This is a genomic window from Campylobacter sp. JMF_14 EL1 (assembly GCF_027737585.1).
Taxonomy (GTDB): domain Bacteria; phylum Campylobacterota; class Campylobacteria; order Campylobacterales; family Campylobacteraceae; genus Campylobacter_B.
In genome coordinates this window covers 1-42152 of the sequence record NZ_JAOVTW010000008.1, presented here as the reverse complement: position 1 = coordinate 42152, position 42152 = coordinate 1, and the positions used below count along the sequence as shown (strand labels likewise).

43 protein-coding genes are annotated in these 42152 nt (G+C 40.4%); 19 read left to right on the top strand and 24 right to left on the bottom strand.

Annotated features, from left to right (window positions below):
• From OFN73_RS07985 to folE, 4 genes are all read right to left on the bottom strand, one after another.
• Window positions 1-631, bottom strand: a 631-nt coding sequence (locus tag OFN73_RS07985; protein WP_270862981.1) for a SapC family protein, incomplete at its 3' end; no start/stop codon positions are given.
• Between the two features lie 259 nt (window positions 632-890).
• Window positions 891-1892, bottom strand: a complete 1002-nt coding sequence (locus OFN73_RS07980) for an iron-sulfur cluster assembly scaffold protein (RefSeq protein WP_270862980.1) — start codon at window positions 1890-1892, stop codon at window positions 891-893.
• A 10-nt stretch (window positions 1893-1902) separates the two neighbouring features.
• Window positions 1903-3093, bottom strand: coding sequence for a NifS family cysteine desulfurase (locus OFN73_RS07975; RefSeq protein ID WP_270862979.1), 1191 nt, complete (start codon window positions 3091-3093; stop codon window positions 1903-1905).
• Between the two features lie 103 nt (window positions 3094-3196).
• Window positions 3197-3781, bottom strand: a complete 585-nt coding sequence (gene folE, locus OFN73_RS07970; RefSeq protein ID WP_270862978.1) for a GTP cyclohydrolase I FolE — start codon at window positions 3779-3781, stop codon at window positions 3197-3199.
• A gap of 171 nt (window positions 3782-3952) precedes the next feature.
• Here folE and tig point away from each other — a divergent pair, with 171 nt between their 5' ends.
• Genes tig through purN form a run of 6 tightly spaced genes read left to right on the top strand, consistent with a single transcriptional unit; the run spans window position 3953 to window position 9827 of the window.
• Window positions 3953-5263 (top strand): trigger factor, encoded by a 1311-nt coding sequence (gene tig, locus OFN73_RS07965; RefSeq protein ID WP_270862977.1) that lies wholly within the window; start codon window positions 3953-3955, stop codon window positions 5261-5263.
• Window positions 5263-5847, top strand: coding sequence for an ATP-dependent Clp endopeptidase proteolytic subunit ClpP (gene clpP, locus OFN73_RS07960; protein WP_270858485.1), 585 nt, complete (start codon window positions 5263-5265; stop codon window positions 5845-5847). Before tig ends, clpP begins: the two co-directional genes overlap by 1 nt.
• Complete coding sequence (gene def, locus OFN73_RS07955; RefSeq protein WP_270862976.1) at window positions 5847-6365, top strand: peptide deformylase; 519 nt, start codon at window positions 5847-5849, stop codon at window positions 6363-6365. The genes clpP and def overlap by 1 nt, the downstream gene beginning before the upstream one ends.
• Window positions 6362-7879, top strand: a complete 1518-nt coding sequence (locus OFN73_RS07950; protein ID WP_270862975.1) for a YifB family Mg chelatase-like AAA ATPase — start codon at window positions 6362-6364, stop codon at window positions 7877-7879. Before def ends, OFN73_RS07950 begins: the two co-directional genes overlap by 4 nt.
• Complete coding sequence (locus OFN73_RS07945; RefSeq protein ID WP_270862974.1) at window positions 7876-9267, top strand: NAD(P)H-hydrate dehydratase; 1392 nt, start codon at window positions 7876-7878, stop codon at window positions 9265-9267. The genes OFN73_RS07950 and OFN73_RS07945 overlap by 4 nt, the downstream gene beginning before the upstream one ends.
• On the top strand, window positions 9249-9827 hold the full coding sequence (purN, locus tag OFN73_RS07940) for a phosphoribosylglycinamide formyltransferase (protein WP_270862973.1): 579 nt from the start codon (window positions 9249-9251) through the stop codon (window positions 9825-9827). Before OFN73_RS07945 ends, purN begins: the two co-directional genes overlap by 19 nt.
• A gap of 55 nt (window positions 9828-9882) precedes the next feature.
• Here purN and OFN73_RS07935 read toward each other — a convergent pair whose 3' ends face one another.
• Genes OFN73_RS07935 through OFN73_RS07910 form a run of 6 tightly spaced genes read right to left on the bottom strand, consistent with a single transcriptional unit; the run spans window position 9883 to window position 15702 of the window.
• Complete coding sequence (locus OFN73_RS07935; RefSeq protein ID WP_270862972.1) at window positions 9883-10530, bottom strand: CatB-related O-acetyltransferase; 648 nt, start codon at window positions 10528-10530, stop codon at window positions 9883-9885.
• Window positions 10530-12455 (bottom strand): DUF262 domain-containing protein, encoded by a 1926-nt coding sequence (locus OFN73_RS07930; RefSeq protein WP_270862971.1) that lies wholly within the window; start codon window positions 12453-12455, stop codon window positions 10530-10532. Before OFN73_RS07930 ends, OFN73_RS07935 begins: the two co-directional genes overlap by 1 nt.
• 9 nt (window positions 12456-12464) lie before the next feature.
• Window positions 12465-13535, bottom strand: coding sequence for a chorismate synthase (gene aroC / locus OFN73_RS07925; protein WP_270862970.1), 1071 nt, complete (start codon window positions 13533-13535; stop codon window positions 12465-12467).
• A gap of 8 nt (window positions 13536-13543) precedes the next feature.
• Window positions 13544-14215 (bottom strand): ribonuclease III, encoded by a 672-nt coding sequence (gene rnc, locus OFN73_RS07920; protein ID WP_270862969.1) that lies wholly within the window; start codon window positions 14213-14215, stop codon window positions 13544-13546.
• Between the two features lie 58 nt (window positions 14216-14273).
• Window positions 14274-14699 (bottom strand): ribonuclease HI, encoded by a 426-nt coding sequence (gene rnhA / locus OFN73_RS07915; protein ID WP_270862968.1) that lies wholly within the window; start codon window positions 14697-14699, stop codon window positions 14274-14276.
• Window positions 14677-15702, bottom strand: a complete 1026-nt coding sequence (locus OFN73_RS07910) for a tetratricopeptide repeat protein (RefSeq protein WP_270862967.1) — start codon at window positions 15700-15702, stop codon at window positions 14677-14679. The genes rnhA and OFN73_RS07910 overlap by 23 nt, the downstream gene beginning before the upstream one ends.
• A 60-nt stretch (window positions 15703-15762) precedes the next feature.
• On the opposite strand from OFN73_RS07910, the gene dnaG reads away from it, so the two are divergent.
• The 3 genes from dnaG to OFN73_RS07895 are packed head-to-tail and all read left to right on the top strand — an operon-like array spanning window position 15763 to window position 19589.
• Window positions 15763-17436, top strand: coding sequence for a DNA primase (gene dnaG, locus OFN73_RS07905; RefSeq protein ID WP_270862966.1), 1674 nt, complete (start codon window positions 15763-15765; stop codon window positions 17434-17436).
• Window positions 17433-18419: an argininosuccinate synthase domain-containing protein gene (locus OFN73_RS07900; protein ID WP_270862965.1), complete on the top strand. Its 987-nt coding sequence runs from the start codon at window positions 17433-17435 to the stop codon at window positions 18417-18419. The genes dnaG and OFN73_RS07900 overlap by 4 nt, the downstream gene beginning before the upstream one ends.
• 54 nt (window positions 18420-18473) lie before the next feature.
• Window positions 18474-19589: a DUF362 domain-containing protein gene (locus OFN73_RS07895; RefSeq protein ID WP_270862964.1), complete on the top strand. Its 1116-nt coding sequence runs from the start codon at window positions 18474-18476 to the stop codon at window positions 19587-19589.
• A gap of 141 nt (window positions 19590-19730) precedes the next feature.
• Here OFN73_RS07895 and OFN73_RS07890 read toward each other — a convergent pair whose 3' ends face one another.
• From OFN73_RS07890 to OFN73_RS07880, 3 genes are all read right to left on the bottom strand, one after another.
• Window positions 19731-20507 (bottom strand): UDP-N-acetylmuramate dehydrogenase, encoded by a 777-nt coding sequence (locus OFN73_RS07890; RefSeq protein WP_270862963.1) that lies wholly within the window; start codon window positions 20505-20507, stop codon window positions 19731-19733.
• Window positions 20508-21581: a hypothetical protein gene (locus OFN73_RS07885; RefSeq protein WP_270862962.1), complete on the bottom strand. Its 1074-nt coding sequence runs from the start codon at window positions 21579-21581 to the stop codon at window positions 20508-20510.
• Window positions 21582-21834: 253 nt separating this feature from the next.
• The gene (locus OFN73_RS07880) at window positions 21835-22698 is read right to left on the bottom strand and encodes a menaquinone biosynthesis family protein (RefSeq protein WP_270862961.1); all 864 of its coding nucleotides are present in this window, start codon (window positions 22696-22698) and stop codon (window positions 21835-21837) included.
• A 124-nt stretch (window positions 22699-22822) separates the two neighbouring features.
• Here OFN73_RS07880 and recA point away from each other — a divergent pair, with 124 nt between their 5' ends.
• Genes recA through OFN73_RS07850 form a run of 6 tightly spaced genes read left to right on the top strand, consistent with a single transcriptional unit; the run spans window position 22823 to window position 27659 of the window.
• Complete coding sequence (gene recA, locus OFN73_RS07875) at window positions 22823-23860, top strand: recombinase RecA (RefSeq protein WP_270862960.1); 1038 nt, start codon at window positions 22823-22825, stop codon at window positions 23858-23860.
• On the top strand, window positions 23860-25110 hold the full coding sequence (eno, locus tag OFN73_RS07870) for a phosphopyruvate hydratase (RefSeq protein ID WP_270862959.1): 1251 nt from the start codon (window positions 23860-23862) through the stop codon (window positions 25108-25110). Before recA ends, eno begins: the two co-directional genes overlap by 1 nt.
• Window positions 25110-25658 (top strand): FtsB family cell division protein, encoded by a 549-nt coding sequence (locus OFN73_RS07865; protein WP_270862958.1) that lies wholly within the window; start codon window positions 25110-25112, stop codon window positions 25656-25658. The genes eno and OFN73_RS07865 overlap by 1 nt, the downstream gene beginning before the upstream one ends.
• A complete protein-coding gene (locus tag OFN73_RS07860; protein ID WP_270862957.1) occupies window positions 25655-26389 on the top strand; it encodes a hypothetical protein in 735 nt (244 codons plus the stop codon). Before OFN73_RS07865 ends, OFN73_RS07860 begins: the two co-directional genes overlap by 4 nt.
• 9 nt (window positions 26390-26398) lie before the next feature.
• Complete coding sequence (locus OFN73_RS07855) at window positions 26399-27031, top strand: nitroreductase family protein (RefSeq protein ID WP_270862956.1); 633 nt, start codon at window positions 26399-26401, stop codon at window positions 27029-27031.
• A 10-nt stretch (window positions 27032-27041) separates the two neighbouring features.
• Window positions 27042-27659 (top strand): hypothetical protein, encoded by a 618-nt coding sequence (locus tag OFN73_RS07850; protein WP_270862955.1) that lies wholly within the window; start codon window positions 27042-27044, stop codon window positions 27657-27659.
• Window positions 27660-27734: 75 nt separating this feature from the next.
• On the opposite strand, the gene OFN73_RS07845 is transcribed toward OFN73_RS07850, so the two are convergent.
• From OFN73_RS07845 to rpmJ, 7 genes are all read right to left on the bottom strand, one after another.
• Complete coding sequence (locus OFN73_RS07845; RefSeq protein WP_270862954.1) at window positions 27735-29540, bottom strand: Na/Pi cotransporter family protein; 1806 nt, start codon at window positions 29538-29540, stop codon at window positions 27735-27737.
• A 155-nt stretch (window positions 29541-29695) separates the two neighbouring features.
• Window positions 29696-30052 carry a 50S ribosomal protein L17 gene (gene rplQ / locus OFN73_RS07840; protein ID WP_270858509.1) on the bottom strand — a complete coding sequence of 119 codons (357 nt, stop codon included), beginning with the start codon at window positions 30050-30052 and terminating at the stop codon, window positions 29696-29698.
• Between the two features lie 9 nt (window positions 30053-30061).
• Window positions 30062-31081, bottom strand: a complete 1020-nt coding sequence (locus OFN73_RS07835) for a DNA-directed RNA polymerase subunit alpha (protein ID WP_270862953.1) — start codon at window positions 31079-31081, stop codon at window positions 30062-30064.
• A gap of 10 nt (window positions 31082-31091) precedes the next feature.
• Window positions 31092-31718: a 30S ribosomal protein S4 gene (gene rpsD, locus OFN73_RS07830; protein WP_270858511.1), complete on the bottom strand. Its 627-nt coding sequence runs from the start codon at window positions 31716-31718 to the stop codon at window positions 31092-31094.
• An 18-nt stretch (window positions 31719-31736) separates the two neighbouring features.
• Window positions 31737-32129: a 30S ribosomal protein S11 gene (rpsK, locus tag OFN73_RS07825; protein ID WP_270858512.1), complete on the bottom strand. Its 393-nt coding sequence runs from the start codon at window positions 32127-32129 to the stop codon at window positions 31737-31739.
• Between the two features lie 10 nt (window positions 32130-32139).
• On the bottom strand, window positions 32140-32508 hold the full coding sequence (gene rpsM / locus OFN73_RS07820) for a 30S ribosomal protein S13 (protein WP_270858513.1): 369 nt from the start codon (window positions 32506-32508) through the stop codon (window positions 32140-32142).
• Between the two features lie 3 nt (window positions 32509-32511).
• Window positions 32512-32625, bottom strand: coding sequence for a 50S ribosomal protein L36 (gene rpmJ / locus OFN73_RS07815; protein ID WP_270858514.1), 114 nt, complete (start codon window positions 32623-32625; stop codon window positions 32512-32514).
• A gap of 240 nt (window positions 32626-32865) precedes the next feature.
• On the opposite strand from rpmJ, the gene OFN73_RS07810 reads away from it, so the two are divergent.
• The 4 genes from OFN73_RS07810 to OFN73_RS07795 all read left to right on the top strand — a co-directional run bounded on the left by OFN73_RS07810 (window position 32866) and on the right by OFN73_RS07795 (window position 38011).
• Complete coding sequence (locus tag OFN73_RS07810; protein ID WP_270862952.1) at window positions 32866-34038, top strand: 1-acyl-sn-glycerol-3-phosphate acyltransferase; 1173 nt, start codon at window positions 32866-32868, stop codon at window positions 34036-34038.
• Window positions 34016-34846 carry a phosphatase PAP2 family protein gene (locus OFN73_RS07805; protein ID WP_270862951.1) on the top strand — a complete coding sequence of 277 codons (831 nt, stop codon included), beginning with the start codon at window positions 34016-34018 and terminating at the stop codon, window positions 34844-34846. The genes OFN73_RS07810 and OFN73_RS07805 overlap by 23 nt, the downstream gene beginning before the upstream one ends.
• A complete protein-coding gene (locus tag OFN73_RS07800) occupies window positions 34827-37307 on the top strand; it encodes a PEP/pyruvate-binding domain-containing protein (protein WP_270862950.1) in 2481 nt (826 codons plus the stop codon). The genes OFN73_RS07805 and OFN73_RS07800 overlap by 20 nt, the downstream gene beginning before the upstream one ends.
• Window positions 37308-37405: 98 nt before the next feature.
• The gene (locus tag OFN73_RS07795) at window positions 37406-38011 is read left to right on the top strand and encodes a lactate utilization protein (protein ID WP_270862949.1); all 606 of its coding nucleotides are present in this window, start codon (window positions 37406-37408) and stop codon (window positions 38009-38011) included.
• Window positions 38012-38274: 263 nt separating this feature from the next.
• Here the strand turns inward: OFN73_RS07795 and OFN73_RS07790 are convergent, their stop codons facing one another.
• The 4 genes from OFN73_RS07790 to OFN73_RS07775 form a co-directional block, all read right to left on the bottom strand.
• Window positions 38275-38859 (bottom strand): hypothetical protein, encoded by a 585-nt coding sequence (locus tag OFN73_RS07790; protein WP_270862948.1) that lies wholly within the window; start codon window positions 38857-38859, stop codon window positions 38275-38277.
• Between the two features lie 149 nt (window positions 38860-39008).
• Window positions 39009-39788 (bottom strand): bifunctional phosphoribosyl-AMP cyclohydrolase/phosphoribosyl-ATP diphosphatase HisIE, encoded by a 780-nt coding sequence (gene hisIE, locus OFN73_RS07785; protein WP_270862947.1) that lies wholly within the window; start codon window positions 39786-39788, stop codon window positions 39009-39011.
• Window positions 39789-39851: 63 nt separating this feature from the next.
• On the bottom strand, window positions 39852-40934 hold the full coding sequence (locus tag OFN73_RS07780; RefSeq protein WP_270862946.1) for an SPFH domain-containing protein: 1083 nt from the start codon (window positions 40932-40934) through the stop codon (window positions 39852-39854).
• 8 nt (window positions 40935-40942) lie between these two features.
• Window positions 40943-41869, bottom strand: coding sequence for a branched-chain amino acid transaminase (locus OFN73_RS07775; RefSeq protein WP_270858518.1), 927 nt, complete (start codon window positions 41867-41869; stop codon window positions 40943-40945).
• Between the last annotated feature and the right edge of the window lie 283 nt (window positions 41870-42152).

The window sequence follows — 42152 nt, the reverse complement described above, 5'->3', positions numbered from 1 at the left end:
CTAGGGTTTGTAGATTGCTTAGGCTTTTTAGGTGGAAAAACGCTAGCTCCAAATAGCCTTTGCGTGCAAATTCAGCTAGTTTTTTATCATCTAGGCCCAAAAGTTTCTCGCGGTTTAGTATCAAAAAGCCATTTAATAGCGTAATCGTCTCGCCGTCTTTTTGGATATTTAGCTCTTTTGCCTCCAAAACGCCAGCCTCTTTTAGCTCTTTTGCAGCCTCGCTAGTAATGGCGTTTAGCTCCCAGTAGTTTTTCATCACGCTTTTCAAATTTTCCAAAAACTGCGTTGGTTTGCCGTCTTCAAACAGCGCCTCGCCCTCGCCTTTGATTTGTTTGGCGTCCTCGTCGAAGCAAATCACCATGCGATCTTCGATTTTGGCTAGAAAAAATGGGTAGTTTTGGATAGCTGATGGCACCATGCCTTTGTAGCTTTTGTCGATTAAAAGGTTTTTTGAACGACCTAGAAGTGCTACCATTTTTGGCTCAGGTTCGTTTGTAAAAACGATGACTAATTTATCAGAACACGCTGGAACCTCAGGCGCGATTACAGGCACAAACGGCTCGTTTGGAATCGCGTCTGCGTGATATTTTAGGTCTGCGTGTTTTACGCTATCGAGTATAACTGGTCTCATGATTTGTCCTTAAATAAAAAATATCCCGCGATTATACTAAATTTAGGATTAGAATAAAATTTATTATGGCGCGAAATTTGCGAATTTAGCGTTTAAATTTTAAATTCATTAGCAGGCAAAATTTAAAAGCATTGATTTGTCATTGCAAGGCGATTTATCGCCAAAGCAATCTGCGAGTTTAAAATTTAAAAGCAAGTGTTTTTAGGGTATTAAATTCGGCTAAATTTGAAGCAAAAGTCCAAATTTAGCCTGTATATCATCAAATCGGCATTACGCGGATATTTTCGCTTAGATTATCCTTCAAAACCGCTTCGATCGCATATAGCGTCGCGCCTGCACCACTAGCGCACCCTGAGCACGCGCCCAAATAGCGAATATAAATGTCAGTTTTGCCGTCATCGCTTGGTTTGATGTCGATGACATCGAGATTTCCGCCGTCCATTTGAAGCATTGGGCGAATATCGCTATCAAGTATCGCCTCGACCGCTTTGAATTTACCGATTAAATTTAGCTCTTCAAAGCTTAGTTTCGTCTCTGTCGCCGTGCCAGAACTAGCACACGCACCGGCTTGGGCTTGGAGTTTTTCTAGCTCCATTTCCTCTCTTGTTTGCTTTAAAATATCCTCTAAATAATACTCCCTAGCCTCGTGTCCGCCGGGCCTAATGCAAGATTTGCAAAACGCGCCAGCCTTTGTGTATTGTGTGATTTGCTCGACGGTTTTTAAATCATTTAGCTTAATCACCTCTTTTATCGTGCCAAGGCTCACCCTAGCGCACTCGCACACGATAATCTCATCTTCGAAATGCTCAGGATCTATGCCTTTGTATTTTGCCGCAGCTGCTTTGATGACATCATACGCCATTACCGAGCAGTGCATTTTTTGTGGTGGGACAGCCGGCTCGTCAGGGGTGTCGCGCATATCGCGCTCGACATCTAAATTTGTAATCTTTACGGCTTGATCGACGGTTTTGCCGATACAAAGCGCCGCCATAGTGTCGCTACTAGCAATCGCCGTACCACAGCCAAAGCTTTTAAATTTAGCGTCGATGATAATGTCAGTAGCAGGGTCGATGAGCCAGTATAATCTCACAGCGTCCCCACAGCTCTCTGCGCCAAAATCAGCCACGATTAGCTTCGCGCCGCGCGCAGCAGCTTCTTCCTCTGTGATTTCGCCCATAAATTTAGGGTTGTTCATGCGATCTTGAACCTTGTTTGAGTATTGCTCCCAAATCGAACCATTTATTAAATCGTTTTTTGCCATTTTTAAATCCTTATTTTTGATAACCTTGTGGGGCGTAAGCAAATGTGCTAGAAATACCGCGAAGTCTGGTGATTGCCTTGCTGATATGCTCTATGGCATAATCAATCTCGGCCTCTGTATTAAAGCGAGAAAGAGATAAGCGAAGCGCTGTGTGAGCTAGCTCTTTATCTGCGCCGATTGCTTCCATGATTGGGTTATTTTCTAGTGCTTCGCTAGCGCATGCTGAGCCCGTGCTAGCGGCGATTCCAGCTTTGTTTAAATCCCAAAGCATAGCCTCGCCCTCTACGCCTTGAATCGAGGCTAAAATCGTATTTGGCACGCGAATTTCGCGCTCTCCCACGACATAGACATGTGGAATTTCAAGCAAAGCGTCCTCTAATTTATCGCGTAGCCTTTTGACATGCGAATTTTCAAAAGCCATAAATTTATTCGCTAACTCCATTGCCTTGCCAAGGCCCACTATGCTAGCGACATTTAGCGTGCCAGATCTGCGACCGCCCATGTGTTCGCCACCATGAAGCAGGCTAGTAAGTGGTTTGCTATCTTTGATATATAGCGCGCCAACGCCCTTTGGAGCGTGAAATTTATGCCCAGAAAGGCTTAAAAAATCCACGCCTGCTGCGCGCACATTTACAGGGATTTTTCCCATTGCTTGCACAGCGTCTGTGTGATAAAGTGCGCCAAATTCGTGCGCGATATCTGCGATTTGCTTTACAGGGAAAATCGTGCCTGTTTCGTTGTTTGCCCACATTACGCTAACAAGGGCTGTTTTGTCGTTGATTTTCTCTCTTAGTTCATCTAGGCTGATTAAGCCGTTGCTATCCACGCCTAGCCTAATGATTTTCACCCCGCACACTCGCTCTAAAAACTCACAGGTCGCGCTGATAGCTGGGTGCTCGACAGAGCTGATTATGATGTTGTCCTTTTCGCCTGATAAAATTTTGTCGTAATAAACCCCTTTTAAAACCCAGTTGTTGCTCTCTGTCGCACAGCTTGTGATGACGATATCGTCCGCATCTGCTGCGCCGATGCCCTCGTATAGCTCGTCCATAGCCCGTCTTAGAGCTGGGTGGGTTTCGCTACCGAAGCTATGTAGTGAATTTGGGTTTCCAAATTTTTCACAAAAATATGGCTTCATTGCCTCGAAAACTTCGGGATCGACCATAGTTGTAGCGTTATTGTCTAAATAAACACGCTCCATAAATTTCCTTTCTTAAATTTTTATTAATGAGATATATTTAATCTTTTGAAAGCTAGTTTGATAATATAATCATTAGACTAAATTTCACCTTAACTTACCGACGCTAAAATCCAAATGTTTTTGGCGAATTTATCAAATCAAAAAACTCTTTTCTGGTGTCGTTTCGGCTGATAAATAGCCCGCGCAAAGCCGAAGTTGTCGTGGTGGAGTTGATTTTTTGCACGCCACGCATTTCCATACACATGTGGCGGGCTTGGATTACGACGCCCACGCCAAGGGGTTTTATGACCTCTTGGAGCGCATTTGCGATTTGTTCGGTGAGTTGTTCTTGGATTTGTAATCTTCGTGCGAAAATATTTACCATACGCGGAATTTTGGATAATCCAACGACCTTTTTATTAGGTATATACGCCACATGCGCCCGCCCGATAATAGGCAAAAGGTGGTGTTCGCAAAGACTGTAAAATTCAATATCCTTAATAAGCACCATTTCATTATTTGAGCTCTCAAAAAGCGCGTCATTTAGCACATCTTTGGGGTCTTGCTCGTATCCGCTAGTAAGAAATTCATACGCTTTTGCCACACGCATTGGCGTTTTTATTAACCCTTCGCGCTTAGGGTCTTCGCCGAGCAAAGTTAGCATTTTAGCGACACAAGAAGCAAATTCTTCTCTGCTTTTTTCGTCCATATTTTTCCTTTAAAATTTTTCGCGCATATTACTTAAACTCCCCTTTTATAACGCTAAAATTTAAAAGCAAAATTTAGCCCCAAACAATAAAATTTGCCAAATTTTAAAATTATTAAGCAAAATTTTGGTATATTCTGCGCTTTAATTTTAAAATTTTTTAAAAGGAAATTTATGGAAATCAATGCAAAGCTAACAAACTCTGCTAACGCAGTAGCAAGCACAAAAATCGATGCAGACACTATCGCTAAAAAAGTAGATGATCTTGCTAAAAAAGCCGCCAAAAACCTTAAAATCGACGGTTTCAGAAAGGGCAAAGTCCCAGTAGCAGTCGTGATGAAACGATACGGCGCGCAGTTAGAACAAGACGCAAAACAAGAGATTTTTAAAAATATCATCGACGAATCAATCAAAAGCGTAAATAAAAAAGCCGATGAAGTAATCGGCGAGCCAATTTTTTCTAAATACGATGAAAAAGACGGAAATATCGATGTAGAGATGGAAATTTCTTTCCGCCCAGAAGTCAATATCGACGGATACGAGGAGCTAATCCCTGAGTTTTCGACACCTCGCGTAACCAAAAAAGAGATTGAGGACGAGATAAATAAAATTTTACTAATGGTCGCTCCACTAGAAAAATCAGATAAAACAGAGCTTGAAAAGGGCGATTTTGCCAAATTTGACTTCAAAGGTTTCGTTGATAATGAGGCTTTCGAGGGTGGCGAGGCAAAAGATTATGTGCTTGAAATCGGCTCAAATCAATTTATCCCGGGTTTCGAGGATGGTATGATTGGTTTAAAAGTCGGCGAGGAGCGCGATGTAAGCGTGAAATTCCCGGCTGAATACGGCGCGAAACACCTTGCGGGAAAAGACGCGATTTTTAAAGTAAAACTACATGAAATTCAGTGCAAAAAACCAGCTGCTGAGCTTGATGAGGATATGCTAAAACGCATACTTCCAGGCGAGGAAAAACCTACAAAAGAAAAGGTTGAAAGCACGATTAAAGAACAACTCAAAAACGACAAACTTCGCAAAAAAATCGAAGAAGAGTTAAAACCAAAAATGGCTGATGCTTTGGCTGAGAAATTTAACTTTGATTTGCCAAAATCAATCGTCGAGCAAGAGATAAATTTACAATTCAACAACGCTTGGCGCTCATTTGACGAGGCTACAATCGAGGAATTTAAAAAAGATCAAAAAGCAATCGAGAAAAAACGCGATGAATTTAGAGCTGGTGCAGAAAAAAGCGTAAAAATCACATTTTTGATCGACGCTTTGGCTAAAAAACGCGGTATTGATGTAAGCGATCAAGAGCTAATCCAAGCTATTTACTTCGAAGCCTACTCAAACGGCATAGATCCGAAAGCTCACCTTGAAGAATATCGCAAAAGAGGCGTTTTGCCAGCTGTTAAAATGGCGCTAATCGAGGAAAAACTTTTCAACAATATTTTTAGCAAAAACAAAGACGACAAAGAAGGCGAATAATGTTTTTACCTTATGTAATCGAGCAAACAAGCAGAGGCGAGAGGAGTTATGATATCTACTCTCGCTTGCTTAAAGATCGCATTGTAATGCTAAGTGGCGAAATCAACGACGATGTAGCCAGCGCAATCGTAGCCCAACTGCTATTTTTAGAGGCAGAAGATCCAGACAAAGATATCTATATGTATATCAACAGCCCTGGTGGCGTGGTTACGAGCGGATTTAGCATTTATGATACTATGAATTACATCAAACCAGATGTCAGCACGATCTGCATAGGTCAGGCTGCTTCAATGGGCGCATTTTTGCTTAGTTGTGGCACCAAGGGCAAACGATATGCCCTGCCAAATGCGCGCATTATGATTCACCAACCTCTCGGCGGAGCACAAGGCCAAGCCACCGATATCGAAATCCAAGCAAAAGAAATTTTGCGTATGAAATCGCAACTAAATCAAATTTTAGCCCAAAACACAGGCAAAAATTTAAGCGATATCGAAAAAGACTGCGAGAGAGATTTTTTCATGAGCGCGAAAGAGGCCAGTGAGTATGGACTAATCGACAAGGTATTGGAAAAGAGCTTTAAATAATGGTTTTAGAAATTCTTACATATCCGAACAAAAAACTCCATGTTCGCTCCAAAGAGGTCGTCAAATTTGACGATGAACTGGCGCAATTTTTAGACGATATGTATGAAACCATGATAAGCAAAAACGGCATTGGACTAGCTGCTATCCAAGTGGCTAATCCAATCAGAGCCGTTGTGATAAATTTAGCCAACGAAGAGGGCGTGCAAGACAAAGCCGATTTGCTCGAACTCATAAATCCCGTAATCACACAAAAAGAAGATGAAATCATCTACCAAGAAGGTTGCCTTAGCGTGCCAGGATACTACGAAGAGGTCAAAAGAGCGCGCAAAATCATGCTAAATTATCAAGATAGAAATGGCGAAAAACACGAGCTAAGCGCCGATGAGCTTTTGGCTGTGTGTATCCAGCACGAGCTAGACCACCTAGACGGGCACCTTTTTATCGAGCGCATAGGCTACAACAACCGCAAAAAATTTGACAAAGAATACCGCAAAAACAAAAAAGAAAAATCAAAATGAAATCTCTAAAATGCGCTGTTTTTACCGATACTTTAATCAGTGTCAGTGTAGAAAGCACATTTGTCAGAGGCCTTCCTGGCTTTAATATCGTTGGACTTGCCGGAACCACGATTAAAGAGAGCGAAAACAGGGTAAAAGCGGCTTTGATGAGCCTAAATTTCAAATTTCCAGCCTCTAAAATCATTATAAATCTCTCCCCCTCAGATGTGCCCAAAAACGGCTCGCACTTCGACCTTGCAATCGCGCTTTTAATCGCTTTGCAAAAAGAGAGCTTTGGGGACGATTTTTTCGTATTTGGCGAGCTTGGACTTGACGGGGCGCTTAAATCCACAGCCTCTTTGTTTTCGACACTGCTGTTTTTAAGCGCGCATGTGAAAAATGCTAAAATTTTAGTCCCAAAAGAAATCGCGCTTAGAGCCTGCACAATCCCAAATTATGAGGTTTATGCGGTCGAAAATTTAGCAGAAGCGATTAGATTTTTTAGCGATGATGAATTTGCCGCAACCTGCCTTATGAGCGAAACTCACCCGATTTTCAAAGATGTTATCAAAATCGGCGATGAAATTTATGTCCCAAACCGAAATTTCACCCTAAATTTCAAAGACATAAAAGGTCAAGAAAGAGCCAAAAGAGCGAGCTTAATCGCCGCTAGCGGTATGCACAATATACTCTTTGAGGGTAGTCCAGGGTGTGGCAAATCAATGTGCGCTAAACGCATAGCCCAAATTTTGCCACCTCAAAGCGTGAGCGAGATTTTGCTATCATGTGCTTACGAGTCATTAAACAACAAAAATGTCGATTTTAGCGCACTTAGAGCCTTTCGCTCGCCTCATCACACAAGCACTAAAAGCTCGATTTTCGGCGGTGGTTCGCTTGGGGCGCGTATCGGCGAAGTGGCTTTGGCAAACGGCGGCGAGCTTTTTTTCGATGAGCTTCCGCACTTTGGAAAGCAAATTTTAGAGAGCCTGCGAGAACCGCTCGAAGATAATAAAATTTTAATCTCACGGGTAAATTCCAAAACCGAGTATGAGACGAAATTTATCTTTGTCGCAGCGCAAAACCCCTGCCCGTGCGGACATTTGTTTTCGCAATCGACCTCATGCTCGTGCTCGGCAAACGAAATCAAAAAATACAAAAGCGTGATTTCTGGGCCACTGCTTGATAGGATTGATTTGTATGTGGCTATGGACGAGGTCAGCAAGGACGATAGATCTAGCATATCTAGCGAGGAGATGTATGAGAGGGTGGTGTGCGCCTTTCGCGCGCAAAAACTAAGGCAGCAAAACGAGCTAAACGCGAAATTAAGCGATAAGGATGTGGAGAAGTTTTGCGTTTTGGAATCAAGCGCGCAAAATATCCTAGAAAGCGCGATTAGCAGGTATAATCTAAGCCAAAGAGGGATTATAAAAACCAAAAAAGTAGCGCGAAGTATCGCTGATCTAAGCGAGAGCGAGGTCATCGCAAAGGCCCATTTACTCGAAGCTCTGAGCTTTCGAACTAGGAGCGAGATATGAAAAATTTGTATTTTAGCACAGCCGAATTTGACAAAAACGCAAGCCAAAATTTAGGCATTGATGAGAAAATTTTAATGGAAAACGCCGCTAGTGGCGTAGAAATTTTAATCCGCAAAAAGCTGAAAAAAGGGGCAAAAATTTTAGCCCTATGTGGCGCAGGAAATAATGCAAACGACGCTATTTGCGTGCTTCGCAGGCTAAGCGGGGATTATTTGTGCGAGGCGTTTTTAATCTTTGGTGAGCCAAAAAACGAAGCGTTTAAACTCCAAAGCGAAATCGCCAAAAAAGTCGGCGTGAATTTTAGCCAAAATTTGGAAAATTTCAAATTTGACTGCATAATCGACGGCGTTTTTGGAAGCGGTTTATCGCGCGATATGGATAAAAAAGTATGCGAGATACTAGGGCGAGCAAACCATGCCAAAGCCCTAAAAATCGCCATTGATATCCCAAGCGGAATCGATTTGGCTGGCGTGCCAAGACCTATGGCGTTCGAGGCGGATTACACAGTGTGTATGGGGGCGCTCAAAACCGCGCTTTTTAGCGATTTGGCAAAAGATTTTACCGGCAAGATAAAACTGGCAAATTTAGGCATTTGTGAGGATAAATTTGCTACTTCGCCTGATGCGTTTTTGCTAGAAAAATCCGATTTACGCCTGCCATTTCGAAAGAAAAAAAACACAAATAAAGGCGAATTTGGCCACGCCTTTATCGCCTCTGGCGAAATGAGTGGCGCAGCCCAAATCGCCGCCCTTAGCGCGCATGCAATCGGCGCAGGGTTGGTAAGCGTCGTAGGCAAGGTAAAAAATCTAAATCCGATTTTAATGCGCAAAAACGAGTTTTTGGGCGCTAGCGCAATCGGGGCTGGTATGGGGCTAGGAGGGGCGAAATTTGACACGCAAATCCTAGCTAGCACGCCTTGCGTCATCGACGCGGATTTGTGCTACTCTGACTCAATCATTGAAATTTTGCAAACCAACGAAAACGCCGTTATCACGCCACACCCGAAGGAATTTGCCGCCTTGCTAAGCTTGGCAAAAATCGCAAATTTAAGCGTGAGCGAAGTGCAAAAAGACCGCTTTGTCTTAGCGCGTAAATTTTCGCTTGCTACCAAATCCGTGCTCGTGCTAAAAGGCGCAAACACCATTATAGCGCACCGTGGCGAGCTTTTTGTGTGCGAGAGAGGAGTTAGTGCGCTAGCTAAGGCAGGCAGTGGCGATGTGCTATCAGGGCTCATCACAGGGCTTTTAGCCCAAGGTTATAGCTCGTGCGAAGCCGCGATAAATGGCGTTTTGGCCCATGCCTTAGCTGGGCGAAATTTTAGGAAAAACTCATATTCACTAAACCCATTTGACATCATCGAGGAGATAAAATGGTTACGAAAAAAATAGCCGTGCTTTTTAGCGGCAGCGGAAGTAATTTAGAGGCGATTTTAGAAAAGCTTCATGGCAAAATTTTTGGCAATATCAAAATCGAAGTAGCACTAACATTAACTAACAAAGCTAACGCGCTCGGTATCGCAAAGGCCAAAAAATACGGACTAACAAGCGTTGTTATTGATCATAAAAACTTTGTTAGTAGGGAAGAATTTGACGCAGCTGTGGTAAAAGAAATACAAAAAAGTGGCGCCGAACTAACCGTGCTAGCAGGATTTATGCGAGTGCTCACACCTGTATTTTGCGACCAAGTGCGAGCGATAAACCTACACCCCTCACTTCTGCCACTTTTCAAGGGCGCACACGCAATCGACGAAAGCTATGAGAGCGATATGCAAGTTGGCGGAGTGAGCGTGCACCTAGTCAGCGCGGAGCTTGACGGAGGCAAAATCATAGCCCAAGAGGCTTTTGCCAGAGATGGCAAAACGCGCGATGAGTGGGAAGCCAAAATCCACGAAATCGAGCATGAAATACTGCCTCGCACAATAGTTAAAATTTTAAAAGGCGAGATTTAAAATTTGGTTTTGATTGAAATTTGCACCGCTAAATTTCAATCAAATTTCATTAAATTTATTCGGTTTTTCCAAGTATTTCTTTGATTTTTTCTTTTACGCTTTCTAAATCATCGCTTGAAAGAATTTCGCCCAAATTTTCGATTTCGGCCACGCTTTTATCCCACCATTTAAGAGTTAAAAGCAAATTTATCATCTCATCATCGAAGCGTTTTCGCACTAGCCGTGCAGGGTTTCCGGCGACTATGCTATACGGCGGGATTTCGCCACCGACTACGCTATTAGCGCCGATTATCACGCCATCGCCGATTTTGCTTCCCGGCAAGATAAGCGAGCGTTGCCCTATCCACACATCGTTTCCGACCACCGTGTCGCCCTTAATCGGCAATTTATCAAGGCTCGGAGCGTCTTGCGAAAAGCCCTTAAAAATATAAAACGGAAATGTGCTAATCCCGCCCATAGCGTGGTTTGCGCCGTTCATCATAAACTCCACCCCAAAACCTATTTGACAAAATTTGCCGATGATTAGTTTGTCGCCGATGAAATCATAATGGTGCGTAACCTGCTTCTCAAAATCCTGCCCAGCATAGTAGCTAAATTCGCCCACGATTATATTTTTATTTTTAATAGTCGGCTTAATGTAAGTTACGCTTTCTAACCCAGATTTTAAGGGGAAAATTTCGCCCCAGTTTGGGATAGTTTTCATTATTTATCAACTTCCCAAATTATTTTTACTAGCTCAAACAATAGTTTTGTTCTTTTGACCAACGCTTCTTCATTAAATTCAGCAATATTTTCAAATTTAACCCCAGTTTCTTTTTCTAAATTTTTATTAAAATCATTAAAATCAGGGTTTGCGTGATAAAAATCAACGCATAATGTCTGCCCCCAAAATAAACCATGACTATAAGTTTTAAGCTTGTCAGAATATTCTTCATTACCAGAACTTATATTTGACCTGCCTTTTAATAATAAAAGACCGCCGATTAAATTTCTTTTTTCTTCAAATTCTTCTTCGCTATTGAAATATGCCTTATTTGTTTCATTGCGAGAAAAAATATGTTCTATGTGATAGCCGGTTTTTTCGCCACTCATCGTAGAAATTTCATAAACCGAATTTTGTGGTTCTTTTCTAATATTTTTACAAATATATTCTTCTACCCTAGCCAATAAATACCTTAATACTCTTGTATTTAGATTAGCGTATGAATTTTTACTAAAAGTTTCATAATCCAAAACAGTTGTAACGATTTCTTTATTTTTACTCTCCTTAATACGCTCTTTTATAATATTATCAAAAATATTTCGGTAATTATCTATATCTTTGTTTTTTAATTTCTCATTTAACGAATAAGAAATTTCTTGAAAGTTATTGCTATCATAAATTTGATTTAGTTGCAGTAACACATACAATCTATCGATTTCTTTTGCCAAAATTTCGATTTTTTGGTCTTCAAATTTATCGTTGATTTCACAAGCTGAAAGTATATTTTGATAAACTCCGTCAAGTTTATTTATTTCGTTATTATAATTTAAAAACGCTATGCTATTTTTTCTTATTTTTGCATACAATTTGGCATAATAAATTAAATCATTTTCTAAAAAGTATTTTATCTTTTGAATTTGTTTTAAATTTTGTTTTTGAAAACCTAATTTTTCTGCAATATCGTTATTAGAAAATAAATATCTATGATATTCATTATTTATTGATTTTTCTAATTCTGAATTCCGTTTAAATATAAATTTGCTTTTAATGAAATCTGTAAAAAATTTATCTTCTATATTTGATAACAATCCCATTGCATTTTGCCAAATATCATCATATGTTTCAGTTTCTGATTTTGGTAAAGCACCAAGTAATTTTCCTTTTAAAATTTCAAAAGGTTTTAAAGCCTCGCCTCTATCATTTATAACTTCAAAAACCATAGGCGTATCATCTTTGTTTATCGATAATTCAACTAAAACCAAATTGGTTAAAAAATATAAACTAAAAAAATCTACAAATTTTGCTTCTGTCTCTTCTTTAATTTTCTTTTCTTCATCTTCATTATTGTTTTCACGTTTTTTTAATTCTTTTTCGACTTGTTTTTTAATTTCTTTTTCAAAATAATCTTTTATATTTTCATAACGCTCGATAATTGTTTTTTCTGTAATACAAGAGTAATTTTCTTTAAAATCTTGTTGATTTAATAAACTATACATTACTCTTTTTCTTTTATCGTTGTCAATATTAAATATCTCGCCACAATCCAAGTCTGTGCTATGAATACATTGTTGTAAATTATCTTTTATATTCTTATTTTTTGTTTTTCTATGCAAATATATAGCAATCAAACTCAATGTGGTTAATCGTTGCTGACCATCTACAATAAATGTTTTTCCATTAATTTCATTTGTGATAAAAACATTTAGGTAATACCAATTAAATGATGAACTAACAAGTTTTGATGTAGGATTTTCATTTTTATGCTCTTCGTATGATAAATTAAAAGCATACATTATATCATTAAGCAAAATTTCAACAGTATCTTTTGACCAAACATATTCTCTTTGGTAAAAATCAATATAATATTTCCTATTGCTCAAACAAGCTAAAACGCTTTGTTTTTCAGGCACAATTAGTTGCTGCATAAATATCCTTTATTTATAAATTTTCTTTAAATTCCCCAAATTTGCACTTGCATTTAGCAGAAGTAAATCAGCCAAAATCAGCCGTAAAAGTGCCGTGCAGACGACACTGCCACGCACTCCGATACACGGATCATGACGCCCACGAAGCGAACAAATCGTTTCATCGCCGTTTTTATCAATCGTCGGCTGGTCAGCAAAAATGCTAGGGGTCGGCTTAAAATGCGTTTTTATGATGATTTGCTCTCCTGTTGTGATACCGCCTAGAATGCCCCCTGCGTGGTTTGATTTAAAGCCATTTTTATCCATAAAATCATTATTTTTGCTTCCAAATTTATGCGAAACTTCCACGCCATCGCCGATTTCTACGGCTTTTACGCCATTTAGCCCCATGAACGCCCCGCCGATTAACGCGTCAGCCTTAGCATAAAGTGGCTCTCCAAGCCCCTTTGGCACGCCATTTGCGATTGTTAGCACACTCGCACCCACGCTCTCGCCTTTTTTCTTTAAATTTGCGATTAATTCTTTTTGCGAATTCTCCACGCCCTTATCAAGTGCGAAAATCTCGCTATTATCGGCATTTGCGAAGTCTAAATTTTCCCCGCAAATCTCGCCCACGCTTAAAACGCCACTTTTCACACTTATACCAAATTCATCTAAAAGCATTTGCGAAAATGCCCCACCTGCGACCCTTATCGCCGTTTCTCTTGCCGAGCTTCTGCCACCGCCTCTGTGATCCCTAATGCCGTATTTAGCAAAATAACCAAAATCAGCGTGTCCCGGGCGAAAAAGCTCTTTTAAATTTTCATAGTCTTTTGAGTGCTGATTTGCGTTGTAAATCACAAATCCAATGGGCGCGCCCGTGCTAAGCCCGTCAAACACGCCACTTAAAATCTGCACTTCATCGCTTTCTTTGCGAGAAGTGGCAAATTTACCGCCCGGTTTGCGTTTGTCTAGCTCGGCTTGTAAAAATTTAGTATCGATTTTCACACCCGCCGGAAAGCCATCCAAAACACCGCCAATCGCCACGCCGTGGCTCTCCCCAAAAGTCGAAAGCCTGAGTTTTATACCTAGTGTGTTCATTTTTTATCCTAATTTTTCTCTAAAATCTCAATCGCAATCTTTGCTGCCTTTTGCTCGGCCTCTTTTTTGCTGTTTCCGATGTCCCTGGCAAACTCCTTGCCACCCACGAAAACCGCCATTTCAAAGCTTTTTTTATGATCAGGTCCAGTGGAGCCTAGCAAGCGATACTCGGGCGTAACGCCGAATTTTGCCTGCGTGATTTCTTGAAGTGAGGTTTTATAATCCTTCACAAGCTCGTTAAATTCGATTTTTGGATAAATTTTTTCTAGCAGGGCAACTACAATTTTAGCTGTTTTTTCTAGCCCTACCTCCAAATACAGCGCGCCAATCGTCGCTTCAAAAGCGTCTGAAAGTAGCGAGTTTTTCTCCCTGCCGCCGTTTTTTTCCTCGGAAGCTGACATATTCAGACACGCCCCAATCCCCAAAAACCTAGCAAATTTCGAAAAACTCGTCTCATTGACAAGTGCCGCGCGCAGTTTGCTGAGATCTCCCTCATTTGAGTTAAATTTCACAAACAAATACTCCCCTACTATCAAATCCATAACCGCGTCGCCCAAAAACTCCAATCTCTCGTTGTTTGCGCCATTTTTGGCGCTTCTGTGCGTTAGCGCGACCGCAAGCCTTGCTTTATCCTTAAATTTATAACCAAGTTTTTCTTCTAAATTTGATAAATTTTGCATTTTTTTCCTTTATTAAATTTGCAAAAAATCTTAAATTTAGCAACGCTCATTGCAAAATTTAAGCCTTTTTATACTTTTGCGCCTCGCCCCTAGCTAGGCTGTCGCAAGCCTCATTTTGCGGGTGTCCAGCATGCCCTTTGATCCATACGGCCGTGATTTTATGGGCGTTTGCCACTCTGATATACTCCCTCCACAAATCCTCGTTTTTTTTGTTTTTGAAATCCGTTTTTATCCACTTATCTAGCCACGAATTTATCGCATTTACCACATACTGACTATCTGTGATAAGCTCCACTTCGCATGGCTCTTTAAGCGCTTTTAAGCCCATAATTGCCGCGGTTAGCTCCATTTGGTTGTTTGTAGCGCACGCACTGCCGCCGCACTCGCATTTTTTAGCGCCTTTGTATTCTAAAATATACGCCCAGCCCCCAGCTCCTGGGTTTCCAAGACTGCTGCCGTCGCTAAAAAGTCTGACCGATTTCATTGTTTGCTTCCGAGATTTTCGCGCCAACACCCACGCTAGCCATTTCGTAGCACACAGGGCAACGATGAGAAAATATCCCCACCTGGCTTTTGCATTTCGCGCACGAATACGAAAACGCTAAACTAGCCCCCGTAAATCCCGCTTCCTTCATCGCTACAAGGGCGTTTATTTCGAAAATTTGGCTAGGTTTTTCTGGCTTTTTCTCGCTTCTACCAAGCGCGTAAAAAAGCGCATTATAGTCGCTATCGCTCAAATTTACGGCTGTTTTTAGCGGATAGATTAGATCAATCACCTCGCTCAAATTTGGAAATTCGCTAAATTCGCCAAATGGCTCTTTGTTTTTAATAAAAAGCTCTATGCAAAATCTCTTTGCACCCTTGAAATTTAGGGCTAAAATTTGCCTTATTTTCTCGCTAAATGGCGTGTTTGCGTCATTTGCGATGATTTGAGCTCTGATATATTGCGCGCCTTGCCAGACATCTACGCCTTGTTCTTGCAGTGCGTCTAAAACCTGCAACGCCTCGTCAAACCTGCGAAGCCTCTCATAAATCACGGTTAGGTGATTTAGCGCGGTTTGATTGCGTGGGCGCAGACGCAAAGTCTCCAAAAACACCTCCTCGGCCCTGCCCATAAATCCAGCTTTAAAATATACAATGCCTAAATTTGTCAGCACAAACTCCCTTTGTGCGCCGTTTGTGGTTTTATTTAGCGCGATTAGATAAATTTCAATCGCCCGCTCATAATCCCCGCTTTTGACAAAAGAATTCGCTAACACCCCAAGGGTAGGCTGATCGATTTGCGGGCTTGATAAAAGCTCGCGGTGAGCGTCGCTAAGCGCGTCGAGGGTATCAAATTTTTTGATAAAATTCTCTAAATTTGTCCTTTCGTTTTTTTTGTGAAAAATCCCCCAAACATAGCTTAAAACGCTAACTAACAAAATAATGCTGATTAAAACAATTAGCCCAAAAATCGGATCGCGATCATCAAGAAAAAAATTGTCCAAATTTCGCCTCGTGGTATAAAATAAAGGGCGATTATAGCAAAGTGTGGGTATAATTTGCAAATGATTAAAAATGAAAGTATTGAAAGGCTTTTAGCCGTCGCCGATATCGTAGATGTCGTAGAAAGATATGTCCCGCTCAAACGCTCTGGCTCAAATTTCGTCGGAATTTGCCCGTTTCACGATGATTCGCACCCTAGTATGAGCGTAAGCTCACGGCTTGGGATTTTTCACTGCTTTTCGTGCAAGGCTGGCGGAAATGCTATAAAATTCGTCCAAGACTACGAAAAGCTAAATTTCAAAGAAGCCGTAGAAAAGCTAGCCTCGATGTATGGTTTCGAGCTCGAATACACAAATGAGCGCAATTTTCAGCGCGAAGATAAAAAAATTTTAGAAATTCTAAACGCTTTTTACCAAAGTCAGCTTTATAACAATCCTAGCGCGGTAGAGTATCTGCACTCGCGCGGTCTTAGCGATGAGACGATACAGAAATTTGGCCTTGGCTGGGCTGGGTCTAGCGCGCAGACAATCCGAATTTTGCAAAACGAGCAAATCGAAGCGCGCGACGCCTTTAATGTGGGCGCGATTAAGCAAAACGAGCGTGGAAGCTATGCTAGCTTTATCGAGCGCATTACATTTCCGATTCACAACCACACGGGCAAAATCGTGGGCTTTGGTGGGCGCACGATTAGTGGCAACCCTGCCAAATATGTCAATTCGCCCCAGTGCGCGGTTTTTGATAAATCACGGATTTTTTACGCTTACAATCTAGCCAAAAAAAGCGCGTATGATAAAAAAACCCTCATCATCACAGAGGGCTATATGGATGTCATAATGCTTCATCAAGCAGGTATCGACAACGCAGTAGCCGTGCTCGGCACAGCTTTGACGCCACTACATTTGCCACTGATTAAGCGCGGGGATTTGCGCGTGATTTTAAGCTTTGACGGAGATAGCGCAGGAATCAACGCTGCGATAAAAAGTGCAAGACTCTTATGCGCAAACGGCATTGATAATAGCGTGGTTATCATAGGCGGTGGCGCAGATCCAGCCGATATGGTGCAAGCTGGCAAAGTGCGCGAGCTAGCCCAAATTTACGCTAATGGCATGGAGGGCGGAGAATTTTTGATCCGTGAAATCGCCAAAAAATTTGACCTCTCTCGCCCCGTGCAAAAAGAGCAGGCTTTAAATGAAATCAAAGAATTTACTAACGCGCTAAATCCTGTGGTAGCGCAGTCATATACGAGTTTGGTAGCGCAAATTTTAGATGTTTCGCCTAATGTGTTTTCGCTAAGTTCAAATTCGGCTGTGAGCACGAATTTCGCGCCAAAGCAAAATTTAAAACCGCAAGAAAATGCGCCAAAACCAGAGGGCTCAAATTTAAAAGACATAACCGAGCTTCAAGTCATAAAATCCATGCTTTTAAACGAAAATTTCATGGCAAACGGCCTAAACTGCCTTAGCGTGCAGGATTTCCGCATGCATGGCAGGGTGTATGAAGCCCTGATATCGGCACAAAAAAGCGAAGATGACGAGCAAAGTCTGCGCGCGCTTGCTTTGGATAATAAAATTTTAGCCATTACAAATGAGACAAATTTTATCAAGGCCTGCATGCTTCTTCGTCGCAGGGTTTTAGAGGAGCAAATGCAAAAATTGCTTGTTTCAAACGACCCTGACAGGCTCGATAAAATCCTCGAATATCAAAAAAAAATAAACGAATTAAAAGGAAAAAAATGAAGGCACTCGCACTTTTTAGCGGTGGGCTAGATTCGATGCTAGCCATAAAATTAATAACTATGCAAAATATCGGCGTTACGGCACTTTATATGGATATTGGCTTTGGTGGTAAAGATGATAAAAGCGAGATTATGAGCGAGCGAGCGCGTATGACTGGGGCTGAGTTTTTGCGCGTGGATATCAGAGATGAGTATTTACAAAATGTGCTTTTTAGCCCAAAATACGGCTATGGCAAGCAGTTTAACCCCTGCATAGACTGCCACGGGTATATGTTTAAAACCGCGCTTTCTATGTTGGGGGCGCATGGGGCTAGTTTTGTGATTTCTGGCGAGGTGCTAGGACAGCGCCCAATGAGCCAAAGGGCTGCTGCAATGGCGCAGGTGCGCAAACTAAGTAGTGATGAAAATAACCTAATCTTGCGCCCGCTAAGCGCGAAACTAATGGCACCAAGCGCGCCTGAAATCAACGGCTGGGTCGATCGCGAAAAACTGCTAGATATCAGTGGCAGGGGGCGAACGCGCCAAATGGAGCTAGCGGGGGAATTTGGCTTTGATGATTACGAAACGCCAGCCGGTGGGTGTTTGCTTACTATCCAAAGCTACGCTGATAAAATCAAAGATATGATGAAATTTGAAAAATTGCAGACCACGCAGGACGCTGAAATTTTAAAATTTGGCCGTCATTTGCGCCTAAACGGTGGCGCAAAAATGATAATCGGACGCAACGAAGATGATAATGCGCGCCTAAGAAATATCCAAAATCCTAAATTTACTCGCATTAAATTTACCGAGCCACTCGTAGGTGCATACTCGCTCATCTCGCGTGGTGCTAGTCGCGATGATATGGCATTAGCGGCGAAATTTGCGCTAACTTATATGAAATTTCAACCAGGCAAAAGCTATGAAGTCATCATCGAAAATGAAAAATTTATAGCCACGCCGTTTGAGGATAAGGCCGAAGCGCAAAAATATTTTATTAACTGAATTATTTTATAATAGTAAGAACTATATAATATTTATGAAAGAGAGGTATAGGCTATGCAAGATATTATAAGGCGCAAGTTTGTGAAAATGGCAGGAGCCGCAGCGGCACTCGGCGCTCTCTCAAACTATGCTAGCGCAACGGAGAAAAAAGAGGGAACAAACGCCGCTAAAAACCCAGTCCCTGGTGTCGGCGGAGAACGCTATATCCCGTATGAGCAGCGCAAAGGGCCTGAATCTTATGTGTATTTTACAAGGGATCTCTCTCCCGCAGGACTAGTCAAAATATTTGATAAAATCAAAAGCGTATTGGTCGGAAAAGTTGCGGTCAAACTCCACACCGGAGAGCCTCATGGACCAAATATTATTCCACGCCCATGGGTAAAGGAGCTTATGAGCTCTCGTCTTTCTAATGCCACTATTGTAGAGACAAACACATATTACGCAGGCGCAAGGTATAATACCGAAGATCACCGCAAAACTCTCGAAACAAATGGCTGGACCTTTGCTAAGGTGGATATAATAGACGAAGCTGGGACAGCGTTGCTACCAGTACCTCATGGTAAATGGTTTAGCGAAATGTCTATGGGAAAAAATATCCTTGATTATGATTCGTTTCTTGCCCTTACTCACTTCAAGGGACACGCTATGGGCGGATTTGGAGGCTCGAATAAAAATATCGGTATCGGTTGCGCTGATGGACGAATAGGCAAAAAATGGATCCACTCCGCAGAGGGTAAGGGTCAGTGGAGTATCAGCGAAGAAGAGTTTATGGAGCGTATGAGCGAATCCACTAAGGCGATAACGACATATTTCGCTCACAAAATCGCCTTTATAAATGTATTGCGCAATATGAGTGTTTCTTGCGATTGCGAAGGAACTGGCGCAGATCCTGTCGTAACCCCAGATATCGGCATCGTCGCCTCACTTGATATCCTGGCAGCAGATCAGGCATCAGTTGATCTCGTCTATGCCTTGCCAGAGTCATCAAAGCACGATCTCGTCGAGCGCATAGAAACTCGCCATGGTCTTAGACAGCTTTCGTATATGAAGGAAATGGATATGGGTAACGACCGCTATCACCTGATAGATATAGATAACGGCGATGTGGAAATCAAAGTAGCAGACGCCGTGAAGGGTATCAGCGGAAAATGGGTCTCTGATGGTCAGTAAATAAAAGATATCGCCAAAGCCACGCTGTTTGATGATATCTGTCTAAATTTCGTGTGAAATTTAGACATGTCAAATTTTGGCGAGAAATTTTCATTGTAAAATTTACGCCAAAATTTGGCTAAATTTCGCCAAATTCTACAATCACAAAATCACCACTTCTTCGTGTAAATCCACGCCAAATTCGGCTTTCACACGCATTTTGGCTAAATTTATGAGGGTGATTGCCTCAAAATATGTCGCGTCGCCGTAGTTGATGAGAAAATTTGCGTGGATCTCGCTAAATCCGCACCCACCGACACGAAAGCCTTTTAAGCCCACTGCTTCGATGAGCCTACCAGCGCTATCGCCCTGCGGATTTTTAAAACAGCTTCCAAAACTAGCACCCTTTGGCTGGTTTGCCCTTTTTTGCGCGATTGCTTCGCTAAGGGTTGCGTCGAAACCGCGCGAAACTCTAAATTTGGCTTCCAAAATAATGCCGTTAATTTCGCTGTGGCGATAGGCGAAATTTAACTCATCTTTGCCAAATTCGCCAAGATTTGTGCGAACGCTTAGCAAATTTTGGCTAATTTCAAAGCCCATAAGCCCTGCGTTCATGGTTATTAGACCGCCCAAAGTGCCTGGGATATTTTTTAAAAACTCGAAATTTGCGAGATTTTCTTTTTTTGCGAAGTTGTAAATTTTACCGCTTTTTGTTTTTGCGCCGATTTTTAAAATGTCGCCATCAAGCGAAATAAAATCAAATTTATCGTCTAAAATACCGATTTGTGGTGGATTTGGCGAGATTAAAAGATTATTTGCCCCACCCACTACAAAGCCGTTAAATTCGCTGTTTTCGTCTAAGATTTCAATCTCTATTACTCCCCCGATTTTCACAGACGAATACTTCGCAAAGTCGATTTTTTGATATTTTTTTTCCATTTAATGCCTTGTTTTATTATTTATCAAATCTAATATTTCATTTCTATCGTAATTTTTTGCAAAATTGACAAATATATTTCTAGCTTTTTCGTTTTCCAAAATTCCATTATCAATCAAAATTTTTAAGGCGTTTAGATTATTTGTAAAGGCGACATATTTAACCGAAGAAATTAAAGTTTTTTCTATTTCTTCATTTAATTTTCTATATTTTAGATATTCTTGCAAATATTTTATTCCATTATTTTGTGCTTGTTTAAATTCCAATGAATTTATAAGTTTTTCATAGTTTTCGTCAATTCCATTCTTCCAATATAAACTCAATTCATCACCATATTTATACATAGGATGTGAAAAAATAAAAAATAGCACTACATCATCAATTACTCCATTTTTTAAATAATATGAAAACATTTCAAAATTATCAGACATTAAAGCTATACTTAGCACACTGCTTTCTGGATATTTATGTTTTTTTCCTAGATATACACTTTGTTTATTTATATTAAGACCGTTTTTTAAAAGCATATCTGAAATTTTAATTCTATCTTTATTTTCAAATGGATATACGATTAAAGAACCGAACAATGTGTGTTTTTCATTTTTTATTCCGCTATTTAAATCTGGTTTATAGCTTAAAAGCAAATTTAAAACATTATACAAATGCTCTGCGTCGTAAGATTGTGTAGCCCACATTTGAGCTAGTGGGACTTTTGTTGTATCAAGAAATAAATCTTGATTTATTAAATTTGGATTTTTATCAAGCATAGATTTTAGGTTTGAAAAATCCTTTGTAACAAAAGATTTTTCAAGCTCTAAGCGAACTTTATCTTCATCGTCAATATCTAAATTTACAATATCTACTTCTAAAATTTCATCATAAGAATTTTGTAATTCTTGCTTTCTTTTTTCGCATTCTTCTTTTTCACAACTAACAATAAAATTCCAAAGACATTGAGAATTTTTGCAATTTGTATAATCTGCTGATTGCAGTTTATTTAACATCATTTCATCTAATCTATGCGCAAAAATGAAATTTGTCAAAAAAAACATTAAAATTAAGATAATTTTTTTCATTAAATTCCTTATGAATTTTTGTATAAATAACTTTATTATTATATTAAAAAAATATAAACTCTTAAATTATAAATTAAATTATTTTTTATGATATATTAAAAAATTACAACTCAAAAAAGACGCCTGACGGCGTGGCTGGATTGCTTCGCTCGTTACACTCGCTCGCAATGACAAATTAGGCAAAATTTACACTCGATTTGTCATTGCCACGAATTTAAAATTTCGGGGCAGTATTTTTGCGAAATTTAAAATTCTATGAATTCCTAATCTCGCTATATTCCGTCGGTATCAGCATATCTCTCGCGCAAATTTGCTCTGAGTAAAATCCGTGCGAAAAGCCCAAATCAAAGAGCTTTTGCACTGCGTTTAGCTGTGTTTCGTTCATCGTAATCGAATTTTCGTTGGCATAAAGACCTAGATAAATTTCGAGTTTTTTATCATCGACTCGCACCAAATCTCGCTCAATCAGCATTTTTGAAAGCAAAGATTTATTTGCGTGAGCGATCCGCACGGCGTCAGTCAACACCCTTTCGCACTCTATGGCATCAGTTAGTGGCAGTGATCTGCGAAGCGCCATACCGCCAAGCGGAAGCGGTAAATTTTCGCCGTTTAACTCGCTCCAAATGTCCCAAATTTCGCGCTCCACGCACAAATCGCTAGAAAAATCCAAAATGCTTTCGTGTATCAGCACCCCAGCATCGACTTCTCCGCTAAGCACGGCGTTTTCGATTTCCAAGAAATTTTTATACACAATCCTAGCATTCGGGTAAGCAATGCGAAAAATCATCGCATTTGTCGTGTGTTCGCCACTAAGGGCGACTTTGAAATTTGGTCTTAGCTTCACGCCTTTTTTCTTTATCAGTTTTGGACCATAACCTTCGCCAAAGCTCACAGCCGTGCGAAGTAGAGCATAATCAGCGTAAATTTTTGGATACAGCGCAAAAGAGATAGCACAAACATCATAAGTCCCAGCCAAAGAGGCTAAATTTAGCGTTTGAATATCATCTGCGTGGTTAGAAAATCTCAGCCACGAAGAATTTACCCAGCCAAATTTTATCGCCATATACATAAAAATATCGTCCGCATCGGGCGAGTGAGCAACGCTAATGTTTTTCATAATCTTACCTTAAATTTGATTTTATGCAATCATAACAAAAAAGGGTTAAATTTCGCCATATAACACAACCTATTATTAAAGTTATTTTGCTAAAATCAGCGGTAAATTTTTTTTAAGGAATAGTATGGACGAAGGAAAGAAAAAAACCCTTGACGCCGCGCTAAAATCGATTGACAAAGCGTTTGGCAAAGGCACTTTGGTTAGGCTTGGCGATAAGCAAGTCGAGGCGATCGACGCGATATCCACAGGCTCAGTCGGCCTTGATATCGCCCTTGGAATCGGTGGCGTGCCAAAGGGCAGAATTATCGAAATTTACGGACCAGAAAGCTCTGGTAAAACTACTTTGACACTTCATATCATCGCCGAGTGCCAAAAGGCTGGCGGAATCTGCGCATTTGTCGATGCCGAGCACGCGCTAGATGTCAAATACGCCGCAAATTTGGGCGTTGATACCGATAACTTATATGTTAGCCAACCAGACTTTGGCGAGCAGGCCCTTGATATCGTCGAAACCCTAGCCAAAAGTGGCGCGATTGATTTGATAATTGTAGATAGCGTCGCAGCACTTACGCCAAAGAGCGAAATCGACGGCGATATGGGCGATCAGCATGTAGGACTTCAAGCTAGACTTATGAGCCAAGCTCTTCGCAAACTCACAGGCGTCGTGCATAAAATGGGAACAACGGTGATTTTCATCAACCAAATTCGTATGAAAATCGGTATGACAGGATACGGCTCGCCAGAGACCACCACAGGCGGAAATGCGCTGAAATTTTACTCATCAGTGCGTATTGATATCCGCAAAATCGCCACACTCAAACAAAACGAGGAACCAATCGGCAACCGCGCGAAGGTAAAAGTGGTCAAAAACAAGGTCGCTCCGCCGTTTAAAGTGGCTGAATTTGACATTATGTTTGGCAAGGGCGTTTCCAAAGTCGGCGAGTTAATAGATTATGGCGTCAAACTTGACATTGTCGATAAAAGTGGTGCGTGGTTTAGCTATGGCGATACGAAGCTTGGTCAAGGCAGAGAAAATGCCAAAATTTACCTAGAAAATAACCCGGGTGTAGCCGATGAAATTCTAGGCAAAATAAAAGAACAAATGGGAAGCGAAGGCGTGAATTTAAGCGATTCTAGCGATGATGATAAAGGAGAAGAATAATGGTATTCGTAGAAAATGTGTATGCAATCGAGGTTTTAGATAGCAGAGGTAATCCGACGGTCAAAGCCACAGTCGAGCTAAGCGACGGCACGGTAGCGAGCGCAGTAGTGCCAAGTGGGGCAAGCACTGGCAAAAGAGAGGCTTTGGAGTTACGCGATAAAGACGCGAGATTTGGCGGAAAAGGCGTGCTAAAAGCGGTCGCTAATGTAAATGAAGCAATCGCTGAGGCAATCGTGGGAGCCGATGCGTATAATCAAAAATTTATCGACGATACTATGTTAGAGCTTGACGGCACTGAGAATTACTCAAATTTAGGCGCAAATGCTGTTTTGGGCGTCTCTATGGCGGTTGCAAGAGCGGCTGCAAAAAGCCTAAATATGCCACTATATCGCTATTTGGGTGGAGCTAACGCTAGCATTTTGCCAGTGCCGATGTTTAATATCATCAATGGTGGCGCACACGCAAACAACAGCGTGGATTTCCAAGAATTTATGATTATGCCATTTGGTTTCGATAATTTTAGCGACGCTTTACGCGCAGCAGCCGAGATTTATCAAACTTTAAAGAAAATCCTAAACGACGCAGGTCATAGCACAGCTGTGGGCGATGAAGGCGGTTTTGCACCAAATTTAAAAGACAACGAAGAGCCGATTAAAATCATTATGAGCGCAATCGAAAAAGCTGGATATAAACCAGGCGAGCAGATCAAAATCGCCCTAGATGTCGCTTCTAGCGAGCTTTACGAGGACGGAAAATACAAATTAGAAGGCAGAGAATTCACAAGCGAAGAGCTAATCGAATACTACGCGAATTTGTGCGAGAAATACCCAATTTTCTCAATCGAAGATGGTCTAAGCGAAGACGACTGGGACGGCTGGAAAAAGCTAACTGAGCGCCTTGGCAAAAAAGTGCAACTTGTAGGCGATGATTTGTTTGTAACAAACGAGAAAATTTTGCTAGAAGGTATCAAAAAAGGCGTGGCAAATGCGATTTTGATTAAACCAAATCAAATAGGCTCTGTTAGCCAAACCATGCAAACCGTCCGCCTAGCGCAACGCAACGGCTATCGCTGCATTATGAGCCACAGAAGCGGTGAGAGCGAGGACGCGTTTATCGCTGATTTTGCGGTCGCGCTAAATACGGGTGAAATCAAAACAGGCGCTACTTCAAGAAGCGAGCGCAACGCAAAATACAACCGCTTGCTTGAAATCGAGTGCGAAAGCGACGAATTTTTAGGCAACAAACTATAATGCTTTTTAAAAAAAAGGGTAGTGGTGCGCGCGAGCTTGGCTCTTACGCCCAGCGCGCACAATTTGGCGATGATAGCGAAATTTTAAGCCAAATCGGGGCTAAATTTTACGATGAGCAAGAGGGAAAAAGTGAAAATTTAGCCCGGGATTTCTACGAGCAAGAATTTGGCGCAAATTCGGCGCAAAAGCCAAATTCGGGCGCAAATTTTACGTCAAATTCTAGCCAAAATTCAGGCGCGAAAACGAGCGCCCCGCAAAGCCCAAATTCTCAAAATTCGCCAAAATTTAGCAAATCTAGAAATTTCAGAAAAATCGAATCGCCATTTAAAAAAATCGCCATTGCACTTTGCGGGTTAGTGGCTATCGCTTATGCTGGATTTTTCTTATACGATGTGCTTTTTGGCAAGCGTTCGTTGGAGGTTTTGCGCGATTTGCAAAAGCAAAAGGCGTTTTTGTTTTCGGATATCGAGAGGCTAAAAAGCGAAAATGCCGAGCTTCAAAAGACATATTTGGAGCGCAGATTGCTAGATCCGGATTTGGTTAAATGAAAATTTTACTACCCTTTTTATGCGCAGTTTTACTGCTAGCTGATACAAATTCTAGCGCGAATTTAGACGCCAATTCCACAAACAAAGACAAAAATTCAAGCGCAGAACAAAATTTAAGTGCGCCTAAATTTCAAGTCATAAAACCGATAATCCCGCCAGATGACTTTACCTCGCAGCTCTTTTCACTCCCCTCAAACGCCAAGGTAATCACACAAATCGTGGTGCGTTACAGCGACGAAAACGGCGCAACACAGGAAAAAATCATCGACATAAATCGCTCTGTGGATTGGCGAGATGATTTTATGATAAGCGCGCGAGCCAAACCTGCGCTTTCTAAAATTTTAGATGTTTCTGTCACTTCAAATGACCCAAATTTGGAGCAAAACGGCGGTATTTCTATGCCTAAGCCATACTTTACGCCACGCCTTGATTTGCCGTTAGAGACGATTAAATTTGACGATAAATTGCAGTTCGTTATCAAAAATCATAGTCTCGAAATCATCACAAAAGATGAGATTAAATCCCTCGACACAAACAAAAGCAAATTTGCAAAAATCGAGCTTTTTAGGGACGAAATGAAGCTTAGTCAGGCTGGATTTATGGTAAATGTGGGCGGGTTTTATGACATTAATATCACCAGAGATGAGGGCTTTTACACCCTCGAAATCAGTGGCGAATCAAACGCTAGCTTTGAGAATTTCGCCAATGGCTACATAATCAAACTAAAATAAGGAGCGAGTATGACACATACAGAAATTTTAAATTTTCGCCACGCATGCAAAATTTTTGACGAAAACAAAAAAATATCAGACGAGGATTTCAGAGCAATCCTAGAAGCTGGAATTTTAGCTCCAAGCTCGACTGGGCTTGAACAATGGGATTTTTTGGTTATACAAAATGATGAAATGAAGCAAAAAATTTGCAATCTTTGCTGGAAACAGCCTCAAATCACCACCTCAGCGCGCCTTGTCGTAATCATGGCGAAAATTTCTGAGCTCAAAAACGGTAGTGAATACATCGCCAAAATGATTTCTCGCCGTGAGGACAAAAGCGCAGAAGAGCGCGAGGCAAGGGTGAAATTCTACGATGAATTTTTAAATGCAAATTTCAAAAACGACGATGAATTGCTATTTGGCTGGTCGCACGCTCAGTGTATGTTCGCAGCGATGGCTATGATGAACGAGGCGGCAAGCCGTGGGATCGATAGCTGCGCAATCGAGGGGATTGATGATAGGGCTGAGCTTACAAGAGTGCTAGGATACGAGCCAAACGACCGCCGCGTGGCACTCGTGCTTCCGTTTGGATACCGCGTAAATCCACAGCCTAAAAAACTGCGCCGTGCATTTGACGATGTCGTAAAAGTGATAAAATAAAGGAAATTTCGTGAAAAAGCTTTTTTCTTTTGCCCTTGTTTGCGCACTTTTTGCCGGTTGCGCACACAAGGCCGAGTTTAAAAACGGCGCAGATGTCGCCCCGTATGATGAAAATATCCTAGTCGCAAACGCCATGCAGGAAGCCCAAATTTATATCCAGGCTGAGATTATGAGCGAGCAAACTTTCATCTCTTCAACTAGCCTTGGCAAAAAAAAGGATCTAACCCTTAGCCTTGGCGAGTTTGTCGGAGGCGAGACGAAGCGATTTATCGGCTCGTATTTGGTGCGAGCAAATACGATAAGCGATGAAAAACTCATAAGCCCTAGCGCGCTTTTAATCGTCCCGCAAATCAGCGATTTTAAATTTGGCTTTTATAGCGCAGACGGCTTCGATGTGACGGCAAAACCATTTATCAGCTACGATTTGAAGCTTAAAATTCTAAAAAACGGCAAGCCGATTTATAATAAAACAATCTCTACAAACGAAAGAAATTTCGGCGAGAGCGAGTTTTTCGGCGGAGGTGATGGCTCGTATGAGCAACTAGCCGAAATTTTCCAAAAAGCCCTTGCTAACGACTATGCAATCCATGCCAGAGAGATTATCGATACGATAAATTTGGCAGATTAATCCAAATGCCCCTTTACCAAAAGGGGCTAAATTTGGCGCAAATTTACTACTTAAATTTGGCATAAAAGCGAAATTTCACGCCTCTTTTGGGCGCAGATTATCGCGTATGATTTCAAAATCATCGTTTTCTTTGCCGTAATTAAATGTAATTTCCACGATTTTTAGCAATCTTGAAGTGATTTCATTGACGATTTCCATATCGTTCATCAGCGAGGTCGCCATTTTGTTTGAAATGAGCTTTTCGGCTAGAAGTTTATCGGGTGCAAGCGCGCTTTTGCGGTATTCTTCAAAAAGCGCCCTAAGCTCCTTCATACCCTCTTTGCTATCAATTTCGAAATCGCGCAAACTCTCCATAATGCGGAGCATTTTCACGATTTTTGCGCGCAGTTTGTCATATTCGGCGCGGATATGTTCGTTCGATGAGCTCATAAATTTAAAGATATTTGGCTGGATTAGTTTGACATCTTTTAGCGTTTCGGCTAGAAGCAGGCTAGCTCTGCGGATATTCATAAAGCGCGCCAAATCGCTGTCTTTGGCATTTGCGCTAGCGCCGATGAGATAGTCTGTGATTTGCGAGTAAAGCTCTTTGAAGCGGTTTTCGTAAAGCTCGTCGAAATTTATCTCCTTTGGCTTCGAGCGTTTGGCGATAATCTCGGCTGAGCCAAGCTCCGAGCTAAGGTCATTTTTGCTAATACTGATTGATTTTGCCACGATTGAGACAGTGTTAGAATACAGCCTGCCCATTTCTTTGATAAGCAGGATAAATGCGGTATTTGGCACCTTTTGCGCGTTTTCATCGAGAAATTTTGCCTTGATGATTTTGGCGCGTTTGACCTTGCCGGTGATGATTTTGTTTAGTAAAATTTCGAGTTTTGAGATCAGCGGATAAAAAATCATGCACCCAAAAGTATTAAAAATCGTGTGAAAAACAGCGAGTTTGAGCGCGTAATCATCGCTTTTTATCCCCACATACGCACTCACCCAGTCTGTGGCAAGCACAAAGTATTTTATCAGTGCGATTACCAAAATAGCCGTGGCGACATTGAAAATCACATGTCCAAGCATTAGCTTTTTTCCGTCGAAATTCGCCGAAAGTGAGCCGATGACTGCCACGATTGTGCTTCCGATATTTGAGCCAATGGCGATTGCGATTGCGTTTTCGTAGCTTATCTGCGATGCGCCAAGAGCTGCGATGACAAGGGCGAGCGTGGCGTGCGAGCTCTGGGTCAGTATCGTAATGACAATACCCACAAATGTGTAAATCAAAAGCCCGCCAAACCCGCTCATAGCGTATTTTGCTAGATCGACCGTGTCTTTGATCTCCTCAAATCCGCCTTTCATATAGTGGATTCCTAAAAACAAAAGCCCTAAACTAAATAAAAAATAGCCAAAACTTTTGGAATTTTGGTTTTTGGTGAATAAAAACAGCGAGCCTAGGATTATCAGAGGCATTGCGTAGTATGCGATTTGCGTTTTTAGCCCCAGGGCAAAGAGCCAACCGCCAGAAACCGTGCCCAAATTTGCCCCGCAAATGATAGCTAGCCCAGCGCTAAGCCCGATTAGCCCCGCGCTTAAAAACGATATCGCAAGCACGCTAACAAGGCCACTTGATTGCATAATAAATGTCGTTGTAAAACCAAAAATAAAGCTTTTAAATTTGCTAGAAGTTACGCTGTGCAAGAAATTTTCGATTATGCTTAGACCGCTTAGGGCTTGATTTAGCAAATTTATCGCAAAGATAAAAATGCAAATTCCAAAGGCGATTGTCATAAAGCTTTTCGAATACGCCATTAGCGCACAGGCGATGATAAGGATAAGGCCAAAGGCGATTTTGTGCCTTAAATCAATTAGTTTTTTTAAAAAATCATTTTGGATTTGCAACTTTTTCCTTTTTTTATTTTTGAGGCTTTTAAAAGTCGAAATATTACAATATTTTGCGTAAATTTGGGATTAAAATATAAATTTAAAGGTTGAAATTTAAAGGGAAATTTGAAGAATTTTAAAATTTAAAATTCGGGATTTCTCCCGAATTTTGATTATTTGCTAATTAGCTCGATGTATGCCATCTCAGCTGCGTCGCCACGGCGAACGCGAGTTTTGATGATGCGAGTGTAGCCACCATTTACGCCCTCGTATTTTGGAGCGATTTCGGTAACTAGTTTGTTTGTTGCGCCTTTATCTTGTAATGCAGCAAAAACAAATCTATGAGCTTCGCTATCGCCTTTTCTAGCTCTTGTGATTAGTTTTTCAGCATAACTTCTAAGCTCTTTTGCCTTAGGAAGCGTTGTCTCGATTTTGCCGCTATTTACTAATGCGATAGTTAAATTTTTTAGCAGTGCAGCACGATGAGACGAAGTGCGACCTAGCTTTCTATATCCGTGATTGTGTCTCATTTATTATCCTTAATTTTTTGATTGTGCTTTAAGCTCTTCAAGCTTTTGTTTAAGGCTATCTTTTTTGCTTAAAAATTCTGGTTTATCATTACTCAATGGATAACCGATTTCTTCCATAATGCCTTTAATCTCTTCAAGAGATTTTTTACCTAAATTTTTAAGGTCTTTTAGCTCTGATTCGCTCATAATAGCGATTTCACCGACAAATTTAATATCGGCTTTTTCTAAGCAGTTAAAGCTTCTTGCGCTTAAATTCAAACTATTAATGCTTTCAAATAATTTAGCAAATTCTGAATTTGTAGGGATTTGTTTTCCCAAAGTATCAGAAATATTGATATTTACTATGCCTTTGAAAACGCTTAGTTGTTGATACATAGCCTCTAACGCATTTTTAAATGCGTCGATTGCGCTTACTTGTCCGTCAGTTGTGATCGTAAATACTACTCTTTCAAAGTCTGGGTTATCCTCGACTAGGATATTTTCGATATCATACACTGCTTTTGTAACAGGCGTAAAGAAAGCGTCAAGCGCGATATAATCGCTATCAAGAGTGTCTCTTATCTCTTCGCTTGGAACATAACCAATGCCCTTTTCTACGATTAGAGTAAATTTCAAATCGGCATCTTCGTTAATAGTAGCCAAATATGCGCTAGGATTTACTACATCGACCAAATCGTTATTTAGATCACTTCCGCAAATCTCTTTTGGTCCTTTGAAGCTGTATTCTACAACCTCTCTTTTTGAATCGCCTTTGATTTTAAATCTTAGGCTTTTCAAATTTATGATAAATGCAGCAACATCTTCGAGCATACCTCTCATGCTATCAAATTCGTGGGTTACACCTTCGATTTTGACAGCAGTCGGAGCGAATCCGACAGTGCTAGTATATAGCAATCTTCTTAAAGGGTGAGCCAGAGTGACGCCGTATCCTGTCTCAAAAGGATATGCTACGATTTTAGCAACATTTTCGCTGACATTTTCAACCTTTAATTCAGTTGGCATATGAGCTGATGTTGTAATTTTTCTCATGTTTCACCTACTATTTAGAGTAAAGCTCTACGATAAATCTTTCCTCGACAGGAATAACTATTTCATCTCTTTCTGGAACGCGTGAGAAAATTCCATATCTTTTCTCTTTCTCTACATCGACCCAAGCAACGATACCTGTTTGAGCTGTCAAATCAACCGCTCTTGAAATTTGAGGATTGTTTTTGCTTTTTTCGATAACTTCGATTTTTTGTCCAGCTTTTACATTGTATGATGGGATATCTAGTCTTTTTCCATCGACTAAAATATGTCCGTGAGTTACAAGCTGTCTTGCAAAACGGCGAGTTGTAGCAAAGCCCATTCTATAAACTACATTATCAAGTCTTTGCTCTAATAGTTGGATTAAAATCGCACCTGTGTTTCCATCGCGACGAGCAGCTTCTGCGAATAGTTTGCGGAATTGTTTCTCGCTAACGCCATACATAAATTTAGCTTTTTGTTTTTCTCTTAGTTGTGAGCCGTATTCGCTAAGTTTAGCGCGTCTTTGTCCGTGTTGGCCTGGCGCATAAGGTCTTTTTAGAAGAGCGCTTTTTCCAGCTAGTCTTCTTTCGCCTTTCATAAATAAATCAACGCCTAGTCTTCTTTCTAATTTTTCAACTGGTCCTGTATATCTAGCCATTATATTCTCCTAAATTTATTATACGCGGCGGCGTTTTGGTGGTCTGCAACCATTGTGAGCCAAAGGAGTAATGTCTTTGAAATATGTAACTTTAATACCCTCAATAGCACCCACGCTCTTTACAGCAGTTTCTCTACCGCTACCTGGACCTTGAACTTTGATACCAACTTCTTTAATGCCATGCTCTTTTGCTTTGCCAAGCGCATCTTCTACTGCTTGTTGAGCTGCGTATGGAGTTGATTTTTTGCTGCCTTTAAATCCTAGTCCGCCAGCACTGCTCCATGCGATAGCATTTCCCATTTCGTCTGTAACTGTAATCATTGTGTTATTAAATGTAGCAGAGATATAAACGATACCTTTTGCTATATTTTTTCTAACGGTTTTTTTCTTAACAACTTTTCTTTTTGCCATTTCTTAATCCTTATTTAGTTGCCGCGCCGACAGTTTTGCGTTTGCCCTTGCGGGTTCTAGCATTTGTCTTTGTTTTTTGACCGCGAACAGGAAGACCTTTTCTGTGTCTTAAACCTCTATAACCACCCAAATCCATCAAAGCTTTGATATTCATCGCAACTTCTTTTCTAAGATCACCCTCAACCATATAGTTTTCTTGGATCTCTTTGCGGATTGTAGCAGCCTCATCTTCGCTTAGATCAGCAACTCTTTTGTCGTAAGAAATGCCAGTGGCATCAAGAATTTTTCTTGAAGTGAAAAGACCTATACCATAGATATAAGTTAGGCCATACTCAATTCTTTTTTTCTTTGGTAAATCAACACCTGCGATACGAGCCATAACTTATCCTTGTCTTTGTTTATGTTTTGGATTGTCACAAATTACATGGACAACACCTTTGCGTTTGACGACTTTACATTTGTCGCACATCTTCTTAACAGAAGGACGAACTTTCATCCTACACTCCTAAAATTTTATTCCGCTTAATGCAACTTGCACTTAGGTTTAACGAATTTCAGGCGAAAGTATCAAACCAACTGTTTTCAAAATAGCGGTGATTTTGAAAACACTTCTTCACGCAGTTAGTTGCAAAGGGTGGAATTTATCCAAATTTAGCTTTAAATTTACTTATTGGGCGTAGAAATTTTATAAAATTTATTGTAAAATGCCTGCTTATTTTATTTTCAAAGAGCAGAAGTGATTTCTAAAATTTTAGTTTGGATTATAGCAAATTCATATTTTCGAAAAATTACCAAATTTGACAATTTTGCCACAAATCGCGCCAAGTGCGCCAAAATTTTCGCCCTTTCACACAGAAACGGGGCGGTTGATGGCTGGGTTTATTCATACATTTTTAAAAATGCAGTTTTTACTCTTGCAAAGTCCCTTCAAAGGAATTTCTTTTTAAAAATTTTATTTCCAGGAATTGCGATTTTTCGCGAAAAAGACGAACCAAAAACCTACAAACAAAAAAATATACGAGCCTTTAAAAATATGCTAAACACCCTAAATCACACTCCGCTTTGCATATTTCCAGAGGGCACAAGTTCTCTTGGATTATCGCATTTGCCTTTCGAAAAGGGAATTTCTACGCTTAGTGCTACCTTTGTAAAACAAAATAAAAAATCCCTTGCAATCACGCCGTTTGCGATATTTTACGATGATCCGACCTGTATGGGCGGAAAGGTTTTTGTAAATTCGGGCGAGGAAATTATCGTAAATTCCATAAATTCAGATGAAATTCAAACAAATTTAATTCAAAATTTTGAAAAAATTTTAACCAGCTACAAAAGCGAAAAAGATATGCAAAATGCGCATAAAATCGCTATTTTAGCCACGCTATTTGATGAGAGCAAAAATTACGGCGAAATTTTATTAAAATTACAAAAGCGAAATTTTGCAAATTTGGTGCAAAATTTGCAAATTTACGAAGAAAAAATAAAAGGCAAAAATCTGCTTTTTTACAAAAAAATCGCAATTTATCCAAAAAATCTCCCTCTTTCTTTTTGGACTTTATTTATAACTTCGGTTGTGGTTTTGCCGACATTTGTGCTAAATTTTATCCCCATAATCTGTGCGTTTTTCGCTGGCAAAAAATCAGAGGAAATCCACACTATATCGCTATATAAAATTATTGTAGGATATGGAATCGGGGCGGTTTTTTACTTTATTTTGGCTGTTTTGGGTGTGGTTTTTGGTGGAGGATTTGGGGCTTTGATTGTGATTTTTGCCTTGATTTTTTCGCTATTTGGGTTTAGATTATACGGCGCTTTTAAAAAACACCTTTTTGCTATTTTAAATTTAGCAATTTTTCCAAACGCAAGAAAAGACTTTTTGAGATTAGAAAATGAAATTTGCACAAATTTATAAAAATATCTTACCGCATGAAATACTCTGGCTTGCGTTTTTCGGAATTTTGCTAATTAGGCTTTTGTTTTTTGGTGGCTACGAATTTAGCGTGTTTTGCGCGGTTTGCATAGGTGCGATAGTTTATAATATTTCTAGCAAAAGCCAAATTTTGCGTTTTGGATTTTATGTAGTTTTGATGAATTTAATCTTTGTCTTGCTTAGATACATCTCGCCCTTCATTAATCCTAGTGGCAAAAAAGACGCATTTTTATACAGCGTTGATTGTGCGCTATTTGGGGATTTTGCGGGTTTGTATTTACAAAAATTTCATAGCGAAATTTTAACTGAAATTTTTGCATTTTTTTATCTTTTATTTCTGCCACAACTGCTTTTCTTTTTTATATATTACATTGTCAAAAAAAATTTGACCCAAAAATTTTACACTGGACTTATGAGTCTTTATGCTATTGGGTTTTTGGGTTATATTTTTGTCCCTGCAATCGGTCCGTATGAGTTTTTGGCTCCGAAATTTCACTCCCCTTTGCAAGGATATTTTTTCTATGATTTATTAAACGAAAACTATGCAAAAGGAAGTAATCTAACCGATGTTTTTCCGAGTTTGCATTGTGGGGTTTCGTGCTTTATTTTGCTTTTTAATTTCAAATTTGATAAAAAACAATTTCGCATTTGGCTGATCCCAACACTGCTACTTTGGGTTTCTACGGTGTATTTGCACTATCATTATTTAATCGATTGCATTGTAGGTATTATGCTAGCTACGATTTGTTTTTATTGCGTAAAGGGAAAAAATGAATATATTAAAATTTAACGACCAAAAAGCCGTAAATATCGCGCTTTGTGGCGGAAAAGGTGCAAGTTTAGCCAAAATGAGTCAGGCTGGTTTTGCTGTGCCACAGGGCTTTATCGTTACAGCTAGTGCGTATAAGAAATTTATCGCAAATGCGAATTTAGAGCTAAACTTCGAGTATGGAAATTTAGAAATTTTAGAAAAACAGAGCGAAAATTTACGAAAAAAGCTATTACATTTGCCTCTGCCAGATGATTTGAAAGATGAAATCAAAGAAAATTTAGCGCTACTTGGCGCAAACAAATCTTACAGCGTCCGCTCATCTTCTACGCTAGAAGATCTTGCAAATTCGGCTTTTGCAGGGGCACACGATACATTTTTGAACCAAAAAGGCATAGATGAAATTACACAAAAAATCAAAGAGTGTTTCATCTCGCTCTGGCTTCCTCGCGCCATAGCCTATCGCCACAAACAAGGTTTTGCGCAAGAAAATGCCGATATGGCTGTGGTCGTGCAGGAGATGATTTTTGCCGATAAGGCTGGTGTGAGTTTTGCTATAAATCCAGTCAATGGAAATTTTGACGAAATTTTAATCAACGCAAACTACGGACTTGGCGAGTCTGTGGTGTGTGGGGAATACGATGTCGATGAATACCACATAGACAAAAATTCTCTAAATTTGATTTCAAGCGTTATCGCAAACAAGCAAAAATCCATTTTATGGGGAGAAAATGGCACTTATGAGAGCGAAATTCAACCAAATTTAGCAAATTTGGCTTGTCTTAGCGAAGATGAGCTAAAACAAATCGCGCAGCTAAATATAAAAACAAGCTCGCATTACGGCTTCGTCCAAGACATAGAGTGGGCGATAAAGGATAATAAGCTCTATCTTTTGCAATCTCGCCCCATAACGACAATTATCCCGCATTTTACCAGAGATGAATCAGCCGAACGCTATCCAAGCGTAATAACTCCGCTGACTTGGGATTATGTGGATTTGGCCTTTCATATCTCACTAAAACACTCGTTTGAGTTAATGGGGCTTCCAGCGTTTAATGGCAAATGGTTTGCGATGTTTGACAACTACATTTATGGCAATCAAAACGCGGTAAATTTGTATATGCAAACCCCGCCTTTAAATGTAAAAAATTTAGAGCAATTAGCCCAAATTTTGCCTAGTTTGAAACAAAAATTTAGCTACGCTTTTGCTTTGCCTAATTCTTGGAATATAAACTTATCGAATTATCTCTTGCAAATAGGCGGTTTAAAAGCCCAAAATTTAGACAACAAAAGCGAAAAAGAAATTTGGGAATTTATCCAAAGCTTAGTCGATGTCGGCACAGAGTATTTCAAACCAAATATCGCAATATCAATAACGCAATTTATGATTTATAAATTTTTTATGCGATTTTTGCAAATGATTGATGAGAGCAGGGCTGCTTCGTGGTTTGATGCTCTATGCACAGCACAAACCAAAACCAGCCTGATAAATAATGAAATTTTAAGTCTAGCTTCGCAGATCGCACAAAATAGCGAGCTAAAAGATATTTTTATTTCACGAAATTCAAGGCAAATTTTAAGCGAAAATTTACTCGATAAATTTAGCGATTTTAAAGCCAAATTTGAAAAATTTATAGATTTGCACGGACACAGAGAGGTCGAGTTTGACTCGTATATTCCTACATGGGAAGAGGCGCCACACATAGTTTTGGATAATATAAAAAATATCTTAAACAATCCTACTATGCAACACAAAAACAAATCCAGCGAAATTTCAGCCAAAACAAATAAAGCCCTTAGTGAAATTTTAAACGCAGTGCCAAAAAATTTGCAAGAATTTACCCTTGAATTTGCAAATTTAGTCCAAATTTACACTATGCTTGATGATGAGGAACACTACCAAACCACCAGACTAACGCCGATGATGAGAAAAGGCATAAAAGCACTTGGCGAAAAATTGGCGCAAAAACATATCATCGCTGAGCCTTACGATCTCTTTTTCGCGCATTTACAAACGCTAGAAACCGCGGTAAAATCTGGCGAGTATGAAAGTCTAGCAAGCGAGATTCAATCGAATAAAACCGCGTATTTGAAAAACAAAAATTTGACTCCGAAATGGGATTTATCGGTCGATGAAAAGAGCGAGTTTAACCCAAATGCCAAAATCCTAAAAGGGCTTCCTGCTAGCATGGGTGTGGCAGAAGGAAGTGTTTGCGTGGTGCGAAGTAGCGATGATTTTGCAAATTTTATACCAAATTCTATCCTTGTTGCGCGGACGACAAATCCAGCATGGACGCCACTTTTTTATAGCGCAAAAGCGCTGATTACCGAAAGTGGCGGTGTTTTATCGCATGGGGCAGTTAGCGCAAGAGAGATGAAAATACCAGCCGTAATGGCTGTAAAAAGCGTAATGCAAATTTTGCAAAACGGGCAAAAAGTGCGCGTAGATGGCAAAAATGGAATTGTGGAAATTTTGGATTGATTTGTAATTTTTAGCTAAATATATCAGAGCGCGTCCAAAACGGCTAAAATTTTTGCAAATTTTGATAAAATAACCAAATTTTATTTCAGGGGGCAGGTATGAATTTCGACAAAATAACCAAAAATTTGGAAAAATTAGGTTACAAGGTCAGCGCTTTTGAGAGCAAAGAAAAGGCTGTGGAGTATCTAAATATCTATATCCACGATGTCAGTGTGGGCTTTGGCGGTTCGATGAGCGTCAAGGAAATGGGGCTGTATGAGAGCCTCAGAGAGCACAACGAAACCTACTGGCACTGGCTACTTGACAAAAATCTCAGCGTCGATGAAACGCGCAAAAAAGCCCTTACGACCGATGTTTATATCTCGTCTGTAAATGGCATTTCAGAAGACGGCGAAATCATCAACATAGACGGCACCGGCAACCGCATAGCAGCGATTTGCTACGGGCACAAAAAAGTCTATTTCATAGTGGGCAAAAACAAAATCGCGCCAGATTTTGATAGCGCGATGAGCAGGGCTAGAAACATAGCCGCCGTAAAAAATACAAATCGCTTTAAATCAAAAACCCCATGTGTCGCAAACGGGGATAAATGCTACGACTGCAAGAGCAAAGAGCGCATGTGTAGGGGGTTTAGCATATTTTACTATCCGCCGTATGGCTGTGAATACGAAGTGATTTTGATCAACGAAAATTTAGGATTTTAAGCAAATTTCGCTGTTTTGCCTGAAATCACCTAGACCAAATCCCTACAATAATAAATTCAAAGCGTTTAAATTTAAATTTGTAATGAATTTAAAATTTAAACGCTAAATTCGCAAATTTCGCGCCATAATAAATTTTATTCAATCCTAAATTTAGGCAATTTTGCGAAGAATTAAAATAACATTTAATCTCATCTCTTTTGATTGTAGTTGTAAAACTAACAATTAGACAAAAAATTACAAATATCCAAGTTAAAATCTGTTTTTTATTCATAAACTTCCTTTCTGAAATTTTCAGGTTTATTTCCTTTAAAATTTAAAACAAAAATTAAAATTAAGAAAAACAAACTTGCCTTTAAACAAAAAAATGTCGTTTTTTCATTTCTTTCTGGTTCTTTGAGCTTGTTTTCATAATCGTATTTTATAAAAACTTTATCGTTTTTATCTTCGAGTTGCAATATGTGGTCGTAGTAAAACAAAATAGCTGGTTCGCTGTAAATTTTAACTCTCTCACCAATAAGTTTTGAGTAAATTTCACGCTCACTTTTGCGAATTTGATAAAATTTATGCTCTTTTTCGTTTAAGTCCAGTCGCAAAGTCCCGCCAGTGCCCTTTGCTTTATACCACGCTGATTGTAAAATTCCTTCGTTTATATCGAGATTTTCGAGCGTTCTTGGATTGTAAGACAGTGCCTTTAAATATCCCAACACTACAAGATAAAGAAAACAACCGATTAAACCTAATGACATTATCGAAATTACGGAGCTAAAAACAGATTTTGGCTTTTTAAAAACTCTGTAATAAAAAATCAAGTAAATATAGCTATTTAGCCAACGGCTTCGTAAATTCAATTTTATCCTTTGAACTTTCATATTTTTAACTCCGAAATTCGAAGCAATTCAGTAAAATTTAGAGAGAATTTGAATTTTTAAATTAAAATTTATGTGAATTTCCCTGAATTGCTTCGCTTTGTCCATAATGACAATGAATTCGCAGGATTTTATTTTTCCTGCCTTGAATTTTTCTCCTCTATCCCGCTGATACCCTCACGGCGTGCAAGCTCGCGCAAAATCGTCTCAGGGTGGATTCCATGATCCCCCAAAGCCACAAGCATGTGAAAAATAATATCCGCGCCCTCGTAAATCGCGTCGTATTCTGGATCGCCTGCTCTATGCTCGCCAAATTGCGCGCGCTGGCTACTTGGCGCAGATTTCGCACGGGTTAGATCCTTGCAAGCTAGCGCGAACTCGCACGCCTCTTCGGCGATTTTTTTAAGATAGCTATTTTCGCCCTTTTTATACAGGCTTGCGACATACGATTTCGCAGGGTCTGCGTTAAATTTCCTATCCAGACAAACATGGTAAATTTCATCTAAAATATCATAAGGCGAAATTTTGCGCGCAGTTTTGGGCGCAGTGTTTTCATCGCCCAAATTTTGCGAATTTTGCTCCAAATTCTCGCCGAATTTTACTTCGTTAAAAAAACAGCTCTTCTCTCCCGTATGACACGCCACGCCGCCCTTTTGCTCGACTTTGAGTAGTAGCGTGTCATTATCGCAGTCTAAAAACGCAGATTTTATGATTTGCTCGTTGCCGCTTGTTTCGCCCTTTTTCCAAATGCGATTTTTCGTGCGCGAAAAATAGTGCGCCAGCCCCGTTTCTAGCGAGAGAGCAAGCGCCTCTTCGTTCATATAGCCAAGCATCAAAACAGCCCCGTCGCTGTAATCTTGCACCACCACTGGGAGCAAGCCAGCGACCTTTTGCCAATCAACCTTAATCATAAAATCTCCGTTTTTGATAAATTTACGCGATTTTGCAATCCTAGGGAAGGATTGCAAAATTTATTATTCGCTAATCGCCGATTGTTGCGGTTTGTTTTTGGTATCGACCCAGATATTTGGCACCGCACCGCCTGGGGTTAGGAAAATCTGCGCGTCTTTGTTTTCACGCAAAGCCTCGTTGAATTTCGCCTGAGTTTCGATTTGCTTTAAATTTAGCAAATTTTGATTTAGGCTTTTTGCGATTTCTGTGTTTGCATACGCCTGCGCATCAGCCTCGATTTTCACGGCGTCCGCCTTACCTTGGGCTTCGATTTTTACAGCGTCTGCGTTACCTTTGGCAAGGGCTGCTTTTTTAAGAGCCTCTTGGTTAGCACGCTCGACCTCGTATTTGGTGCGCTCTGCCTCTTGTTTAGCGATTTGCACGCGCTCGATTTGCTCTTTGATTTTTGGCGGTAGGATTATCTCGCGAAGTTGCACAGCTCTTAGCTCCACAGGTGAGTTTGAAAGAGCGTCGATATTCGAGCGAATTCCTTGATCGATCGCCTTAGCGATTTCCTCGCGTTTGGTCGGAAGCTCCTCGGCTGGGTAGTTTCCGATGACGCTACGCACGACATCTTTGACGCGAGGATCGATGATTTTATCCTCCCATAAAAGCCCCCACTCCGCAATCGTCGCAGGCGCGGTGCTTTCGTTTAGTTTATACTGCACGGTGATATCCACGCTTACTGGCAGGTTACGAGAATCCAAAACCGAAAGAGAGTTTTTACGAATAATTCCGCCGATACTTCCGCCACTTGCCCTGCTTGTAGCCATATCCTCGTTGCTAGTGTAGTTGATGATACGCACACGGGTGTCGATGACAAAGATATCTTGGATAAACGGCACGAAAAAGTGGATTCCAGCGCCCAGCGGTGTGGGGTCGTATTTACCCAAATTTGACTTAATGCCAACCTCGCCTGATTGGATAGTGGCAAATGGTTTTGCGATGATAAAAAGCGCGATAATAGCGATTAAAAAGTAGAAAAAACCGCCGAATTTAAAGCCGCCTAAATTCTGCAAATTTGGCCCCTTAAAGCTAAATCCGCCATTTTCGTTGCCACCATTTTTTTTATTTTTGTTGAAATAATCATTTAAATCTGCCGGCATAATTATCCTTATTTGATATATGTGAGCCAGTGCTCAAATTTAGGGTCTTTGCCAGTAACGACCGCGAAATACGCTTTTTGCAATTTGCTTGTGATTTCGCCCATTTCGCCCTTGCCGATAATGCGTCCATCGATATTACTAATCGGCGTAACCTCAGCAGCTGTGCCTGTGAAAAACGCCTCATCAGCCGCATAGACTTGATCGCGTGAAATGCGTTGGCGAAGGACTTTTATACCCAAACTCTCGGCGATTTGGATAACTGAGTTTTGAGTGATTGACTCTAAGCTAGTATCGTTTGGCGGAGTGATTAGTGCGCCGTCTTTTACGATAAACAAGCATTCCCCTGGACCTTCTGCCACAAATCCTTGCGGATCAAGTAGTAGCGCCTCATCGTATCCAGCATCGACAGCCTCGAAGTTTGCCATTTGTGAGTTGAAATAATTCGCACTCGCTTTTGCCTTTGCCATCATTGAGTGTTGAGCAGGTTTCGCCCAAGATGAAATTTTCACCTTAATGCCCGCTCTTAGGGCTTCCTCGCCCATATACGCGCCCCATTGCCATGCAGCCACTACGGTATCGACTGGGACATCTTTTAACGAAACGCCCATAGAGCCGTATCCTAGGTAGATTAGCGGGCGGATATAGACGGTTTGATCGAAGTCGTTTTTGGCTACGACATCGATTTGCGCCTGACGCAACTCATCGAAGCTATAAGGGGTTTTGATTAGGCAGAGTTTGGCTGAAACTAAAAGTCTTTTTGTATGCTCATCAAGGCGAAAAATCGCATAGCCTTTATCTGTCTTGTAGGCTCTCACGCCCTCAAATACAGCGTTACCATAGTGAAGCGAGTGGCTTAAAACATGCGTTGTAGCCTCAGCCCATGGGATTAGCGAGCCGTTTTTCCAAATTAAATTTGCCGGTTGAACCTTTGCCATTTTACATCCTTTTTTGAAATTTAAATCCGTGATTTTATCTAAAATTTTATAAATTTTGACTTTTCAAATTCGTTTAATCTACTACCCAAAGAAATGCGAAGCATTTCAGTAAAAATAAAATCAGCTAAATTTAGAAAAACGAAGTTTTTCTAAATTTAGCCACTTCTAAGGTTTTACAGGGGTGGGGGTTGGTAAGGGGGAGGGTAGCGTCTCCTAAAAAGCGCGCCCTCCCCCTTACAGAGAATTTCAAATTTCGCTTAAAATTTAAAAAATCGTTCAATGC

Excerpts from the sequence above, each read along its gene's own strand:
- OFN73_RS07980 (WP_270862980.1), bottom strand. The coding sequence starts at position 1,892 with ATGGCAAAAAACGATTTAATAAATGGTTCGATTTGGGAGCAATACTCA.
- OFN73_RS07975 (WP_270862979.1), bottom strand. The coding sequence starts at position 3,093 with ATGGAGCGTGTTTATTTAGACAATAACGCTACAACTATGGTCGATCCC.
- folE (WP_270862978.1), bottom strand. The coding sequence starts at position 3,781 with ATGGACGAAAAAAGCAGAGAAGAATTTGCTTCTTGTGTCGCTAAAATG.
- tig (WP_270862977.1), top strand. The coding sequence starts at position 3,953 with ATGGAAATCAATGCAAAGCTAACAAACTCTGCTAACGCAGTAGCAAGC.
- clpP (WP_270858485.1), top strand. The coding sequence starts at position 5,263 with ATGTTTTTACCTTATGTAATCGAGCAAACAAGCAGAGGCGAGAGGAGT.
- def (WP_270862976.1), top strand. The coding sequence starts at position 5,847 with ATGGTTTTAGAAATTCTTACATATCCGAACAAAAAACTCCATGTTCGC.
- OFN73_RS07950 (WP_270862975.1), top strand. The coding sequence starts at position 6,362 with ATGAAATCTCTAAAATGCGCTGTTTTTACCGATACTTTAATCAGTGTC.
- OFN73_RS07945 (WP_270862974.1), top strand. The coding sequence starts at position 7,876 with ATGAAAAATTTGTATTTTAGCACAGCCGAATTTGACAAAAACGCAAGC.
- purN (WP_270862973.1), top strand. The coding sequence starts at position 9,249 with ATGGTTACGAAAAAAATAGCCGTGCTTTTTAGCGGCAGCGGAAGTAAT.
- OFN73_RS07935 (WP_270862972.1), bottom strand. The coding sequence starts at position 10,530 with ATGAAAACTATCCCAAACTGGGGCGAAATTTTCCCCTTAAAATCTGGG.
- OFN73_RS07930 (WP_270862971.1), bottom strand. The coding sequence starts at position 12,455 with ATGCAGCAACTAATTGTGCCTGAAAAACAAAGCGTTTTAGCTTGTTTG.
- aroC (WP_270862970.1), bottom strand. The coding sequence starts at position 13,535 with ATGAACACACTAGGTATAAAACTCAGGCTTTCGACTTTTGGGGAGAGC.
- rnc (WP_270862969.1), bottom strand. The coding sequence starts at position 14,215 with ATGCAAAATTTATCAAATTTAGAAGAAAAACTTGGTTATAAATTTAAG.
- rnhA (WP_270862968.1), bottom strand. The coding sequence starts at position 14,699 with ATGAAATCGGTCAGACTTTTTAGCGACGGCAGCAGTCTTGGAAACCCA.
- dnaG (WP_270862966.1), top strand. The coding sequence starts at position 15,763 with ATGATTAAAAATGAAAGTATTGAAAGGCTTTTAGCCGTCGCCGATATC.
- OFN73_RS07900 (WP_270862965.1), top strand. The coding sequence starts at position 17,433 with ATGAAGGCACTCGCACTTTTTAGCGGTGGGCTAGATTCGATGCTAGCC.
- OFN73_RS07895 (WP_270862964.1), top strand. The coding sequence starts at position 18,474 with ATGCAAGATATTATAAGGCGCAAGTTTGTGAAAATGGCAGGAGCCGCA.
- OFN73_RS07890 (WP_270862963.1), bottom strand. The coding sequence starts at position 20,507 with ATGGAAAAAAAATATCAAAAAATCGACTTTGCGAAGTATTCGTCTGTG.
- OFN73_RS07885 (WP_270862962.1), bottom strand. The coding sequence starts at position 21,581 with ATGAAAAAAATTATCTTAATTTTAATGTTTTTTTTGACAAATTTCATT.
- OFN73_RS07880 (WP_270862961.1), bottom strand. The coding sequence starts at position 22,698 with ATGAAAAACATTAGCGTTGCTCACTCGCCCGATGCGGACGATATTTTT.
- recA (WP_270862960.1), top strand. The coding sequence starts at position 22,823 with ATGGACGAAGGAAAGAAAAAAACCCTTGACGCCGCGCTAAAATCGATT.
- eno (WP_270862959.1), top strand. The coding sequence starts at position 23,860 with ATGGTATTCGTAGAAAATGTGTATGCAATCGAGGTTTTAGATAGCAGA.
- OFN73_RS07865 (WP_270862958.1), top strand. The coding sequence starts at position 25,110 with ATGCTTTTTAAAAAAAAGGGTAGTGGTGCGCGCGAGCTTGGCTCTTAC.
- OFN73_RS07860 (WP_270862957.1), top strand. The coding sequence starts at position 25,655 with ATGAAAATTTTACTACCCTTTTTATGCGCAGTTTTACTGCTAGCTGAT.
- OFN73_RS07855 (WP_270862956.1), top strand. The coding sequence starts at position 26,399 with ATGACACATACAGAAATTTTAAATTTTCGCCACGCATGCAAAATTTTT.
- rplQ (WP_270858509.1), bottom strand. The coding sequence starts at position 30,052 with ATGAGACACAATCACGGATATAGAAAGCTAGGTCGCACTTCGTCTCAT.
- OFN73_RS07835 (WP_270862953.1), bottom strand. The coding sequence starts at position 31,081 with ATGAGAAAAATTACAACATCAGCTCATATGCCAACTGAATTAAAGGTT.
- rpsD (WP_270858511.1), bottom strand. The coding sequence starts at position 31,718 with ATGGCTAGATATACAGGACCAGTTGAAAAATTAGAAAGAAGACTAGGC.
- rpsK (WP_270858512.1), bottom strand. The coding sequence starts at position 32,129 with ATGGCAAAAAGAAAAGTTGTTAAGAAAAAAACCGTTAGAAAAAATATA.
- rpsM (WP_270858513.1), bottom strand. The coding sequence starts at position 32,508 with ATGGCTCGTATCGCAGGTGTTGATTTACCAAAGAAAAAAAGAATTGAG.
- rpmJ (WP_270858514.1), bottom strand. The coding sequence starts at position 32,625 with ATGAAAGTTCGTCCTTCTGTTAAGAAGATGTGCGACAAATGTAAAGTC.
- OFN73_RS07805 (WP_270862951.1), top strand. The coding sequence starts at position 34,016 with ATGAAATTTGCACAAATTTATAAAAATATCTTACCGCATGAAATACTC.
- OFN73_RS07800 (WP_270862950.1), top strand. The coding sequence starts at position 34,827 with ATGAATATATTAAAATTTAACGACCAAAAAGCCGTAAATATCGCGCTT.
- OFN73_RS07795 (WP_270862949.1), top strand. The coding sequence starts at position 37,406 with ATGAATTTCGACAAAATAACCAAAAATTTGGAAAAATTAGGTTACAAG.
- hisIE (WP_270862947.1), bottom strand. The coding sequence starts at position 39,788 with ATGATTAAGGTTGATTGGCAAAAGGTCGCTGGCTTGCTCCCAGTGGTG.
- OFN73_RS07780 (WP_270862946.1), bottom strand. The coding sequence starts at position 40,934 with ATGCCGGCAGATTTAAATGATTATTTCAACAAAAATAAAAAAAATGGT.
- OFN73_RS07775 (WP_270858518.1), bottom strand. The coding sequence starts at position 41,869 with ATGGCAAAGGTTCAACCGGCAAATTTAATTTGGAAAAACGGCTCGCTA.